The organism is Acetobacter cibinongensis (assembly GCF_000963925.1).
Lineage (GTDB): Bacteria > Pseudomonadota > Alphaproteobacteria > Acetobacterales > Acetobacteraceae > Acetobacter > Acetobacter cibinongensis.
In genome coordinates this window covers 1-57,671 of the sequence record NZ_BAMV01000005.1, presented here as the reverse complement: position 1 = coordinate 57,671, position 57,671 = coordinate 1, and the positions used below count along the sequence as shown (strand labels likewise).

The following is a 57,671-nucleotide window of genomic DNA, read 5'->3' as shown; positions in this document are numbered from 1 at the left end:
CGGGCTGAATTATTCCAATGGGCATCATCTGGCCATCAGCCTGTATGCTCTTACACAGCCAACACAAACACCCTGACCAAAGCAGGGTGGGAGTAGGGCCAAGCAGTTTGTGAAAGCTGTTAAAACAGTTCACTGCCATAAGGCTGCTACAATACACTTAATATGTAAGGGAAAATAAAAACTGGTGCCCGCTGGAGGATTCGAACCACCGGCCCCATCATTACGAATGACGTGCTCTACCAACTGAGCTAAGCGGGCGTAACCAGTTTTCGAGGGCTAGCTATCATGGTGGTGCCATCAGCGCAACCTGAAATATTGCAAAGACAAAATTTTGTGCAAAATATGTGAAGGACTTAGGGCCCGCATAGCTGCAATCTGGCACACGGCCTATTACATGCAGCGTCATTCCGTTTTAAGGTTGCTGTCATGAATGCGTCACGCTTTACAGACCTGCTGCGAGAGGTTGTTTCGGCTGAACAGACCATTCCAGTCGATGAAACCCGGCATGTTGATGTTGTGCGGGACGTTATCGAATGTCCGTGTTGTGGTCTGTTTCAGAAACTGCCGCCGTTGGAACCGGGCACGCAGGCGCGCTGCCCGCGCTGCAACCAGATGCTGGACCGGCGGAACAAGACGGCTCCTATCGCGACCCCTCTGGCTTTTTGTATCAGCTCAGCGGCGCTGTATCTGGCCATGCTGTTCTCCACCCTCATGATTCTGGATCTGTACGGGCGGCAGCGTACGGTCGACATTATTACCGGTCCTATTGAACTGCTCCATGAGGGGTGGGGTGAGGTTGGCGTGTTGGTGGCTATTGCCACAGTGCTGGCACCAGGTATCGTCATTGCCATGATGGGCATGATCCTGACGTCTGCCCTGCGCCCCACTCTTCCATCATGGGTGCCCCATCTGCTGAAATGGTATGAACTTCTGCGCCCGTGGTCGATGGTGGAAGTTTATATTCTCGGGGTTTTTGTTGCCTATACCAAACTGGTCGATCTGGCATTTGTAGAAGTAGGGGCCGCCGTTTATCTGGTGGCAGCTTTGATGCTGACCATGGCTGCTACCGATGCAACGCTGGATACGGAACTGATCTGGCAACAGCGCAAGGTGGACAGCACAATGCGTACCAAGCAGGGTACGCGCATTCCGGTCCGGGCTGTCTCAGTTGAAAAAAACGGGGCATTGGCACCGTCCAGCAATCGGCTTTCCTGCCTGAGCTGCGGTCTGGTGCTTGAATTTGACCATGCCATTTCCCCCACGGAGCCAGCAGGATATTGCCCGCGCTGTGGGCATGTGGTGCGCCAGCGCAAGGCCAACAGTTTAAGCCGAACCACGGCGCTGCTGGTTTCCGCAATGGTCTTTTATATACCTGCTAACCTCTACCCAGTGATGACCGTGATAAAAATGGGGAATGGCAGTGGCCATACCATTGTAGAAGGCGCTGTGGAGCTATGGGAGGGCGGGATGATACCACTTTCCATCCTTGTGCTTTTTGCCAGTGTGACTGTGCCTGTCCTCAAGATGGTTGGCCTGACAGAAATGGTATGGTGCATCCGGCGCGGCACACGCAAAGGGCTGGCTCTGCGTTCCAAACTCTATAGAATTATTGATATCGTGGGCCGCTGGTCCATGATTGACGTGTTCATGGTCTCTATTCTGGTGGCCATGGTGCGGTTCAGCCATCTGGCCAGCGTTACGGCAAATGGTGGTATGGTTTGTTTTGCCGCCGTTGTTGTTCTAACCATTTTTGCCGTGCATACCTTTGACCCGCGCCTGATGTGGGATGCGGTTAAAGAGGCGCAGCCACAGGGTGGGGTAGACCCGCACCCCACTACTTTCCCCGGTCCGGATGGGACCGCCCCGCATGTGCCCGCAAGTGCACAGGCTTATTTAGGTAATATGGAGCCGGACCAGGCGTGAACGGACAGAATTCTCATCAATCTCCCCATTCCGGCGAGAGTGGCAGCATGCCAGATGCCGTCGTGCGCCGTATCAGGTTTTCCATTATCTGGATTATTCCGGTCTTATCCGTCCTGATCGCAGGGTTTCTGGTCTGGCGCAGTTTCGCCAGTAACGGCCCGGAAATCACCATTGTTTTTGACACGGCAGATGGCCTGACCAGCGGGCAGACTCAGGTTAAGAACAAGGCGGTGGTGCTTGGCACCGTGCAGCATATTTCCCTGACGGATGACCTGCGGCACGTCAAAGTGCGTATCCGCATGAACTCCGGCACCAGTGATATGCTGACAGACCATGCCCGCTTCTGGGTTGTGCGCCCGCGCATAAACGGGGCCAGCGTTACCGGGCTGGAGACGCTGATGTCTGGCGCGTATATCGCGTTTGACCCAGGGACTGCGGCCGATGGTCATGCAAAACGTGTCACGACCTTTCAAGGCCTGGAAGCCCCTCCCGGTGTCCGGTCAGATCAGCCAGGCCGGACTTATACCCTCATAGCACCGTCTATCGGGTCTATCGGTCAGGGCGCGCCCGTCTTCTTCAGGGATGTGGATGTTGGGGAAGTGCTGGGTTACACCATGCCGCCCGGCGGGCGTGGGCCGATTCTCATTCAGGTTTTTGTTCGTGAACCCTATGACCGCTACCTGCGCACCGACACGCGCTTCTGGAATGTCTCCGGCGTGCAGGTTGGTTTTGGGGCCGGCGGTCTGAAGGTGCAGTTGCAGTCCATTCAGGCTCTCTTCTCCGGCGGTGTGGCCTTCGGGTTGCCCCGTGACGGGACCGGAGGCGATGAGGCACAGGAAGCCCCTGTGGATACGGTCTTCAAACTGTATGACAGCAAGGAAGAAGCAGACAGCGCGGGCTACCATGAACGTGTGCCGCTTGCCACTTATGTGACCTCCTCGGTCAAGGGGCTGGCACCGGGTAGTCAGGTCACCATGTTCGGAATCCAGATTGGTAACGTCACCAGTGTGAAATTGGATCTGGACCAGAAAACCGGCCACCCGCGTGTGCGTATCGGAATGCAGATTCAGCCGGAGCGCGTGCTGGATGCCAAGGACATCAAGCATGGCACGCTGACAGAAATGTTCAGAATGCTGGTGGCCAACGGCCTGCGTGCGTCAACCGACAGTGCCAGCTTCCTGACGGGTGAGACCATGATCTCGCTCAATTTCATCAAGAACCCGCCAGAGGCCACCACAAGCATGGAAGGGCCAACGCTGGTTATTCCCAGTCAGGCAGGTGGCATGAATGGTATTATGGATTCGCTCTCAACCGTGGCGTCCCGCTTGTCCGCCATGCCGTTTGAGCAGATTGGGGTGAACGCCAATAACCTTCTGGCCAATGCGGATAAAACTCTGACCAGCCCGGACATCAAGCAGTCTCTGGCTAGCCTGAGGGTTTCCATGAAGAACCTACAGGATATGAGCACCCAGATGCGTAAGGGGGTTGGCCCGCTGATGGACCGCCTGCCGGAAATGACCAATCAGCTTGATCAGGCAGTCCAGAACGCCAACCGCCTTCTGGGGAGCTATGGTGGCAATAGTGACTTCCACCGTAACCTTCAGGCCATGGTGCAGCAGCTTGGGCAGACCGCGCGTTCGTTGCGCTTCCTGTCAGAGTTCCTGACCAATCATCCCTCAGCGCTGCTTTCTGGACGGTAATGCTATGAAACGCTTTTCTTCTGCTCAGCCTGATCAGGGCTTCTCGACCCGCCGTAGTGTTCTGTTCGGCGTTGTGGGGCTGGGGGTTATGGCAACTACCCTGACGGCATGCTCCGGTGCAGGGCCTACCTTGTACACGCTGGCTGTTGTACCAAGCCAGCAGCCACAAGCGGGTGGCCCGCGCTATGTTGAGGTCAGGTTGCCGACCATCGCCTCCGGGCTGGATCGCGACCGTATTGTAACCAAGGATACAGGGTACCAGCTCACCGTTTCCAAAAACGATGCGTGGGGAGATTCACTGGCAGGGCAGGTAAGCCGGGCTCTGGCGGCTGACCTGGCGCAGCGCCTCCCCGGCACCGCAGTTTTTGCAGAAAACGATGCTGTCACCACTCAGCCGGAAGCCTATGTCGAGCTTTCCATAACCCGTTTTTCTGAAGGGCCGGATGGCCGCGCTGAGATAGAAGCTGCCCTGTCAATTCAGGCTGCGGAAGCTGGTGCGCCAGCAGGTGGCACACCGTTCTATTTGCAGCGTCTTCGTTTGCAAGGCGCTGCCTCCTCGGGTTCCGTTTCATTGGTGCGTGAACTCAGCCAGCTTGTGGGGAACATTGCAGATACCGCCGCCGCACAACTGCGCCTGCTACCGGTGCAAGTCCCGCAGGGGGCACCTTCCTCCCGCGCTTCTATCCCGGCTGGTACGGTTGCCAGATAAGTTTGCCCGCCTTTCCGCCTCTGCCCGCCCGCATCTGCTTCAGGGTGGAGGAGGGGCGGGGGCGTGCTGCGCCAACAATCCGGCAGTGTAACGTCTTGACGGCCATCCAGCCACACAGGCACCATAAACAGCATAGTCTGTAGCGGAGTCAGAAGTGTGTCTGGACCTGTATTTCCATTAGAAATTACGTCACTTACCAAAGAATTTAGCACAAAACGCGCCCTTGATAATTTCAGCCTGACCCTTCAACAGGGGGAAATTGCAGCTCTTCTCGGCCCGAATGGTGCAGGAAAGACAACCCTGATCGGATGCCTGCTTGGTTTTTTGTCAGGGGATGCCGGAAGTATCCGCCTTTTTGGTCAGGATATTGCGCATCTGACCCCTGAGGTCCGTAATCGGGTCGGGTTTGTACCCCAGACCATGACCGGTTTTACATGGTTCAAGGTGGGGGAGTTGCTGTCCTACCTAGCCGATTACCGCCCCGCCACAACACCGCAGGATAACCGCTGGCTTGACTGGGCCGGGCTGAACCCTGCTGCCCGCATCAAATCTCTCTCCGGGGGTGAGCGGCAGCGGTTGGCCATTGTGCTGGCGCTGCGTTTCCGGCCAGACCTCATTGTGCTGGATGAACCCGTTGCCAGCCTTGACCCCCAAGCCCGGCATGATTTCATGCGCCTGCTGCCAGACTATGCGCATCAGCATGGGGCCACGGTGCTCGTTTCCTCTCATATTATTTCTGACCTTGAGGCCATCTGTGATCGTTTCGTGATGATGCGCCACGGAAAACTGGTTCTGGATATTTCCAAGAATAATCTTCACCAGCAGGTGCGGTATCTGTCAGCCCTGCCGCCTGAGGGGTGGGGTTTGACCCTGCTTGCTCCGGCAGAAGATGGTGGCTTCTGGGTAGAGGGGTGGCACGCCGCTCTTGATCAGGCCGCCTTACAAGAGGGGGTGGTCGCCACACAGCCAGATGTTGAAACACTGTTTCTGGCCCTCTCACGATGAGGAACATGCAGCACGCTCTGCGGCTTTATCTCTCCCCGGTATTTTTCCGGGAGAACTACGCGTTTCTTACCGGAGTGACGTGGAGCACGGTCGCCTTCTTTGTGGCGTTTCAGGACCATGCCGCAACGCACTGGCAAAATGGTATTTTCAAATTGCCGGAGTCTTTTTCGCTTTGGTGGTGGTTAGGCTTGCAAGGGCTGGTGGCGTCTGGTGCGGCGCAGTACTGGCGGCAGGTGCGTAGCCCTTTAGCCAGCATGACACCGGGCATGATCGCGGCAGAATACAAGGCTATCCATGCTGTATTGGCCTTCATCATGCTGCTTATGGCGGTGCCGCTCCTTTATCTTGGTGCGCCTCTGTTGAATATTCTGGCGCAGGAGTCCCTTTCTCTAGCCTTATCTGTCAACTCAGATACGGCCACCCCCAAAGCCTTACGTGGACCAATACGGCTGTTTCGCGCTCTGTTATTGATGGGTGTTTTTGTGCTCTTCCTGTTTCCGCAGGTTCAGGAGCGCCTGTTGTCCCTGCCTTGGTATATGGCTTTAGGTCTGTTGGTTGTAGGGACGGCTCTGACAGTTATAGAACTGGCACATACACCCCGGCCTGCCGTTGGGCAGGAGGGCGCGGGACAGCAAAGCGTTAGTATTAAAGCTGTATCTTTTCGCGGCAGGAGCAAGGGCAAGCCTTCTCGTTCCGTAGAGGCAGCACCGTCTTCCCAAGATGCAGCGCAAAGGGGCAGCGGACTGATACGGGTTATGCTTTGGCAGTTTCCGTGGTTACGCAATCCGCCTGTTCCCAACACCATGATGTCACCGGGGCCGGTTGGCTATCTGGCAGGCTGTGTGCTGGCGGTTGTAAGCATTTTTATTATGCACGCGCTGTTGGAAGTCTTGCAAACGTTTGCAGTACCCAACTGGGCCGCCCTTAAGAAGTCCATGCTTATGGCACCGCAGCTCATTTGCATCATGTCAGTCAGTGGTCTGGCCTCATGGATGCAGGTCAGGGCGGACTGGCCGTTTCTCCTGAATCTGGCGGGGTATGGCACACGTCTGGACTTTGCCTGGGCACTTTATGCAACCCATGCCAAGCGCACCGTGCAAAATGCGGTGTTTGCTACAGTGATATGCAGCCCTTTAGGCATTTTTCTAGCTGGCCTGCACTGGTCCAGGCTGCCAGTAACCTTGCTGGCTATATTCTGTATTGTTGTTGGAATAGGGTATTTGCCCAGTCTGGGGCTTATCTTCAGCCCTCGTAAAAACAGGCCAGCCCTGACCCAGCTTTTAACTGCGGGCGGCAGCATCATTGGTGTGCAGTTGGCGCTAGGCCTGCTGTTTTCCCATCATACCGTGCCGGTATGGGCTTTGGTGGTGATGGTGGCAGGTATTCCGTTTAGCGCAGTTATGGCCTGGTTGGCCCCACAGGCTTTGGCGAAAGCAGACTGGCCTATTGAACCAGCAGCCCCCTGACCATACGGCAATAAAAAAGGCCTCTGCTACGGTCTGAAGCAGAGGCCCCTGTGGCGTTAAGGCTCAGGCCGTGCCTTTGCCAAACTCCAGATCGTGGTCCACCAACGGAATGGGATAGTCACCGGTAAAGCAGGCATCGCAATAGCGTTCCCGGTAAGCGGCCCGGCTTTCATGGCCCATGGCGCGGTACAAGCCATCCAGCGAAATAAAGGCCAGACTGTCCACCCCAATCAGCTCTGCCATTTTGGCAACGTCATGCTGGGCTGCTAGCAAGTGGCTGCGTTCTGGCGTATCAATGCCATAGAAGCAGGAATGCTTGGTGGGCGGTGAGGAAATGCGCATGTGCACTTCCTTCGCGCCAGCCGCACGCACCATGTCCACAATTTTGCGGGATGTGGTGCCACGCACAATGGAGTCGTCCACCAGAATAACGCGCTTGCCATCAAGGGCAGGGCGGTTGGTGGAGTGCTTCATTTTCACACCCAGATTACGGATATGGTCGGTCGGCTCAATAAAGGTACGGCCCACATAATGGTTGCGGATAATGCCCAGCTCAAACGGAATACCGCTTGCCTCAGCATACCCCATGGCGGACGGCACGCCAGAATCCGGAACCGGCACCACAATATCAGCTTCTACAGCGCTTTCCAGAGCCAGTTCGTGGCCAATCTGCTTGCGCACAGCATAAACCGGCAAGCCTTCCAGCACAGAGTCCGGACGTGCGAAGTAGATATATTCAAACACACAGAAATGCGGAGACGTCTGCCCAAAGGGCCGCAGGGAGCGGATGCCGTTCTGGTCAATAATCACCAGTTCGCCCGGTTCAATATCCCGCACGAATTCCGCGCCAATAATATCCAGCCCGCAGGTTTCTGATGCCAGAACCCAGGAGCCTTCGGCGCCACTTTCGCCCGGTATTTTGCCCAGAACCAGCGGGCGTACACCCATGGGGTCCCGCACACCCATCAGGGCATCGGTAGAGAGCACAACCAGAGAATACGCACCGGTCACGCGCTTGAGGGCATCAATCAGCCGGTCTTCCACCGTTGCGTAAAGCGAGGTGGCGATCAGGTGCACAAAAACTTCCGTGTCCATGGTGGACTGGAACAGGCACCCACGGCGGATCAGCTCTTTGCGCAGGCTGCCGGAGTTGGTGAGGTTGCCGTTGTGCGCCACGGCCAAGCCACCAAAGGCGAATTCTGCAAACAGCGGCTGCACGTTACGCAGCAGGGTGGCCCCTGAAGTCGCGTAACGGTTATGGCCTATGGCGCGGTCACCCTTAAGGGTAGCCATGACGCGGGGGTCATTGAACACGTCACCCACAAGGCCAAGCCCGCGATGAGAGTGGAACTGGGTGTCGTAGGACACAATCCCGGCAGCTTCCTGACCGCGATGTTGTAAGGCATGGAGCCCAAGCGCTGTCAGAGCAGCAGCGTCTTTGGTGTTCCAGATACCAAAAACCGCACATTCTTCATGTGGGTGGTCATCATCATGACAGGCAGCTGTGGTGGGAAGAGAACAGCGGGTATCGTGGGCGTGCATAGGTGCGCAGGGCCTCCGCAAATAGCCGAAAGAGAGCGTAGGGGGACTATAGGGTGGGGTCATGACCTGTGATGCCCGTTAGCGCAAGCCTTTTCGCGCTAAAAGTAGGCAGGAATGGCTGTATTGCTGTCACGCCCTGCTGGATATATGGGGTGAGCTTCCCGTTTTCTTCAAGGCTTTGCATGTCTTCTGCGGGCAAAAACCACTGTGCGACCATAAAAAGCAGCAGCACAGCCAGAAGGCCGCGTATCAGCCCGAATACTCCCCCCAATGTAGAGTCAATGCCACTGAGGGCCGTGCTTTTAACCGTTTTGACAATGGTGCTGACCAGCAGGGAGCATACGACCACCAATGCCAGAAAGAGGCCCACAAAGGCGACAATGTCGGCAAGAAGGGGGTTGTGAATAAAGGTCCGCACCCATTGTGCCGCGGTGCTGACAAAGTGGCAGGCAAGAAAAATTGCCAGAATCCAGCTTCCCACCCCCAATGCCTGCTGCGTAAAGCCACGCCACAGGCCGTGTAGAACGGACAACCCAACCAGTACGAGCGCAATACAGTCTATGACAGCCATGATGTTGCCGTTACGCCAGAAGGAGCTTGTTTGTCACGCGATGCGTTACGGAAGCTTGCTGGTGGAAATGCGCCAGGGGCGGGGAGTTCTGCCATTCTGCTTCTTGCGATGTGGCGGCTGGTTGAGGCGTAAGAATAGCTCTCCTACCTCAATGCGGCGCAGAATTTCTGTCCAGATTTCTTCAGGTTCAAGCCCTTCAAGGGCCCAGATTGCAGCCAGCTCCTGCATAAAGTTGGCGCTTTCCCGCACAATGTCCGGTTTTCTGCGGTCAATAAACGCCGCTACGCAGGCTGTTGCATGAAGGCCCGCTTTATTACAGGTGGCCATGATGTCTGCCGTAGGGTCACGATACGGCTTGTCTGCCGACTCCGCAGCCTGAGAGGCTGAGGAACCCGTAGAGTTGTGCGCCAAACGCGCTGAAGAGCGGGAAGGATGCTGCATAGCAGTAAGATGGGCAGGACACGGCCTTTTGGTCAACAGGTCGTATTGAATACGAAAAGTTTTTCCAGCGTGAAAATGAAAAGCGCATCTTCAGCAGTGGTGTGGGGAGTTGGGGCACGATTGCAGGTTAAGCCTGCCTGAAAGGTATTTTCCTGAGAGCATTGGTCCGCCAGTACTCTCAGGAAAGCTCATAGCGACAAGCCTGTTAGATAGTAAAATACTTGGCCTTTTTATTGAGAATAACCAGAGCAGAGGTCGATTGTTCCGGATGGAGCTGGTCCCCGTCTGTCAGAGACACACCAATCCGCTCTGCGCCCAGAAGGCGGAGGATGGGGTGTTGATCTTCCAAGCGTGGGCAAGCTGGATACCCGAAGGAATAGCGTGACCCGCGATACCCCTGCTGCAACAGGGTATCCATGTCCCGCGCATCCTCTGCGGCAAAGCCAAGTTCAGCACGGATACGCTTGTGCGTGTATTCTGCCATGGCTTCGGCAATTTCAACCGACAGGCCGTGCAGATACAGGTAATCCTGATACTTGTTTTCCTCAAACCAATCCCGCGCAATGTCAGAGGCCTTCTGGCCGACCGTCACAACCTGCAAGGCTACAACATCACGCTGTGGGTCTGAAATATCACGCACAAAGTCGGCAATGCACTCGCCGTCTTCGCGGGGCTGCCGGGGTAGGGTGAAGCGTGCAGCTTCTGTTATGCCGTCTTCTTCAAACAGGATCAGGTCGTTCCCTTCCCCCGCAGCTTTCCAGTACCCGTAGCTGGCCTGCGGGTTCAGGATAGAATCCTTGGCGGCAAGGTCCAGCATCCGCAGCAGGATAGGGCGCAGTTCCTGCTTGGCCCACACCATGAACTCCTCAAGCGAGCGTCCCTGCTTTCTGAACCCCCACTGGAACTGGTACAGTGAGCGGTCATTCAGGAAGGGTAGCACGGCCTCGGTAGGGGCGGAGATAACCTTGCTGCCCCAGAAAGGGGGCGTCAGGACAGGCTCATCCGCAACCATGCGGGCGCGGCGGGCTTTGGTCTGTGCCGGGTCTACAGGGGTGAAGCCGCGTGTTTCAGCCGCCTCCGGCGTGCGGGCATTACGGCGTGTGGCCTTGCCTTCACGGCGTTTGGCAATGGCGGCCCGGTAGTCGTCAAACTTGTTCTGGGCAATGTGGTCCATCAGGGTCAACCCATCAAAGGCGTCCCGCGCATAAGCCACGCGCCCTGTGGGGTTGTAGGCGGCCACACAGTCTTCTTCCACATAGTTGCGGGTTAGGGCAGCGCCCCCAAGCAGCACCGGTACATCCAGCCCTTCGCGGCTGATTTCTTCAAGGTTTTCGCGCATGATGACCGTGGACTTCACCAAAAGCCCGGACATGCCAATGGCGTCAGCTTTTTCGCGCTTTGTCGCTTCAATCATGTCAGCCACAGGCACCTTGATGCCCAGATTAACCACGCGGTAGCCGTTATTGGTCAGAATGATATCGACAAGATTTTTGCCAATATCATGAACGTCACCTTTTACGGTGGCCAGCACAATGGTTCCACGGTGCTGCCCTTCAGCGCGCTCCATGTGGGGTTCAAGCCATGCTACGGCGGCCTTCATGGTCTCGGCAGATTGCAGCACAAACGGAAGCTGCATTTTGCCCGAACCAAAAAGTTCCCCAACCACCTTCATGCCATCCAGCAGCACGGTGTTGATGATGTCGAGCGGCGCCAGTCTGGTCATGGCTTCTTCAAGGTCTGCTTCCAGCCCTTTGCGGTCACCATCAACAATGCGGTCTTTCAGGCGTTCTTCGACCGTTTCTGCGACCTTGCGTTTAACAGCTTCGGATGCCTTGCGGTCTGCAAACAGCTCCAACAGTTTTTGCAGTGGGTCATAATCGGCTGTGCGGCGGTCAAAAATCAGATCTTCCGCAACCTTGACCTCTTCTGGTGCAATCATGTGCAGCGGGCGGATTTTGGACACATGCACAATGGCGGCCGTCATGCCTGCCTTGACGGCATGGTCCAGATAGACCGAGTTAAGAACCGCACGGGCAGCCGGGTTCAGGCCGAATGAGATGTTGGACAGCCCCAGCACAATCTGCACATCCGGGAACTTGTCCCGAATCATCTTGATGCCTTCCAGCGTCCATACACCCAGTTTGCGGTCATCTTCCGCGCCGGTGGCAATGGTGAAGGTCAACGGGTCTATCATCAGGTCTGACTGCGGTAGGCCGTATTTTTCGCAGGCAAATTCAATCAGGCGTGTGGCAATGCGCAGCTTGTCTTCCGGGCGGCGGGCCATGCCTTCTTCGTCAATGGTCAAGGCCACAACGGCGGCCCCGAACTTCCGGGCCAGTGTCATGCGGTCGGCTGCCGGACCTTCTCCATCCTCAAAATTGATGGAGTTGATGATAGGCTTGCCGCCATGCAGTTTGAGAGCGGCCTCAATAACGGGCGTTTCCGTAGAATCAATTACCAGAGGCGCGTTGACGGAGGATGTGAAGCGCTTGATCACTTCATCCATTTCCGCACGCTCGTCGCGTCCCACAAATGCCGTGCAGACATCCAGAGCGTTAGAGCCCTCTTTAGCCTGCTCCCGGCCTATGGCAACGCATCCATCCCAGTCATGGGCTTCCTGCAATTCGCGCCATTTTTTTGAGCCGTTGGCATTGCAGCGCTCACCAATAGAGAAATAGGCGTTCTCCTGCCGTAATGGCACCTGAGTATACAGGCTGGCAACGGAGGGAACCCAGACAGAGGTTCTGGCAATAGGGGCAGGGCGGTGCCTGCCCGTACCCTCTGCACGGCGGCGCAGCATGGCATCCAACGCAGCAATATGCGGCGTGGAGGTGCCACAGCAGCCGCCAATCAGGTTAATGCCATCTTCCTTGATAAAGCGCTCAACCCAGGTCGCCATATCTTCGGGGGAGAGAGGGTAGTGGGTCTTGCCGTCCACCAGTTCCGGCAGGCCTGCGTTCGGGAGCACGGAAATAAGGCGCGGCCAGTTTTCAGACAGCCAATGAACGTGTTCCGCCATTTCCTGCGGGCCGGTGGCACAGTTCAGGCCAATCAGGTCTGCATCAAGGCTATGAATGACGGTCGCAGCAGCCGCAATGTCGGGGCCAACAAGCAGGGTACCCGTTGTTTCAACGGTAACCTGTACGAAAATAGGCGTTGTCACACCCATTTCCGCCCGGGCAATTTTCATGCCGTTGACGGCGGCTTTAATCTGAAGCGTGTCCTGACAGGTTTCAATCAGGAAGGCATCCACCCCACCCTCAATAAGCCCGCGCCCCTGCTCGGCCAAGGCGGCTTCCAGCGTATCGTAATCAACATTTCCCAGAGAAGGCAGCTTGGTGCCCGGCCCGATGGAGCCCAGAACATACCGGCTGCGACCGTCTGCAAAACTATCCGCTGCTTCACGCGCCAGAATGGCGGAGGACCGATTGATTTCCCGTGTCTTGTCTGACAGCCCAAATTCGCTCAAAGTAATAGGCGAACCACCAAAAGTATTGGTTTCCACCATATCCGCTCCGGCTTCATAGTAGCCACGGTGGATTTCGCGTATGAGTTCAGGGCGTGAGAGAGTCAGGATTTCAGTACAATTTTCCTGCCCCCAGTAATCACGCGTCAGGTCCAGATCAAGCATCTGGATGCGTGATCCCATCCCACCATCACACAGCAGGACCTGATCACGCAGGGCATCGAGAAGCGGAAGACGAGTAGGCATGGCATCCATGAAGCAGGAAAGTGAGGGGAAGCGCCCATCAGGCCTAGGCCAAGCGGGCAAGCCGTTATTCCAGAGTAAGGCCGCCCTGTCCACCAGTGCGCTGGCATGGAGAGGGTCAGGAGACCCCCGTATTCCGCTCAGCATTCTCACCCCGCACGATATGTGTGACGTGGAAAAAGCACAGAGCGCTGTCTTTTTTGTAGGGGCTGTGCCGGTAGAGGATGCGGGCTGGTTGGTCAGTCGGGTCTGGGTGGGGCAGATTCGGCAGGCTTCTGACATGCTGCATCCAGGTAGTTGCCCGTGCTGCATACGCCTCAATGGGCTGGGTCATGCTCTGGTTGCCTTATTTCAGGAGCGCGTCAAAGGGCTGTGTAAGTATTTTTCCAACCTGGTTATTATTTGTTCGGCAGAAGAAAGAGCTCTCGTGCAAGAAAATCTGGCAAGAGATAATCTGGTTATTGGATTTTATGGATTAAAGGCGGTTTCTAGCCGGTTTTCCTGTCAATCCTGACTGACATAACAAACAAACTTCTTTTTTTTGTGTAGAAACACTTGGAGGTCAGTGCCTCTCGCTGTCATATAGGGGCCTGCTGGCTCCTGTATTACAGGGAGAGGCCGGTTGAAGAGTGTTGGTTTTATCAAAAGGGTTATTCGTGAACCAGTCTGATCATGTGCCTGAGGTTGCCGGCTCTTCCTCCCATTCGTCTCACGGTACTGAGCGTGTCCACCCTGCAATGATCCGCTTGCGGGCGGCTATGGCGGCTGCAAAATATCATGGTCTCGAACTTGATATTCATGATTTTGCCGCTGAACCAGGTGAAGACAGTCCATCTCCAGCTACTTTGGCACGTTGGCTGAGAGATCAGGGTGCCGCGGCTAAGGGGATGCGCATTAAATGGCGCTATCTGGTACGAATGACCAACACTCCCCCCATCGTACTGATGTTCCGCGATGGATCCGCCGCGCTGATGGTCGGAGCCTCGCCTGAAAAAGGGATTGTGTGGCTAAGAGACCCTATGAAAGGGGAGGGCGCGGTTCCTGTTGCTGTGGATGAACTCCGTCTGGGACGTATCTGGACAGGGGATGTGCTTCTTGTCAAAGGAAGGGTGGGGCAATCAGAAGCCGAGGCCCCTATCAATTTTGGCTGGTTTGCCAAGATGGTGCTGCGCGAGAAAAAATCTTTGCGCGACATTGCTATTGCCTCCATGACTCTTAGTATTCTTCAAATATTCCCACCGCTTATTGTTATGCAGGTGGTGGATAAGGTGGTCAATTACCACTCAATGGCGACTCTTGTTTCCATTGCTGGTATTGTGTTTGTTTTTTCTTTTTATGAAGTTTTGCTGTCGTATGGTCGGCGTGAACTGTCATTGATTTTGTCAACACGAGTGGACGCGCGTCTTTCGCTGCACTTGTTTAGCCGTCTCGTTTCATTGCCTCTTGAGTATTTTGAACGCCAGCAGACCGGTAATATGCTGGGGCGTGTCATGGCTATTTACAAAGTGCGTGATTTTTTGACCGGGAAGTTGATGATGACATTCCTGGACCTATTTACGCTTATCGTTATTCTGCCGTTTTTGTTTTATCTTAGTTCTACTCTGGCATGGATGACTGTTGCGGCTGCCGGTTTGATTGGTTTGATAGTCGTTATTTTCACGGCGCCACTAACAAAAATAATGAACAAGCAGATTGAAGCAGAACGTGACCGTGGTGCAATATTGTATGAAACTGTTGCCGGTATTCGAACACTGAAAACGCTCGCTTTGGAAAATAGTCGCAAGCAAGTTTGGGATGAAATGACGGCGCGTGTTGTGCGCTGGAAGTTGGCTTCTGGACGTATACAAAACTGGCCTCAAACGCTTGTTATGCCTTTAGATATGTTTATTAGTCGCGGTATTATTATTATCGGTGCTTATTTGGCGCTTGTGAGTCCGTCTTCTGTTGGTGCTGGTGGTTTGGTCGCATTCATGATGCTTGGTGGGCGTGTTGCGACGCCCCTTGTTGGTTTGGCAAAACTCATGGATGATTATACGGAAGTCATGACGTCTCTGGGCGAAGCGGCATCTGTGCTGAATCAGCCGACAGAAACCAAGGCGCTGACAACCGGCATGCGTCCGCCTATCAAAGGTGCGTTATCCTTCGAAGATGTGAACTTCTCCTATCCAGGAGCTACCACGCTTGCGCTGAAGGACGTCAATTTTGAGATCCCCGCAGGGACCATGTTGGGTCTGGTCGGTCGAAGCGGTTCGGGTAAGTCTACCATTACGCGGCTTCTGCAAGGTGTCAGTCGGTCTTATACGGGTTATCTGAAGCTCGATGGGATTGATTTGCGTGAGATCAATCTGACGCATCTTCGTCGCTCTTTCGGGGTTGTGCTGCAGGATAACTTTCTTTTCCGCGGGACAATTCGTGAGAATATAACGGCGGGCCGCCCTGGTTTTACAATTGACGATGTTATCCGTGCTGCCCGTATGGCGGGTGCAGAAGAGTTTATCGAGCGTATGCCGGCGGGATATGAAACCTTTATTGAAGAAGGTTCTACCAATATTTCCGGGGGGCAACGTCAGCGGCTTGCTATTGCACGTGCTGTCATTACGGATCCCAAACTTATGATCCTGGATGAGGCGACCTCTGCCCTTGATCCGGAAAGTGAAGCTTTGGTGAACGCCAACCTTGAACGGATTGGTCAGGGTAGAACCATGGTCATCGTGTCTCATCGTCTGTCGTCTCTGGTCAACTGTGACCAGATATGCGTCATGGATCGGGGGGCGGTTGTAGATATCGCGCCGCATGATGTCCTACTTGAGCGCTGTGATATTTATCGTACGTTGTGGATGCAGCAAAACCGTCACACAGAAGGTCGCTCTGCGGGAAAACCCGATGATAGATCTTCTCTGATTGCGGAAGGAGAATAAGCCATGAGCGAGAATGATGTAATTCCCGCCGGGCAGGAATCCAATTCTGACGGTGTGGAAAGAAACAGCGTTGATTTTCTGCGTCAGGCGGACGATCCCTATGCACAGGGTGATATGCCTATTGCGCTGCTGGAGTTCCACTCTCCAACCGCGGCACTTGTCAACATGCCGCCTACGGCTTCCGCGCAATATATTGTGTGGGTGATTGGTGCCCTCGTCCTCTCGTCTGTCACGGCTATGGCTGTTTTTCCTCTTGATCGTGTTGTCTCTACACAGGGGCAGTTGATTTCAGTCGAGAACTCTCTTGTCATACAGCCTTTAGATACGTCGATTATACGGTCCATCGATGTTAAAGAGGGTGACTTTGTCAAAAAGGGTGATGTTCTCGCTCACCTCGACCCGACAACGACGGGTGCTGATATTGACAATATGCGAGCGCAGAATGACCAGTATCAAGCGGAAGTGGCGCGTCTGAAAGCGGAAGCGGAAGGCAAGTCTTATCAAGTTGATCTGCAACAACCTGCCTCAGTCAGGCAGGGGGAAGCTTTCCTGCGTCGCAAAGCTGAATATGACGCAAAAATAGCAAACTATGACAAGCAGATCGCCAGTTTACAGCATGACCTGCAAGGCTACGAAGCCAGTGCGGCAATGTATGCCGCTCAAACCAAAGTTGCTGCCGATGTGCATAAAATGCGTATGCAACTTCAGAAAGATCAGGTTGGCAGCAAGCTATCTACGTTAGGTGCGCAAAGCACTCTAATGGAAACGGAAAGATCGCAGATTGCTGCGCAGCAGCAGGCCGCTTCAACGCGTAACAAGCTTGCAGCTCAAGTGGCTGAGAAGGAAGGATATACTCAAAGCTGGAAAGCCGAGGTCTATCAAAACTTGATCAAGGCAGAACATAGTGCAGCAGAGTCTGACAGTATGTACCGTAAAGCGGTTCTGCATAATAGCTTGGTTGCTCTTAAAGCAGACGAAGATGCTGTGGTCCTGAGTATTGGCAAGGTATCTGTTGGGTCGGTTGTCAATGCAGCGCAGCGTATTATGACGCTTGTGCCTGTGGGTAAAGGTCTGGAAGTAGAAGCAGTTCTTTCCGGCAAGGATGTCGGGTTTGTTAAGCTTGGTGACAAAGCACTCGTAAAATTCGCGACCTTTCCCTATCAGCAATATGGTGGCGCGGATGCAGTCGTAAGAACCATCAGTGCTGATTCCTTTGTAGCAAACGAGGATGCTCAGCAGGGTGGGGTAACACCTGATGCAACAGGGAAGTCTTTTTACCGTGTTCGCATGAAGATTGATCGTTACACATTGCGTGGTGTACCCAGCTTCTTCCATCCACAGCCGGGTATGCCTGTTACAGCAGACATTAAGGTTGGTAAGCGGACTATCATGCAGTATCTGCTCAATAACTTCATGCCACTCATGAGTAATGGTATGCGCGAACCTTAAGAGAACCTCTGCTTACAAATAGAAAGATTCTTGTATAGGAAGAGGTAATTTATGGTTCTGGGTCTGTTCAAGCGTATTTTGGGGCGTAACAGGTCTTCACTAGAGGACAGGCTACTGCGCGCCAAAGCCCTGATGGAAGACCCGGACGATGCTGCAAAAGGCTTTTCGCAACTTTCTGTTCTTGCACGGGAAGGGAGTGCCGAGGCGCAGTTTCTTGTCGGGCAGGCCTATCTCAATGCGACAGGAGCTCCCCCCAATCTTATAGAGGGGGTACGCTGGACAAGACGGGCAGCAAAACAAGGCTGGGGGCAGGCAGGTTTTATTCTTGCCACGCTCTATTTATATGGTCTTCCAGCAGAGGCGGAAGCAGACCAAAGTAGTGTTTCAGTCTTTGATGAAGCACAAACCCCTGAAGTCAAACCCGAGCCAGATTACCGCAAGGCTGCGTTTTGGGCTAAACAAGCTGCTGAGGGCGAAAACCCCGATGCGCAGGCCATGTATGGCTATATTCTTTGTAATGGTCCGGAAGATATCCGTAACCCTGATGAAGGATTGCTTTGGTATCAGAAAGCAGCGCAGGCTGGGTGCATTCAAGGTAATCTGGGCCTTGGTATAGCAGCGCTCAATGCGGCTCAATCGGATGAAGAGTACGCACAGGCTGCTATAGAACTTGATAAAGCAGCGCAAAAAGGTCTTGGGACCGCACTCTATCTCATGGGTGTTCTGGCTGAACGCGGGTTAGGGCGAGACGCCAGCATAACAGAAGCGATGCAGTATTATGCACAGGCTGCGGAACACCATGTTTCCAGTGCGCAGGCCAAATATGGTGTAGCGCTCATGCTTGGCCAAGGCGTTGAGCGAGACACAGTGCGTGGTGAAACCTGGCTGCGGCGTGCTGCGTTGGCAGGCGATGCTGAAGCAGCGGCTACCCTTGGGGATATGTACGGGCGGGGGGGCGATATGCCACCCAATTATGCAGAAGCCATTGCCTGGTATCGGTATGCGTCTGACCATGGTCATTCAGCCGCTAGTTATACGTTGGGCACGTTGTACCAAGAAGGTGTTGCCGTTCCGCAGGATATGCAGGAGGCAGAGCGTTGGTTCAAAATTGCGGTTGAACAAGGCAATGGTGATGCCGCTGCCGGTTTGGGGAATCTGTTGTTGCAGGGGAAAATTTCTCCTGAAGCCGGACAGGAAATTCTGAGCGCTTATCAGGTCAAGGCAGAACAAGGCGACTATTTATCTGCATTCAATTTTGGTGTTTGTCTCGCTCAAGGGGTAGGTACGCAGCCCGATGAGGCCGAAGCCCTTAAGTGGCTACATAAAGCAGCAGAACGCGTTGTAAATGCCCAGTATTGGTATGGCACCATGCTGTTGAATGGACGTGGTACCGAAAAAGATGCTGAAGAAGGGCGTGCCTGGATAAAGAAAGCGGCTGACGCGGGCATGATTGAGGCTCAAGTGGCTTATGCTGACTTGTTGGTAAGAGGTGAAGGCGGAAGTAAAAACCACCTGGAAGCCCTGAAGCTTTATGAAAACGCTGCAAAATCCGGTCAGGTTTGGGCCATGTTTTCTGTGGGGGCAATGTATGGCGGTGGTCACGACGTTCCGCAGGATCGTGCTGTGGCGCAAAGCTGGTTCCTACAGGCAGCGCAGCGCGGCAATGCTGCTGCCCAGCTTATGATGGGTCGTTATCTGGCGCTTGGCTTGGCTGGTGACAAAAACATCGTGCAAGCAAAAAAATGGTATGCCAAAGCAAAAGCGCAGGATGTAACGCAAGCAGCCAGCGAACTTGCTGACCTGGAAGACCAAGAGAAAATGAGTGTGTCAGAACAAGGTTGACGCACATACTGTGTGCTCTGTGTAGAAAGTTGTAAAAATGGCAGCATTTTACACAGGTTTTGTGTGGCAGGATGCGTCCCTGACCAAAGAGCAGCGTGCTGTCATAGCAAGTGAGGCTGCTCAAAAATCCTTCCGGCTTGGTGTTGAATCCTGGACCGCAGGAAAACCGGAAAAAGCCTGGGACTGGCTGGAACGTGCCAACAGGCAAGCGCCAGATAATCCGCATGTCATGTTTGCTCTGGTGCTGGCCCGTCAGGCTGCCGGAGATCGTGACGGTGTGCTGGCTCTGCTGCATGCTCTTGTGCAGCGCTTTGATTTTCAGGAAGGCTGGTTCCTACTCGCTACATTTCAGGATGCCTACGGGTATCTGCAAGATGCTCTCAAGTCTTTGTCTTATGTGCTGTCGAATTTTGCCTATAGTCCTGAGGTTGGCGAGCTTGCAGATAAACTTTGCCAAAAAGCCGGTTTATCCGGCTGGTATGGATTGGCAACAGACGGAGAACTTGTATCCGGTAAGGCCTTGCAGGCTGTAAGACCGACCCTGTTTTTCGATCATGTAAAAACGTCGGTAAAAAAGAAAAATGGTGGTTGGTACTGTCCGGACGGATGGTGCCTGACGCAGCACATTCAGGTTACGGCGCAGGGCTATTCAGGTATTCTGGGTGGTGCATTTGATGTTGGGAAAATAACACGTTGTGAAGGACTGGTGCGCGCCGACCCAAGTGGGATAACGGGATGGGCTTGGCTACCTTATAATGCGGAAGAGGCACCCGTTCTGCGTGTTTTGTGTGGAGACAGAAAGAAAGAACTTTTCAGTTTTGTGGCAGAGGAATTAAGTCAGACGGTTATTACAGACAGGCCTGTGGCGCGGTATCGGCATGTTGCTATTCCATGGGACATTTTGCCAGAAGGAATGGTGCATATTCTGGGTCCAGACAGACGAGACCTTGCTGGCAGCCCGCTTGATGCGCGGAAAATAGCAATGGGAGGACAGTTTATTGCAAGCTGCCTTTCACAAAAATCAAATGAACACCTAATAGCAACAAACCTGCGCGCCCTTCCTTTTCTGCCGCTGCCTTACTGTAAAGAACAAATAGTCGAACCAGACTATAACAATAAAAAATTCCCATTAACGATTATTATACCCGTTTTTAAAGGGTATACCGTGACCATGGCGTGTCTGGAGGCCGTTCAAAAAACAACGTGTCGGACAAAAATTAAAATCATAGTTGTTAACGATGCGTCGCCTGATGTTATTCTTTGTAATAGTGTCAAGAAGTTTTGCGAGGAAAGCCACTGGCTCTATATTGAGCATACAGTCAATCAGGGCTTTCCTCAGGCGGTCAATACGGGTCTGGAAGCCGCTGCCGGGCACGATGTTATTTTGCTGAATAGTGATACTCTCGTACCAGACGGATGGGTGGCGGAGTTGCGCTCTATTGCTTATTCTGAAAAAAATATTGGAACAGTAACGCCATTTTCAAATGATGCGAGTATCCTCTCTTATCCATCCAGAGAACAGAAAAATCCTGTCCCGACCATGGATTCTGTTGAAGTCTTCATGCAGGTCGCTCAGGCTGCCAATAAAGGGCAAGCTTATGATATTCCCACAGGGAATGGGTTTTGTCTTTATATCCGGCAGGATTGCTTGCGCCAGACTGGTGTTTTCCGTGATGATGTTTTTGCGCAAGGTTACGGAGAAGAAAACGATTTTTGCATGCGCGCATATGCCTTGGGATGGCAGCATAAGGCCGCAGTCGGTGCTTTTGTGGCGCATATTGGCTCTGCGTCTTTTGGAGAAAGCCGTATAGAGCTTATAAAACGAAATTCTGATATTCTCGAGGCGCTTCACCCAGGATATCACGCTATGGTCGCGGACTGGATCAAGCAGGATCCGTTATTTGAAGCCAGAAGACGGATGGATCTTGTTAGGTTTCGGCAAAAAACAAGTTCTAGACCTCATAAAAATACATCAGTTCTGCTGATTACGCATCCCTATGGAGGCGGTGTGGAGCGCGTGGTTCAGTCTCACGCAAAGGCCTATGTCAAAAAATCTCTCAGATGCCTGATACTACGCCCAACGGAGAGCGGGTGTATTTTGGAAGAGAGCTGTGACCCAGACTCATTCCCATCCTTACAGTTTCGGTTGCCAGAAGACTGGGCCTTGCTCAAGCGTGTGCTGAAAGCAGAAGCTGTCCGTAAAATTGAAGTGCATCATCTGGTTGGCTATTCGCCACTGCTCTACACGTTACCGCAAGATCTGGATTGTTCTTATGATGTGCATATCCATGATTATATGTGGTTTTGCCAAAGGATTTCCCTTCTGGGGTCTGATGGGGACTATTGCGGAGAACCGGATACTGACGGCTGCACAAAATGCCTCTCTCTTGCTGGTGCGCAGGGTGGAGAGGCGATGGATGTTCCTGAGTTCCTGGCGCGCTCGGAAGTTTTTTTGCGACAGGCACGGCGTGTTTATGCACCATCCCAGGATGTCGCTGCCCGTATGGCGCGTCATTTCCCGTCGCTTCTGTGCCATGTTCGACCGCTTGAAAATGATGCGAAGAGTGTGCCTTACGGCGGCAGCCCCCGCACGCCAGTTAAATTTGTTGTTGGGCGTGGAGCGCTTTCCAGCCCAACAGGCAACAAACGTGTCAGGCTATGCGTCATTGGCGGGATAGGGATGGAGAAAGGGTATGCCGTTCTTCATCAGGCGGCATTGGATGCCGCAATGCGGGATCTTCCTCTGGAATTTGTGATTGTAGGGCATACTCCCCATGACCAGCTTTTGCTGGATACGGGCCGGGTCTTCATAACTGGCGAATATCGGGAAGAGGACGCTGTGCAGCTCATCGCGTCTACCGCGTCGGATGCCGCTTTTTTACCATCAATCTGGCCAGAGACATGGTGCTTTACAGTGGGGTTAGCGTGGCGCGCCGGGCTGGCTGTGTTAGCGTTTGATCATGGTGCCCCGGCAGAGCGTATCAGGGCGACAGGGCGTGGAATCTTGTTAGATCTAAATTTACGTGGGGCCGCTTTAAATGAGGTGTTGATAAAAACCGTGCTTAGCGGCAAGACAGCTATGGCACAGTGAAGAAATACTTTTTGGAAATTTTTAGTGGTTTCGATTTAGACTTTCTTCGAAGTTTTCTGATGAAAGAGGATGTATGTCACAGACCAGCCAGACGCCTGCGCAGCAGCGTATTTCAGACCTAAAAGTATCAGGACATCTGATGACGCTTCAGACTGGCCTGTTCTGCGTGTTTTATACACCCGGTCAGCAGCCCCCCACGCCAGCAGGCCTGCCGGGCGTTCGTATTACCCGCTTCCCCACTCAGGTGGCAGGGCAAGTGGATATTGTGACGTTTGAAAATGATGGCTGGCTGGGTGCTGGTAGTGGTGCGGCTCTTGTGCGTGTGCATTCAGGCACGGCACAGGTGATGGTCACCATCTATCAGGAAGAAAATTCACCGCATGAGGCCCCCCGCTTGCAGGTTGTGCAGCTTAGCGCGCAGGCTAATGCACCAGCCCCCGCAGGAGCGCCGGCTGTAAAAGCACCAACACCTATTCCAGCCGGTGTGCAGGCACAAGCGCAGGCGCAGCGGAACAACGCCCCCGCCCAGAAGCCGGAAATCGGTGCTCATATTCAGCGCCGTGGTGATGTTGCCGTGCGTCTGGGAGAATGGATGGGCCAGCCTGGCAGCCACGCCTGGATTGAAGGGTTTGGCGTGTCTCCGGCAGAAATCATTTCTCCTGCGGATATCGAGTATCAGGCAGTTCTGGGTAAAGGCTGGCTGTCACCCTGGGTTGAAGGTGGCCAGTATTGCGGTAGCCGTGGGATGGCCCTGCCCATTCTCGGGCTTTGCGTACGCCTGAAAGGTCAGGCTGCCAAAAAGTTTGTTTGTCGCCTGACAGCAACCTTTACGGACGGCACAAAAATTGGTCCGTTGGAGACAGATGAGCCGATCGAAGCAGACTCTTTGGCTCCGCTAGAGGCTTTCTTGTTGGAAATCGTGCCGCGTAACGCGTCAGCAAGCAAAAAAGGGAAAGCTGCGCCTGTTGCAGCCAACGCGGCCGAAGCTGCCGCTGACCTTGCCGCCCTGCTTGCGGAAGATATTGCCGAGCTTGAAGACAATGAAGATGACTTTGACCTCTTCATTGAAGAAGAAATAGACGAGCCAGAGGCAGAAGCGCCGCGTAAACAGCGTGGTGGCCGCAAGCCTGCCAAAGCGCAAGAACAGCAGATAGAAGAAACATCCCCCGCACCACGTGCAAAGCGGGGCCGCAAGCCAGCAGCGGCTGCGCCTGTTTCTCCTGCACCAAGCCGTCGCAAAGCTGCACCAGTAGCACCGTCCAGCCGTACCAAGGCAGCAGCGGCACCCAAACGTGGTGTTGGACGTGGACGGAAACCGGGTTCCCGCCGATAATACAGAAAAGCCCGGCCAAAAATGCCGGGCTTTTTTTATGATCTTATGACCAAACGAGCATTCTCTTGAAATACCTCTTTATTCATCAGAACTTCCCAGGCCAGTACCTTCATCTTGTAAGACATCTTGTACAGCAGGGTGGGCATGAGATCGTATTTATCAGCGAAGACAACGCGAATGTCATTCAAGGGGTCCGGCGCGTACGCTACCGGTTACCTCGGCCTGTGGCAGAGGGTGCGCATCCCGGCGTGCGGGAACTTGATTCTGGCCTGATGCGGGCTGATGAAGTTGCCAAGGCCGCAGCGACCCTCAAAAATCTGGGCTTTGTACCAGATATTATTCTCGGCCATCATGGATGGGGTGAACTGCTGAATATTCAGGATGTTTATCCTGATGTGCCAGTCATTGGGTATTTTGAATTCTATTACCACACAGAGCCGGGATACGATGTGAACTTCGACCCGGAATTCCCTATGGACCCGGCTCTTGTGCCGCTTGTGCGGGCCAAAAACAGTATTAATCTTCTTGCGCTAACAAACCCTGGTCATGGTCAGACACCCACCCTGTTCCAGAAAGGGGCTTACCCCGCATGGGCGCAGGACAAGATTACGGTTGTCAGAGAAGGGGTTGATCTGACGCTTTGTCGTCCTAACCCTCAAAGCCATAAAAAAGATTTCGTGTTGGGTGATGTGCGCATTAAGCCCACCCAGAAACTGGTCACGTATGTATCCCGCGACCTTGAGCCCTATCGGGGGTTTCATGTGTTCATGCGTGCCTTACCCCGTGTGCTTGAAGAGCAGCCAGATGCGCATGTCATTATCGTAGGGAGTGATGGTGTCAGCTACGGCGCCAAGCTGGCTACGGGGTGCTGGCGTCAGATTCTGTTGCAGGAATTGGGCGATACGATAGATCTGTCCCGTGTCCATTTTGTCGGTAAAGTAGCGTATGAAGACTTCTTAGCGCTTCTGCAGCGGTCCGATGCGCATGTTTACCTGACTTACCCATTTGTCGCCTCATGGTCTCTGCGGGAAGCTATGGCAACAGGGTGCGCCATTGTGGGTAGTGACACGGCTCCGGTGCAGGAATTGCTGACGCACGGTGAGACAGCCCTTTTGGTCCCCTTCCATCAGCCAGAGCGTATTGCTGAGGGGATTCTGCGGTTACTGACAGATAAAGTGCTGGCTAAAAAGCTTCGTAAAGCCGTGCGCGCAGAGGCTGAGCAGTCTTTGTGTATGGATGCCTATCTGGCCGAATATGAAGCGCTGATTGCCAAGATTATTGACAGCCATAAGCCCCAGGTAACGAGAGCACTCGACGCAGTACAGACTGAGGCGACCCCCTCCGCCCCGGTAAAAGCCCGTAAACCTCGGCGCACTGTGCCCGCGTCTTCCGGTGTACGGAAAAAGGCGGCAGCGGTTGCCAAACCTGCAACTCCAGTGGTGAAGAAAGCCAAGGCAGGAGCGCGCACGACTGTAGCGAAGCCTAAAAGAACACGTCGGACGTAGAGATTGTCTCAAAAGGCACCTGTTTAGTCACAGGAATGCCTGTCCGGACCTCAGTTCTGAATTTTTGAAACAGCCTGCTAGAGGGAAGAATACTCCTTCTGGCAGGCTGTTTTTTATAGGTGAGGCGGGAAAGACGCGTTGACGTTGTCCGCCAGCGTAATAACCAGTTTGCGCATAAGAGCGGCCATGTCGGCATCAGATGTCAGGGGGCCTGTCTGGGTCAGGTGCGCGCGGTTCCGGATAAGGGGCTGGTTGGGGTCCTGGGGCATGATGGCCCAGTTGGCATCCAATACGGCCTGACCATCCGTATCAACATCAAACCGTGAGATATTGATCTGTACCCGCAGGGTCGGGGTGTCAGCCAAAGGCTGGTCCGTAATCAATGCCGTGGGATGAGAGAGGGAGATCTCGTTGGTAATCAGATCCGTGATTCCAAGCGAAAGCCGGGTTGCCCAGCGTGACTTGGGGCTACGGACAATTTCTTCCCCATTACGGATGACAATGTCCTGTGTGTCGAGATAGTCGGGCAGCACAACACGGCTGATCTGCACCGTTGTGGCATGGGCAGAAAGGCGCGGGGGTTGCTGCTGCGTGTTCTGGTCCGAGGGCATGCCCAACGTATAAAGGCGCAGTGGCGGCGCAGCACAGCCGGAAAGCAGGGCGCACCCGCATAGCAGGGGCAGCGCCAGGTGGCGAAGGTAAGGCATCATGGGCGGCGTCCCATCAACAGAAGTTGCGGATTATGCTCCACGTCTCCGGCAAACCCACGGAGCGAGGCAGCAGAGGCCGCAATGTCACGCAAGGCGGCGTCCAGATTAGCACGGTCAACTGAGCGTGGAGACAGGATGGTCTGCAACGTATCCAGCGTCTTGGTTGCAGACGCCAGCGTTGCATGCAGGTCAGCACCCCGGCCTGCCATCTGGGATGTGGTGGTTTGCAGCAGGCCATCCATCTTGCCGAGGGTAACGTCCAGCTTTTTCTGGAGATCGCGGATTGCATCCGTTGCTGCAGAGAGCGTGCCGTCAGAATGGTCCGCCGTGGCTTTGATGCTGGCGATAAGGGGCGGGAGCTGCTCGTTCAGGGTGGCAGTCAACTCCTGCACGGAAAGCAGGGTCTTGTCCGCATGAGCGGCCATTTCCTTGACCGGAATTTGGCCAAGCGTGTCCTTCAGCTTTTCAACAGGGGAAAGCCGGGCCGGGATTTCTGTTTCTCTGGTAATGCGCGGGTGGAAAATGGCGGGCGTGGATTTGTCAAAATTCAGGTCGATGTTGGATTGACCGGTAACAAAACTGAGCACATTCAGTTCAGCGCGCAGGCCATTGTCAATCAGGTCCTGAATATGCACGGACCCCCCACCAAACGAGTCATGCACCACATGAATCTGTTCCGGCTCCAGTGTCAGGAGAACAGGAATATAGGCTTTATGGTCTTTGGGGTCGAAGCGCAGGGTAATGCTTTTGACAGACCCCACCTTCACCCCGCGGAACGTAACAGGTGCCCCCACACTCAGGCCGGTAATGGAGTTCTGAAATACCACAACGGCCTCACGGGATGAAGAAAAAAGACGCATATGGCCAAACAGGATGAGAATGGCCATGGCCAACACACCGCCGCCAACCACAAACGCGCCAATAATGGTTTTTCGGTTCGTGCTTTCAGCCATGCGTTTCGCCCTTTGTTGCGGAAGCGTCCTGCACGGTCGCCTCACGGTTCATGAAAGCCATTACTTCAGGAATGGTGCTGTGGTCGCGCAGGTCACGCGGGGCACCGTGCGCAATGGGTGTGTGGGTTTTGGCATCCAGAAAAATACCATCATCAGCAATTTTAAACAGGCTTGGCAGTTCATGACTGACGATAACAATTGTCGCGCCCAGCCCGTCCCGCAAGGTCAGGATAAGGTCATCCAGTCGGGCTGATGTAATAGGGTCCAGCCCGGCGGAGGGTTCATCAAAAAATAGAATGTCCGGGTCTAGCGCAATGGCCCGTGCAAGGCCTGCGCGTTTCCGCATCCCGCCTGAAATTTCGGAGGGCATCAGGTCTACAGCGTGCTCCATTCCCACAAAGCCGAGCTTGAGCTCAACTAGGCGACGAATCACGTCCGGCCGCAGGGGGGTGAACATTTCCATGGGCAGGGCAACGTTCTCCCCTACAGTCATGGAACTCCACAGTGCGGCACTCTGGAACAGGACGCCAAACCTGTGGTTCAGCTCCGTTCTGCGGCGTTGGTTCTGTGCCCAGTAGTCCTCGCCTTCCACCAGAATCTGGCCGGAAGCGGGGCGCAAAAGTCCGATCATACTTTTCAGGAGCGTACTTTTGCCGCAGCCAGACCCGCCCATGACGGCAAAAATGGAGCCGCGTTTGAGATCAAAGGATACATTCTGCTGAATAACCTTTGGCCCAAAGGCAATGGTCAGGTCATGTACGCTGATGATGGGATCTGAGGACTCGGCCATGCTCAGATATCCAGCACGTTGGCGATGATGGCAAACAGTGCGTCCATGGCAATAACCCCAACAATACCAATCACGACAGCACGGGTTGCTGCAATCCCGACATCTGCGGCGCTTCGGCCTGCCTTCAACCCCACGCGGCAGGCTGCCAGCGCAATAAACCCTGCAAAAAAGAAAGACTTGATGAAGCCAAAAATGAATTCATGCAGGGCTATGCCGTTTACTGTCGTGGTCAGGTACCCAATGGCGGTCCCGCTCATCATGGTCATTGCCACAACAAACCCACCAAAAATGGCAATGATCGTGCCGTAAATATACAGCAGCGGCATCATGAGGGAGAGGGACAGGATAGACGGCAGCAGGATATAGGTGGAAACGGGAATGCCGGATACTTCCAGCGCATCAATTTCTTCATTGCCCAACATGGTGGAAATGCGGGCTGCGTAAGCCCCACCTGTACGACCCGCCATGACAATAGCGGTCATGATGGCCGAAATTTCTCTGGCGCAGGCAATGCCAACCAGATTGGCAACGTAAATATCCGCAGCAAAACGGCGGAGTTCAATCAGGCCGACAAAAGCCAAAATCGCCCCAACCAGAAAATTGACAATGCCCACAATCAGCAGGGCGGAGGGGCCAGCGTTCCAGAGGTCTGTGGCCAGATCCTTCAGGCGCATACCGCTTTTACCGGTTAGGGCTTTTAGTGCCCCTTTTGCGGTTTCAGCCGCCATGACAGCCACGGTGCCCGTCTCATCAAGGCATCGAAGAGTCTTGTCTCCTACCCGGTCCAGAAAGGGAGCGGGCGCTTTTTGTGCCGCTGGCGGCTTGGCGGGCTCAGGGGGGAGGAGCGCCAGAAGCCGCTGCGCCGGGCCGGGCAGGGTGCTGGGGTCAAACTGAACCCCAGCATGGTTGGCAGCCTGCTTTACATCCCACAAGAAGGAGATAAAGGCTGTATCCCAGTTTTCCAGTTGCTGCGTATCTAATTGCAGAACCTGGCCTGGTGTTGCGGTGTGCAGACCATCTTGCGGGAAAGGGGCCATTCCCCCATGCTCAACATCCCAGTTCCCGCTCAGGCGTAGCGTAAGGGGTATGCCTGACGCGTCCAGAGACCACGCAGCCTGCTGCGGTGTGTGTTGGCCCGTAACGGGAGAAGGTGGGTGTGTGTTGGTCATGATGTGTTTTGACACATAAGGCACCCGGAACTGGCTGACCAGTCCTGCCAGCTATGGGCTGGCCGCAGCACAAAACATCGGGAGTTTTAGGCAACGGGCGGTGTGGCTGGCGCACTGGGTACTGTGTTGGGGTGCTGTACTTTGCTTTGGTCGGCATTGCAGCCACTGCGGGCGTCAGGTAGATGCAGGCCAGTTTTACCGGGCCGGAAGAGCCTGCTGACAACGGGAGGTTCCCCCTTATGCGACGCAAACGCGGTCAACCCATTGATGGCTGGCTTGTTATAGACAAACCTTCAGGCATGACCTCCACACAGGTTGTGGGGCGCGCCAAGCGCCTGTTCGATGCCCAGAAAGTTGGGCATGGTGGTACGCTGGACCCGTTGGCAACCGGCCTTTTGCCGTTGGCATTCGGGAAGGCAACCAAAACCGTTCCCTATATTATGGACGGCACCAAAGTGTACCAGTTCACCCTTAAAATGGGGGAAGCGCGGGACAGCGATGATGCTGATGGCGCCGTAACAGGGTATTCGGATGTGCGCCCCACGGATGACCAGTTGCGTGCGGCGCTGCCCGCATTGACGGGCAACATCATGCAGGTGCCGCCGGTCTTCTCAGCCCTCAAGGTGGCGGGAGAGCGTTCCTATGATATGGCCCGTGAGGGGCGCCCCCCGGAGCTGCCACCGCGTCCTGCCAGAGTAGACCGCTTTGAGCTGGTCAAACGCATAGATGACGATACGGCTGTGTTTGAGGTCGAATCCGGCAAAGGCGTCTATATGCGTGCCCTTGCCCGCGATGTTGCGCTGGCCTGCGGCACTGTGGGCCATATTACCGTGTTACGGCGCCTGCGCGTGGGCCCTTTTACCGAGGCAGATGCAATAACACTGGACAAATTGACGCCAAACGACGACAACCCCCATGCCTCACCGGAGCTGCTGCGTCCGGTCGCGACCGCGCTGGCCGACATCCCGGCGCTGGCCCTGACCGAAGATGAAGCAGCGTCTTTGCTGCACGGGCGGGCGCTGAGCCTTGTTGATCTGATGGGACGTATTCCGCAGGTTGATGAAGACAGCCCCATCCGGGCCATGGAAGGGGGGCGCGTATTAGGTTTATGCCGCCTGGAAGACGGGCTGCTGCGCCCGATACGGATTCTCTAAACCGACTTGTTTTATGGAGACAGTGATGTCGATTACAGCAGAACGCCGCACGGCAGTTATCAGCGAATACCAGACCACCCCGACGGACACCGGTTCCCCGGAAGTGCAGGTTGCAATCCTGACCGAGCGTATCAACAACCTCACCGAGCATCTGAAAACCCACGCCAAGGACTTCCACTCCCGTCGTGGCCTGCTGATCCTCGTTGGTCGTCGCCGCCGTCTTCTTGACTACCTGCGCGGCAAAAGCGTTGCACGTTATGACGCGCTGATCGCCCGTCTGGGCCTGCGTCGCTAAAAGAGCCTGTGTGGGAATGTGGCCTAAAGCTGTATTCCCACACGCTTTTTTAAAGGAGCAGGGCGGGAATAATCCCCACCCCTCCTTGCACCTCCGTGTTTTACGGGGGATGATAAACCAGCCATAGGCTTCATAAAGCGCGGGGGTGTGAATCCCGGCGGGCCACGGCGTTTCCGACCACATGGTGCCTGGGGTTTAGCCGCCAGACTCCATGCCGTCCGATGCGCTGTCCGCTCCCATAGATTCCCGGCTCCGTTCTGTTCCTGTGGCTATTGTCAGTATAAAGAGGAAAGCAGAACAATATGAGTATTGATTTCAAATACTTCCGTAAAGAAATTGAATGGGGTGGCCGCCCTCTGGTTCTTGAAACCGGTAAAATTGCCCGTCAGGCCGATGGCGCTGTTGTCGTCACTTACGGTGAAACCGTAGTGCTGTGTACCGCTGTTGGGGCCAAAAGCGTCAAGGCTGGGCAGGACTTCTTCCCCCTGACCGTGAATTATCAGGAAAAAGCTTACGCAGCAGGCAAGATTCCTGGTGGCTTCTTCAAGCGTGAAGGCCGTCCGTCAGAAAACGAAACACTGGTTTCCCGCCTGATTGACCGCCCCATCCGTCCGCTCTTCCCGGAAGGGTTCCGGAACGAAGTGCAGGTTATTGCCACCGTGCTGACGCACGATATGGAAAATGACCCGTCAATCCCGGCTCTGATCGGTTGCTCCGCAGCGCTTACGCTGTCTGGTATTCCGTTCTTCGGCCCGGTTGCTGGTGCGCGCGTTGCCTATAAAGATGGCGCTTTCATCCTTAACCCCACACTGGAACAGATGAAGGACGTTGACCTTGATCTCGTGGTGGCGGGTACGGAAGAAGGCGTTCTGATGGTTGAATCAGAAGCCGCCGAACTGTCTGAAGACGTGATGCTTGAAGCCGTGACCTTTGGTCACAGCGCTTTCCAGCCAGTGATTGATGCCATTATCTCTCTGGCTGAACACGCTGCGAAAGCACCATGGGATCTGCCGGAAGAATCCAAGGAAGCACAGAAGCTCCGCACCCGTGTGGACAAAGTTGGCCGCAAGCTGATTGCTGATGCGTACAAGGAAAAAGTCAAACAGGCTCGCTACGAAAAAATTGGCGCAGCCAAGGAAGCCATCCTTGAAAAGCTGGCAGCCGAAGAGCTGGATGTTGACGCCGCCAAACCGATGCTCAAGGACCTTGAAGCTGACGTTGTGCGGACCTCTGTTCTGAAAACCGGCCTGCGTATTGATGGTCGTGATCTGGTAACAGTGCGCCCCATCGTGTCTGAAGTTGGCATTCTGCCTCGCGCACATGGTTCTTCCCTGTTTACCCGTGGTGAAACACAGGCTCTGGTTGTCACTACGCTGGGTACGGCGCAGGACGAACAGGTTATTGATGCGCTGCAGGGTGAATACCGCACCAACTTCCTGCTGCACTATAACTTCCCTCCCTTCTCCGTTGGGGAATGCGGGCGGATCGGGTCTCCGGGCCGTCGTGAAATCGGGCATGGCAAGCTGGCATGGCGCGCGCTGAACCCGCTGCTGCCAACCCGTAAGGAATTTCCGTACACGCTGCGCGTGGTGTCTGAAATTACGGAAAGCAATGGCTCTTCTTCTATGGCCACAGTGTGCGGTAGCTCACTGGCGCTGATGGATGCAGGTGTGCCCCTGAAACGCCCTGTGGCTGGTATTGCCATGGGTCTGATCAAGGAAGGCAAAGACTTTGCCGTTCTGTCCGACATTCTTGGTGACGAAGATCACCTCGGGGATATGGACTTCAAGGTAGCCGGGACCGAGCAGGGTGTGACAGCCCTTCAGATGGACATTAAAATTACGTCCATCACGCCGGAAATCATGAAGATCGCTCTGGGTCAGGCTCGTGATGGCCGACTGCACATTCTGGGTGAAATGAGCAAGGCTCTGACCGAAGGCCGCAGCGATGTGTCCTCCACGGCGCCAAAAATCACCACCATGAAAGTGCCGCGCGAAAAAATCCGTGATGTGATCGGGTCTGGCGGTAAAGTTATTCGTGAGATCGTTGAATACTCAGGCGCGAAAGTCGATATCGGGGATGATGGTACCATCACCATCGCCGCAATGTCTGACGATCAGGCCCAGAAAGCCATTCAGCGTATCAATGGTATTGTGGCAGAGCCTGAAATTGGCCGCATTTACGACGGTAAGGTTGTTAAAACCGCTGACTTTGGCGCGTTTGTAAACTTCCTTGGCGCGCGTGATGGGCTGGTTCATATCTCTGAACTCGCACAGGGCCGCGTGGGTAAAACCACCGATGTTGTGAAGCAGGGTGACGCCGTCAAAGTAAAGGTCATCGGGTTTGATGACCGCGGCAAGGTAAAACTGTCCATGCGCATTGTGGATCAGGCAACAGGTGCAGACCTGTCTGATACAGTAGGTGAAAAACCTGCACGCGCACCGCGCCGGGATGCTGAATAAGCATCCCTCACGGATACGCAGTCTTGGCATGGCTTGTTTGGTAAAACGATAGGATAGCAATGAAGGCGATCAACGCAGTTCGTATGGGAGGCGTGGATGTCCTGCCGCTGGTTGAAGGCGGTAAGGGCGTTTCGGTTTCCACCGGTGCTTCAGCAGGAGCCTGGGCTGCGGCGGGCGGGGCTGGTACAGTCTCGATTGTCAATGCGGATAGTTACGACGAAGCCGGGCATCCTGTCCCGCAGATCTACCACGGCCGCACCCGGCGGGAGCGGCATGAGGAACTGGTCGATTACGCCATTCGTGGCGGTATTGCTCAGGTCCAGATCGCTCATGAAACCGCAGGGGGTAAAGGCCGTGTCCACGCCAATATCCTGTGGGAAATGGGGTCTGCCGAGCGTGTGATCGAAGGTGTTCTTGAAGGCACCAAAGGCCTCATCAACGGCCTGACATGCGGCGCGGGTATGCCCTACCGTCTGGCTGAACTTGCGACCAGACATGGCGTTTACTACTATCCTATCGTCTCTTCCGCACGGGCGTTCAACGCTCTGTGGAAGCGTGCTTACCACAAGTCTGCCGAGCTTCTGGGCGGGGTTGTGTATGAAGACCCTTGGCGTGCAGGCGGCCATAACGGCCTTTCCAACACGGAAAACCCCCTGAACCCGGAAGATCCTTACCCACGCGTTGCCGCTCTGCGTAAACTGATGCGTGGTTTTGGGCTGGACACAACACCCATCATCATGGCTGGCGGTGTCTGGTGGCTGGAAGAATGGGAAAACTGGATAGACAACCCTGAACTGGGTCCCATTGTCTTTCAGTTCGGGACTCGTCCGCTGCTCACGCAGGAAAGCCCTATTCCGCAGGCATGGAAAGACCGGTTGCTCACGCTGAAAGAGGGAGACGTCTACCTTAACCGTTTCTCTCCCACGGGTTTCTATTCTTCTGCGGTTAACAACAGCTTTCTGCAAGACCTGCGGGGCCGCTCAGAGCGGCAGGTTGCGTTTTCGCCAGAGCCTGTGGGCACGCATGAGGTTGCTTATGGCGTAGGCGCCCGTAAGCGCGAAGTGTTTGTGACGGCTGATGATCTGGCCCGTATCAAAACATGGGAAGCTCAGGGTTTTATCGAGGCATTGCGGACACCGGATTCAACGCTGGTTTTTGTAACGCCCGATAGTGCGCGTGAGATTGTGGCAGATCAGGTTGCCTGCATGGGCTGCCTGTCTGAATGCAAGTTCTCCAACTGGAGCCAACATACTCCCACGTTCTCCAATGGGCATCGTGCAGACCCCCGCTCTTTTTGTATTCAGAAAACGCTTCAGGCTGTTGCCCATGCTAGCGGACCAGAGGCTGCTGACGTTATGGACCATAACCTGATGTTTGGCGGCACCAATGCCTGGCGCTTTGCAACAGACCCGTTCTACGCCAATGGATTTGTGCCGACAGTCAAGCAGTTGATTGAACGGATCATGACAGGGCGTTAAGTCCCGGCGACGTTATGTGAGTTAAAAAGGCAGCGCCTTGTTGAAGGGAGCTGCCTTTTTTTATGCCTGTTGTGCTTAAGGTCGCTTGCTTAAGCTGTTTGTTCCACGACAAACAGTGGTCTTTTCATAGTGTATGTATGCAGCTCACTTGGCCATGCGGGCGAGCTTCTGGTCTGTCTTATATTGGCTCAGCGCATACACAGACCAGATGCTCGCCGGGATCCAGCCAATAACGGTAATCTGCAAAAACAGGCACACCAGGCCAGAAAACGGGCGACCAATGGTAAAAAACTGAAGCCACGGCAGCAGTAGGGCAATTATCAAACGCATTGTCATCTCCAAGAGTGTGCGGGGTTGGTGCTTAGTGCTCCATGATGAGGCTACAGAGCCTGCAAAACAAGCGTGGCAAGAGTTTTGCGTGTCAGGACGAGGGCTTGCCCTAGGTGCTGAAAGGTTTGTGTGCTAAAAAGATGCCCTACGCTTATCAGGCCATGAAACAGGCCGGGTTTTGCCCGGAAAATAGCCTGATACATACGATTGACCTCAGGCGTGCCCGCTGTTTTGGGCGCGCGGCATGACAAGACGGATGGACCTTGACCGAGATTTCTGACCAGCCGGGATCGCCGGAACCTTCTGACCTTCTGCCTGTCACCATTGAGGAGGAAATGCGTTCCTCCTACCTCGCTTATGCGATGTCGGTGATTGTCAGTCGTGCCCTGCCTGATGTGCGAGACGGCTTGAAGCCTGTTCACCGGCGTATTCTCTACGCCATGCACGAGAGCGGTTTTACCCACGACAAGCCTTACCGTAAATCGGCCCGTGCCGTCGGTGACGTGATGGGTAAATACCATCCGCATGGTGACGCCTCGATTTACGATGCCATGGTGCGTATGGCGCAGTCATGGTCCATGCGCGTCAAGCTGATAGACGGGCAGGGTAACTTCGGGTCTGTCGATGGCGATAGCCCGGCGGCCATGCGTTATACGGAAGCGCGTCTGGCCAAAGCCGCGACCTTTCTGCTGAACGACATTGACCGTGACACGGTTGATTTCCAGCCCAACTATGATGAAAGCGAGCACGAACCAACCGTTCTGCCCGCAGCCTTCCCCAATCTGCTGATCAACGGTGCAACCGGTATTGCAGTGGGTATGGCCACCAACATTCCGCCGCACAATCCGGCTGAAGTGATTGATGCTACGCTGGCTCTGATTGAAAAGCCGGATATGGAGCTGGATGATCTGCTGGAGTATATCTCCGGTCCGGACTTCCCAACCGGTGGCATTATTCTGGGCCGTTCCGGTATTCGCAGTGCCTTCGCAACGGGCCGTGGGGCCATTATTATCCGCGCCCGCGCTGAGGTTGAGGAAATCCGTAAGGATCGTAAGGCGATCATCATTACGGAAATCCCCTATCAGGTGAACAAGGCCACCCTGCAGGAGCGTATTGCTGAACTGGTACGCAACAAGCAGATTGAAGGCATTTCTGACATCCGCGATGAGTCTGACCGGTCCGGTATGCGGGTGGTCATTGAAATCAAGCGGGATGCCACGCCGGAAGTCGTGCTCAACCACCTGTACCGTTACACCCAGCTTCAAACCTCTTTTGGTGTGAACATGCTGGCGCTGGATGGTGGCAAGCCGCGCTTGATGGGCCTTAAGGATGTTCTGACAGCCTTTATTGCCTTCCGTGAAGAAGTCATCCTGCGCCGCGCTCGTTTTGAGCTGAACAAGGCGCGGGACCGTGGGCATATTCTGGTTGGCCTGGTTATTGCCGTTGCCAACATTGATGCTGTGATCGCGCTGATCCGTGCCGCTCCAGATGCTGCAACCGCTCGCGAATCCCTCATGAATGCAACATGGGACGCTGCTGAGGTTGAACCCCTGCTGGCGCTTATTCATGATGAGGGTAATCAGGTTATTGACGGCAAGGTCCGTCTGACTGAAGCGCAGGCCCGCGGTATTCTGGAACTGCGCCTGCAACGCCTGACCGGCCTTGAGCGCGATAAAATCCAGCAGGAACTTTCTGAAGTTGCCATTCGTATCAACGAATTGCTGGAAATTATTGGCAGCCACATCCGCCGCATGGAAGTGCTGCGTGATGAACTTGCTTTGGCCCGTGCGGAAATTGCCACCCCACGCGCAACCGAAATTGCCGATTATGCTGGCGATCAGGACGACGAAAGCCTGATTGAACCCGGCCAGATGGTTGTGACCATCACCCGTGACGGGTTCATCAAGCGTACCCCGCTGGATGTGTTCCGCGCTCAGAACCGGGGTGGACGTGGCCGCACTGGCGCTGGCACGCGCGGTGACGATATTGTTGTACGCTCGTTTAATGCGCACACGCATCAGTGGGTCATGTTCTTCTCATCCGGTGGCAAGGCCTACCGCGAAAAAGTATGGCGTCTGCCAGAAGCCAGCCCCACGGCAAAAGGCCGTGCGCTGGTTAACCTGCTGCCAGATTTGGGGACGGACACCATTACGGCCGTCCTGCCCCTGCCGCATGACGAGGAGCTGTGGGAAGCCCTACACCTCATCTTTGCTACGGCAAGCGGCGGCGTACGCCGTAACCGCTTGAGTGACTTCCGCAACATCCGCTCCTCTGGCCTTATTGCCATGAAGCTGGATGACGGGGACAGCCTGATTGGTGTTGCAACCTGCCGTGAAGGGCAGGATGTCTTCCTGGCAACGCGCAACGCCCGTTGCATCCGCTTCCAGATTACGGATGAAACCGTGCGTGTCTTCGCGGGCCGTGGGTCTTCCGGGGTGCGGGGTATCCGTCTGGCGGAAGGGGATCGGGTTATCAGCCTTGCTGTGCTGAACCATGTTGAGGCTACGGTAGAAGAGCGGTCAGCCTACTTGCGTATGGCCAATGCCAAACGCCGTGCCGAAAACGCCGCTGAGACTGCGGAAGATGATGCAGATAACGTGGTGATTGAAGCCGATGATGAAGAGGCTTCAAACTCGACCGATCTGCTGAGCCCAGAGCGCTTTGAGGAACTGGAAGCTGCGGAAGAAATCCTGCTCGTAGTCAGCAATGGCGGGTTTGGTCGCCGGTCTTCCGCGTATGATTATCGCGTGAGCGGCCGTGGCGGGCAGGGCATCACCAACATGACCTTCTCGGCCAACAAGCGGGGTACGGAGGTTGCCGCTACCCTTCAGGTTCTGGATGGTACGGATGTCATGCTGGTAACGGATGCTGGCCGTCTTATTCGTGTGCCGGTCAATCAGGTGCGTGTCATGGCGCGGCAGGCATCTGGCGTTACCTTGTTCCGTCTGAATGACAATGAGAGCGTGACAAGCGTTTTCCCTGTCATGGATGATGAGAGTGAGGACGATGATGGTGCGGCAGCACCCGCAGCAGAAGGCACACCGGCAACGGGTGCAGACTCTGCTCCTGCTAAGCCAGACGATGCCGGAACAGACGCGTGAGCACCAGCCCGCGTACGCAGCCTAGGCGTATAGGTTTCTACGCGGGCACGTTTGACCCTGTAACCACCGGGCATCTGGACGTGATAGAACGTGCGGCCCGGCTGGTGGACAGGCTTATTATCGGGGTTGCCAATAACCCCGGTAAAAACCCCCTTATGCCGTTGGCTGAGCGCGTAAATTGCGTTGAGCAGGCTCTACCCCCCATTGTGGACCGTACGGAAAGCGAGATTGTGGTGGTGTCTTTCCATTCGCTTTTGGTGGATGCGGTAAAGAACAACGGCGCACATCTCATTTTCCGCGGCCTAAGGGTGCTGACGGACTTTGACTACGAAATCCAGATGTCTGGTGTAAACCGCAGGCTGGATGCCTCCATAGAAACGGTGTTTCTCATGGCATCTGAGCGGACACAGTTTATCTCCTCCCGATTGGTGAAAGAAATTGCCAGCTACGGTGGTGATATTTCGGATTTTGTAACCCCATATACACAGGAACGCCTGCTGGCCCGTCTTAAAGACAAGGCCGCAGGGTAGGGCAGAGATACTCTGCCCAGATGATGGTTTTAAGGAGAGATCTTTTATGTCTACCGAAACAGACAAAAACGACCTGATTTACATGGATGTGCCAGAAGGCCGCGTTGTTATTCGCCTGCGCCCGGACATTGCGCCGCTGGCTGCGGAACGACTCCGCACCCTGTCTGCTGAAGGCTTCTACGATAACGTGCCGTTCCACCGCGTTATTTCCGGCTTCATGGCACAGGCTGGTGATCCAACGGGTACAGGGTCCGGTGGTAGCGAACTGCCAGATCTGAAGTCTGAATTCACACGGGAAGCAAAATTCCTGCGTGGCACGGTAGGTATGGCCCGCACGTCAGACCCCAACAGCGCCAACAGCCAGTTCTTCATCATGTTTGAACCATCACCCCACCTGGATGGCCAGTACACCATTGTTGGTGATGTGATTGAAGGCATGGAACACATTGATAAAATCAAGCGCGGTGCTGGTGGGTCCGGCATGGTGCGTGAGCCAGACCGTATTGCACGTATGCGCCCAGCGTCTGCAGAAAACGCCTGATTTTTCGGTCAGACGCAGTTTGGAAAAACGCAGTGCTTCGGTGCTGCGTTTTTTTTATGCCTACAGCACCGGGTATTACGGAAAAGCTGGATATTTGTGGCCAGCAACCGCAGGAAAGTATGTTTTTTTGCTTAAATGCATGAAAACATGTGAGATCGCTTGACATAAGGGGACTGATCCGTTTAGACAGCGTCCCAACAGAGTGATCACCCTGTTGAGAAACGGGGCGCTTCTCTTTGTGTCTTAAAATGGTGTGAGCCGGTAGCTCAGTTGGTAGAGCATTCGACTTTTAATCGAATGGTCGAGGGTTCGAGTCCCTCCCGGCTCACCATTTTAAACTTCCCCAAAACAAAATAGAAAAAAAATTCTTCCACACACTGAATCACTCAAGATTCGACTCGTGGAATTGGCAGTTTTTCGCGGGTTTGCGAGTCTGATCGTTAGAGTAAATCCCCAATCTGGCAGAGCTTACTCACAAAATTATCCACAGGGTAGCGCGTTTTCCCACGGTGGTGTCTGGCCGTAACACTCCACCAGATAATCAATCATAGCCCTTACTTTCAGCGGAGTAGTCTGGCCGGGTGCATACACAGCGTGCAACGGAGGCGCTTCCACTAACGGGGCATCCAAGGTCACTGTGCGTAACTGTCCATTTTGCAGTTCTTTGCTAACAACAAAAACCGGCAGATAAATAAGGCCTTGGCCCGCTATTGCCGCTTCCCGCAGGGCATCTCCATTATTGGCGCATAATGGCCCGTTTACTGGCACACTCAATTGCCCCTTGGGGCCAAAATTCCAACGTGTCGGGCCGCCCGGTTCACCAAGCGTGTAACCCAGACATTGGTGCGCACTTAATTCCTCAATGCGGGTGGGCGTGCCCATGCGTTCAAGGTACGCGGGAGACGCGCAGACAACGCAGCGTATGGTCGCAAGTTTGCGGGTGCGTAGGGTGCTGGGTGCCATGGTGCGTATGCGCAGTGTCAAGTCCCACCCTTCTTCAATCAGGTCTACAGCGCGATCGTTCAGGCCGAGTTCAACTGTTACTAGCGGGTGACGGCGGCTGAACTCCGGCAAAAGGGGGGCAACGTAGCGAATGGCGAAAGACACCGGCGCATTCAGGCGCAACCGCCCCCGTGGCTCGCGCCGTTGCTCCGTAACGGTCTGCTCAATATCTTCCAGATCCGTGAGAATTTTCTGGCTACCGTCCAGAAAAAGCCGCCCGGCTTCAGTCAAAGAGAGTTTGCGGGTGCTGCGGTGGAACAGGGTAACGCCCATACGGTCTTCCAGCGCCGTAATGTGCTTTGTCACCATAGTCTGTGACAGGCCAAGCACACGACCGGCAGCAGTAAAGCTGCCGGTGGCAACAACTTTTACAAACACCTGCATGCTTGTAATGCGGTCCAGCATGATGCGTGCCCTTTGCTTTAGCTGTCCGGGCAGAGAAAACTGCCCCGCGTCACGCACCTATATGTCGCTTGTGTAAGTCCTTGGCAAAATCATAACACCAGTGGGCGTTAATTGCCCGAATAGGGCAGCTTATCGCCACCCTGGGGGTCTGCCCTGATATTCCCGGTAGTAGCCATGGTCATGGCGTGTGTGGCGGTACCCATCACGGTGCGGGTGGTGGTATCGGCCCTCATAGCATCCTGCCAACAGGAGAGGCAGGAGCAGAAGAACAAGGCCGCAGGGAACGTGTTTCATGTGAAAATCCTTTCCGGACACTGAGGCAGACCCGCATAGTTGCGCCCAATACGTCCTATTTCATGGCACGGTGCAGTCTTTCGTCTTGGTTGTTGTGAAAGAGAGTGCGAAAAGAGGCCTGACTTGCGGCGGTGGAACAAGCATGACTGATAACGCGCTATGAAACGAAGTAAGGTCAGCCTTGGTTTGGCAGGTTGCCTGCTCATGCAGCTCACAAATACGGCACCGCGCGCGCAGGGGGTGGATAGCCTGCACACTGTCCCGGTTGTGCCTGTGCAGACTGAAGGCCTTCAGCCTTTGGGCGAAAGCACGGATCGGGCATCCCTCTTTCTACCGTTTGATGCGCAGACAGGACTTGCTGCATTCTGGTCTGGTTCCAGCTTTGTGGTTGTGGCGGACCACGCCGTACCTGCCATGGCACGGGTTTCAGGCGGGACGGGTCTGTTTGCCGGACTGCATGTCAGCGTTATGGACCACGCTACGCTCGTGGTGCTGAGCCTGCCTGCGCACCCCCAGCTTGCTCTGACGCAGCATAGCGGTGGATGGGAGCTGGTGGCGTCTTCAGGCGGCAGCAAAAAGCCCCTCATGCCAGAGCAGGGTCGTGGGTATGTCCGTTTCCTCGTGGCGCAGCCGGGGCAGGTGGTCGCCATGCCAGACCCGGCATCTGGCGCTCGGTTGTTCGTGGCTACGTCCCGGCAGGCCACAGGGGGCATTGCGCAGCCCCTGCAAGGCATTGGGTATAGTGTAAAGCCGTCTCTCGAAGGTGCTGTTATCGTCGCTGATTCCGAGCAGATTTTTGTGCGTGCTACGCCGCGCGGGCCTGTTTTGCAGGCTTTGTCTCTGAATCCTGTGCCGATAGGTCAGCCACTTTACCCACAGGCTGATACGCCAGCACGCGGGAAGGACTGGCAGTGGTTGGAACTGGACCACGCCTCTTCGGCAGTTTTATCCCCATTGCCTCATCCCTTGCCGGATGACCCGGCCCGCCGCCTTGCTCTGGCACATGCAGCGTTCCTTGCAGGAAATGCAAAGCAGGCAGAGCAACTTCTGGCACCTTCTGCGTCTCATCCCTCTTCGGGCGCAGAGGAGCAGGGCGAACAGTTCTTTCGCGCAGTTGTGGCCTTGCTGGCAGGGCCTATCGGCTCTGCCAGCACGTTGGCGGATGTCACTTGGTACGCATGGCCGGAACTGCATGTGTGGCAAGGGCTTTATGCCCTGAAAACAGGGCAGGATAGCCAAATAACCAGTATCCTGCTGGCACAGGGTGCTAGGCAACTGGCGCAGTACCCTGCTGGCGTAAGGGACTTGGTCTTCCCCCAGCTTGCTACTTATCTGGCGCGCTATGGCACAGAAGCCCAGCGGAATGCGTTGCCTGAACTCCCGGATGGGTCAGCCTATGACCTGCCACGCGCTTTGCTGCTGGCCCGAAGCGGTAAAATCGAAACAGCACGAATTGCTTTGGAGAACCTGACAGCCTCCTCCAACCCGGTCACGGCATCTTACGCGCAGGTCGCTTTGGTGCGTCTGCTCCGTGAGGCAGATCAGATAGCGCCAGACATGGCGGTGGACGTATATAGCAAGCTGCTAAGGCCATCCGGTCCGGAGCAGGCTCTGTCTGGAGGGCCGCGTCAGCAGGCCCAGCTTGGGCTGGCTTTGGCGTATAGTGAAAACGGGCAATCTCGTGCGGCTTTGGCCGGGCTGGACAGTCTTCAGCCGGGGGAGGAACTGCCTTCTGATAGTCTGGCGGACGCCTACAGTCAGGTGCTGTATCGACTGGTTTTTGGCACGCTGCGTGGTGCCAGCGAGGCCCGAGGCACAGCGGCGCACAGTGCGGAGGGGCTTTCAGGGGAAGATGTCGCCCAACTGGTGGGGCAGGCTCTTCCAAAAGTCAGGGATGGGGCTGCAAAGGCTAAATTACTGACCGGGTACGGCCGCCTTTTACTCTCTTTGGGCAAAGCTGCAGAAGCGCAGAGGCGTCTGGATCAGGCCGTGCAGATGCAACCAGATCCGCTCGCCCGGTCTGAGATACAGGATTTTCTGGCACAGGCTGCGTTACAGCAGGGGCATCTGGCAGATGCCCAGGCGGCAACAGACCAAATTTTGCTGACCGCGCTCCAGCCAGACCTTGCTGCACGCAAAGCGTACAATGCCGCCCGTATTGCACAGGCACGGGGGGAAACAGCAAAAGCCCTCGCCTTGCTTGCGCATGATGAGACGGATGCGGGACTGGATTTACGCGGCAAACTTTATGAATCTGACCGGCAATGGGCACAGGCCGTGCAGGTGGTTGGGCGGCTCGCTAGCCGCAGCCTGCCGACGGAAGGGCCTTTAACCGACTCGCAAAAAATACTGGTCCTGCGCCTTGCAACAGATGCCGCTGCAGCGCGTGATCAGGCCACCTTGCACACACTCAAAGACTGGCTGGCTGGTCGTTCTTTGGGGCGGGAGCGGGATGCTCTTTTGAAAATTCTGTTACAAACGCCCGGTAAGTCTAAAGCATCACCTTGATATGGTTCAGTTTTTGGTAAAATGCCTTCGGGGTGCGGCAAAAATTTAAACAAAAAAGGCTTGTCATAGACGCCAGAAGCACTTAGTGACGGGCGCTCTTGGCCCAAGGGGGCGATTTAGCCCAACAGGCTATCTACTGGTTTGGGGGTACGTCAATGAACGCACTTGCTCAACTGGGGATGGTCTCGGAACTCCCGAGCAATAACCAGGCATCTTCTGTTACGGTCCCGTCTGACGATGATCGTAAGGACTACTTCGTCGAAAAAGACGGCGAAAAATTTGCAGGTACACACCTGCTGGTGGATTTGTGGGATGCCACGAATCTGGACGATCCGGAAAAAATAGACCGGACACTGTGCGAAGCAGCTGTTGCCGCAGGTGCAACCATTCTGCACAGCCATTTCCACCATTTTACGCCTAACGGTGGCGTTTCTGGTGTGGTTGTTCTGGCTGAGAGCCACATTTCCATCCACACATGGCCCGAGCGTAGCTTCGCCGCGGTGGATATCTTCATGTGCGGCGCATGTGACCCGCACCTTGCCATTCCCGTCATGCAGCGCCTGTTCCAGGCACAGGCTGTTGAGGTGGATGAGCAGCGCCGTGGGCGTGTTACCCGGTAAGGGAACATAGTCCGCTAAATTCTGGCGTCCCGACAGGGGCAGGGTGGGGTTGAGATCAATCCTGTCCTGACCCTGTTCGTGTATTTGGATGAAAGAGACACATGACACAGCACTGGATTGAAGAAACCCTTTACGATAGCTGGGGCCAACGCTTCCGTATCACCAAGGAACTGGCGCGTACCAAAAGCCCGTTTCAGGATATCGTTGTTTTCGAGAGTGACTCCCACGGTCGTGTGCTTATGCTTGATGGCGTGGTGCAGATTACCGAGCGTGATGAGTTTGTGTACCAAGAAATGCTCACCCATGTGCCCCTGTTTACGCATGGTGCGCCACGCTCCGTCCTGATTATCGGCGCGGGCGATGGGGGTGTTCTGCGCCGCGTGCTGGAACATCCGGGCGTTGAAAAAGCCGTCATGGTTGAGATTGACGGCGCGGTGATCGAGCTTTCCAAAAAGCATCTGCCCAGTATTGCCGGTGATGCCTGGACCAACCCCCGTGCAGAAGTGATTGTAGGGGACGGGATCGACTATGTCGCCAAGGCGGCTGACGGATCGTTCGATGTCATTATTGTGGACAGCACAGACCCCATCGGTGTGGGTGAAGTCCTGTTTACAGACTCGTTCTATGAGCATTGTGCCCGGATTCTCACCGCGGACGGCCTGATTGTAAACCAGTGTGGCGTACCGTTCATGCAGGCGGATGAACTGCATGAAACCAGTGTGCGTCGTGCCAAATTTTTCCCGCACGTGTCTGCCTATGTGGCCGCAGTCCCAACCTATGTTGGCGGCTTCATGACACTTGGTATTGCAGCCAAAGGCAAAAGCCCGGCGGGGCAGAGTGTAGAGGCTGTGCGCACCCGCGCCCAGCAGGCAGGGATTCTGGGAAATACCCAGTACTGGACACCCGAAATCCATGTCGGGTCTTTCAACCTGCCGCCTTACATTGCCAAACACCTGCCCAAATAAAGCAGGCTGACCAGCAGGCAGATAAACACGCTGCCTGCTGATTGACTTGGCACCGTAATGATGTCAGGAAACTCAGTGTGTAGAGGGAGAGACTGGCCCTGCGCCAGCGCCGAAGGAGCAACCGCCCCGGAAACTCTCAGGCAAAAGGACCCTGCACACTGAACTTCTGGAGAGAGGTGCCACAAGCACCCGCCGACGGGATAGCGATCTCAGGCAAAAGAACAGATGGGGCAGACGGATACCATCACTTTTGGTCCGGGGCCTCTCACTACGTTCTGTTGCTCGCAACGGTCTTCAGAGTGTGCACGTGCCCCTGTCCTTTTACGCAAGGCCTGTGTGCATGAGCACTGACTCTCTACTTCACACTCCCCTTTATTCTTTCCATGAAGATGCTGGCGGTAAAATGGTGCCTTTTGCAGGCTATGCCATGCCGTTGCAGTATGCAGATGGTATTATGGCGGAGCACCGCCATGTGCGGGAACACGCAGGCCTGTTTGATGTCTCCCATATGGGGCAGGTACGTCTGCTGGCGCGTTCGGGTGGGGTGGAAGAAACAGCCCTGGCCCTTGAGCGCCTTGTGCCAGCCGACATTCTGTCCCTTAAAAATGGCCGCCAGCGTTATACCCAGTTTACCAATGCCCAAGGCGGCATTCTGGACGACCTGATGGTCGCGCGGCTGGATGATGCGCTGATATTGGTGGTCAATGCTGCGTGCAAAGCGCAGGACATTGAACTTCTACAAAACGAACTGGGCGAATGTCTGGTCGAACCGCTGGAAGAACGTGCACTGCTGGCCTTGCAGGGCCCGGAAGCAGAACTGGCTTTGGCCACGTTGGCACCCGATGTCAAAGAAATGGCTTTTATGGATGTGCGTGAGCTGGATGTTGACGGCGCAAGCTGTGTCATTTCCCGCTCTGGCTATACCGGGGAGGACGGGTTTGAAATTTCCGTTCCAGCCATGGATGCCTCCCGCATTGCGCGGGCACTGCTGAAACATCCGTCCGTAAAACCCATCGGCCTTGGCGCGCGTGACAGCCTGCGCCTTGAGGCCGGCTTATGCCTGTACGGGGCGGATATTGATGAGAACACAACGCCGGTAGAAGCCGCTTTGGAATGGTCCATCCAGAAAACGCGCCGCAAAGGTGGCAAGCGCGAGGGCGGATTTCCGGGAGCCGATGTTATTCTCGGCCAGCTTGAAAATGGTGTCACCCATCGCCGCGTGGGGCTGCTGCCAGAAGGCCGTGCTCCGGTACGTCATGACGCACCTTTATACGCTGACGCCACATTTGAGGATTCCATTGGCCGGGTTACCTCCGGTGCATTCGGGCCCACGCTCGAAGCACCAGTGGCCATGGGCTATGTGGCGGTCTCACACGCAGCGCCAGATACTGCACTGTTTGCGGAACTACGCGGCCGTGCCGTGCCCGCAACCGTGAAGGCTCTGCCGTTCGTGCCAGCCCGCTTCAAGCGGTAATCAGTTTTCGGTTTTGTTTTCAAATGCCTTTTTTCAAGGAGCGTTAAGGCATGTCTCTCTATTTTACTAAAGAACATGAATGGTTGCGCGTTGAAGGCGATGCCGCAGTTGTTGGCATTACCAAACATGCTGCCGAGGAACTGGGCGAGCTGGTATTTGTTGAAAGCCGTGATGCCGGAACGGAAGTAACCGCCGGTGAATCTGTCGCTGTGGTTGAATCCGTTAAAGCCGCATCCGACATTTACGCGCCTGTTGATGGCGTTGTGCTGGAAGGCAATGCTGCTCTGGCAGAAGACCCAGCCCGCGTCAGCTCAGACCCGGAAGGCGAAGGCTGGATTCTCAAGTTCCGCATTACGAATGCTGACCAGCTTGCCGGGCTGATGGACGCAGACGCTTACGCGGCCTTCGTCGGTTAAAACCCGCATTACCCTGTCTTGCAGCACGCCTGCTCAGGCAGGTGCTGCGGGCAGGGTTTCTCTTGTGTTGTGCTGCCAGTGCTTGGTTACTCTGGCACCTCTTCAGGATTGCTCTGTATGTTTACGCTCGCTTCCGGTCCGGACCGTTCTCCTGCCTCTTCTGCTGATAGTCTCCCGGCTTTTTCTGGTTTGAAGACAGAGGCAGGCAGCTTTGTGCCCCGCCATATTGGCCCGTCACGTCAGGACGTTGCGACCATGCTGGAGGTCGTGGGTGCGCCCACTCTGGACGCTCTGATGGAGCAGACCCTTCCTGCCGATATCCGTATAGCTCAGCCAATGGGCATTGGAGCAGGCTGGAGTGAAGGGGAAGTTCTGGCTCATCTGCGTAAACTGGCAGGCCAGAATCAGGTCATGACCTCGCTGATCGGGCAGGGTTACTACGGCACGGTTCTGCCTGCTGTCATACAGCGCAATATTCTGGAAAACCCAGCCTGGTACACAGCGTACACCCCCTACCAGCCTGAAATCAGTCAGGGCCGTCTGGAAGCTCTGCTGAACTTCCAGACCATGATTACTGAGCTGACCGGGCTGGATATTGCCAACGCATCCCTGCTGGATGAAGCCACTGCGGCGGCTGAAGCCATGGCAATGGCGCATCGTGTTGCAAAATCCAAGGCAACAGCATTTTTTGTAGATGCTGAAACACACCCCCAGACTTTGGCTGTTCTCAAAACCCGTGCAGAACCTCTGGGTATTGCGCTGGTTGTTGGTGCACCAGATACAGACCTGCATGCTGCGGAAGTATTTGGGGCCTTATTCCAGTATCCCGGCACAACCGGTGCCCTCAAAAATCCCCGCGCGGCTATTGAAGCCCTGCATGCCGCCGGTGGCATTGCCGTTATGGCAGCAGACCCGCTGGCTCTTACCCTTCTGACCTCCCCCGGTGAGTTGGGGGCTGATATTGCTATTGGCTCTACCCAACGCTTTGGGATTCCCATGGGCTTTGGTGGCCCGCACGCGGCCTATATGGCGGTGCGTGATGCCTGGAAGCGCAATCTGCCGGGGCGTCTGGTCGGGGTATCGGTGGATAGTCAGGGGCGTCCCGCTTACCGTTTGGCTCTGCAAACCCGCGAACAGCATATCCGGCGTGAAAAAGCGACCTCCAACATCTGCACGGCGCAGGTATTGCTGGCGGTTATTGCAGGTATGTATGCCGTCTATCATGGTCCGGAAGGCCTGAAAGCCATTGCCCGCCGCGTACATGGCCTGACCACCACACTGGCAGAGGGCCTGCGGGCGCTGGGCGTTGCGGTGGAGACAGAGCACTTCTTTGACACACTGACCGTGCAGGTTGGTGGCGGTGCGGCCGATATTCTGGCACGCGCCCGGTCTGCCGGGATCAACCTGCGGGATGTTGGTCAGGGTCGTCTTGGGCTGAGCCTGGATGAAACAACCACACCTGACACGGTCCTTGCTGTCTGGTCTGCTTTCTGCACGGAGCAGGGGCGGGTAGAGACCATGGCAAAGGCACTTGCACCGGCAACACAGGCTATTCCGGCAGAACTGGTCCGTCAGTCGGCTTTCCTGACACAGTCCGTTTTCAGTTCTTGCCAATCAGAGACTGACATGCTGCGTTATCTGCGCCGCTTGTCTGATAAAGATCTGGCGCTTGACCGGACGATGATTCCGCTTGGTTCCTGCACCATGAAGCTGAATGCCACGGTGGAAATGCTGCCCATCACCTGGCCCGGTTTCTGTGACATTCATCCATTTGCCCCGGCGGAACAGACAGCAGGCTATCAAGCCCTGTTTACAGACCTTGAAAAATGGCTGTGCGCCATTAGCGGTTATGATGCCGTGTCCTTCCAGCCGAACTCTGGTGCGCAAGGCGAGTATGCGGGCCTTCTGGCCATTAGCGCCTATCACCGCGCCCGCGGGCAGGCCAACCGGACAGTCTGCCTTATTCCGGCTTCCGCCCATGGCACCAACCCGGCTTCCGCCCAGATGGCAGGCATGAAGGTTGTTGTGGTCAAGTGCGACACAGACGGTAATATTGACCTGACCGACATGCGGGAAAAAGTGGCAGCACATGCCGCCACTCTCTCCGCTGTCATGATTACCTATCCGTCTACCCACGGTGTTTTTGAAGAAAGCATGCGTGAAATCTGTGATCTGGTGCACGAGGCCGGAGGGCAGGTCTATGTTGACGGCGCAAACATGAACGCTCAGGTTGGTCTGGCGCGCCCGGCTGATTACGGCGGCGATGTCAGCCATTTCAACCTGCACAAAACATTCTGTATTCCACATGGTGGCGGTGGCCCAGGCATGGGGCCTATCGGTGTACGTGCACATCTGAAAGACTTTCTGCCCGGCAACCCGGCAGATGCAGGCACAACGCTAGCGGTGAGTGCGGCCCCGTATGGGTCTGCCTCCATCCTCCCTATCTCATGGGCCTATATTCGTCTGATGGGGGATGAAGGGCTGAAGCGCGCCACAGAAGTCGCCATTCTTAATGCCAACTACATTGTCAGCCGTCTGGTGGATGCGTACCCGGTTCTGTACCGTGGGGGCAAAGGTCGTGTGGCCCATGAATGCATTATTGACCTGCGCCCCTTAAAAGACGCTTTTGGTGTCACGGTCGATGATATTGCCAAACGCCTGGTAGATTACGGTTTCCATGCGCCGACCGTCAGTTTTCCTGTGGCCGGTACTTTCATGATTGAGCCGACAGAGTCCGAAGGCAAAGCCGAACTGGACCGTTTTTGTGATGCCATGCTCGCAATTCGGGACGAAGTTCGGGCTATTGAGGCAGGTGTTTTAACAGCCGAACACTCCCCGTTGCGTCACGCGCCCCATACGGGCGCTATGGTAACGGTTGAGCCGTGGCCCCACACTTATACCCGTCAGGAAGCCTGCTTCCCGCCGGGTGTTAACCCAAGCCGTAAATACTGGCCAACTGTCAGCCGTATTGATAATGCCCACGGTGACCGAAACCTTGTCTGTTCCTGCCCCGATATTTCGGAATGGATGGAATAAAGAAGTTTACGGGTTATGGTTTTTGAAAAAGGGCGCTCCTGTGGGCGCCCTTTTTTATGGGCAGCGCACCCATCCGGGTGCCCTGTTTTTACGCCAGAGAATGAGGGCGCACTATGCTGTATCTTGTCCTTAAAGCCGCGCTTTCGGGCATTTTAATTGCTATCGCGTCAACAGTAGCAAAACGGTATCCGGGCGTAGGGGCTCTTGTGGCGTCTCTGCCGCTGGTGTCTGTCTTGGGCATGATCTGGCTATGGGTTGAAAAACCAGACCCGCAAAACATGGCGGCTCATGCGGGAGCAACCTTCTGGTATGTTATTCCGTCACTTCCCATGTTTTTGCTTATCCCCGCACTTTTACGGCACGGTGTAGGGTTCTGGTACGCTCTGTTGGCAGGCTGTGCGTGACCATCTGCCTTTATAGTGTGCTGACGTGGCTTGGTCCGCGTTTGGGGCTTCAGCTTTGACGGAACGAGTCTTAGCTCGTTATCGCGTCTGATCGCAGGGAAATTCTGGTCATTTCAGGGGGAACGCCCAGCCTTAAGGCAAACCCTGGCCAAAGCCCTGTGCCGTTGCTGACATAGAGCGTCATGCTGCCCACTGTGTAGATACCAGAAACAAACCCTTTGTTGGCACGCGCTACCAACCAGTCCAGTCCTTTGATCATGCCGCCATGTGTATGGCCGGAAAGTTGCAAGGCAATCCCCTGTTGGGCTGCAAGCAAAGCCTGGCGTGGTTGGTGGTCTAGCAGAATAATAGGCGCATTTGGTGGGGCGTTCCGCAATGCGGCGGCAAGGTCAGGTCCGGCCTGATCATGCTGCGGGGCAGAGAGGTCCGTGACACCTGCCACTGTCAGTTTATCGTCTCCACGGGTTATTACAGTGTGGGTGTTTAGCAAAAGCTGGAACCCGAGCGCCGAGAGGTGCTGCATCCATTCCGTATAATCGAAGAAATATTCATGGTTACCCGGCACGGCAAAAACACCGTCTGGCGCAGAGAGGGCATGCAGGGGCGCACATGCTTTCTGGCGCATGGCAACAGAGCCATCAATAAAATCACCTGTCACGACAATCAGGTCAGCGCCTGCGGTATTGGCACGCTCCACTACAGCTTGCGCCCAACTGCACGGAAACAGCGTGCTAATATGCATGTCGGTCAGTTGCAGTAGGCGGTATCCATCAAAAGATGCAGGTAGCCCAGGAATTGTAACGGTTATGTCTTTTATGGGTGGCACCCGAACCACATTGATAACGCCCAGAGCAGAAAGCAGAGCAGCCAGTATGCCAGCCACGATGCGGAAGGCGGTGGGAATGTGGGGCATGTGCCACAACACGCCAGCCTGCACCAAGGCTGCCAGATCCAGCACAAGTTGAAAAACAGCCAGAAAACCAATGGCCGCAAAAGCCCAGTTAAACAGAATAACAATCGGCCTGGGAAATTCTGGCGAGAACGGAGAGCCGGAAGAGAGACGGCTCCAGGTATAAAAATGCGCCCCAGCACCAATAAGTACGGCACCGCTCAGCTTAAGCCATAGGGGGAGAGGAAGGGGCCAGAGCCAGTTGGCAATAACAATCAGGCACGGCACGGTAAACAGCAATGACACCGGCGTTTAGTCCTCAAACAGAAGGCTGCAAAGATCCTGATAAAGGTATTGCAAAGCAGTTTTTGAAGGAGCGTGCTCCTTCATTAAGCCGGAAGCTATCAGGAGTTTGCTGGGGTAGGGGGTGTGTGCTGTGGGTCTGTAATGCTGCACATGGCAACCCAGAGCGGTTTTTCGCGTTAAATTCACCAAGGGTGGCAAAGAAAAACCCTCCAATGCCAAAGGGCAGGGAGGGTCAGAAAACTGGATGAAAGGAAGAGGGTGTGGGAGAAAACCTTAGTTTTCGTCACCAGAGAATGTGGGTTGCGCTTCGTTCAGGCCATCAATTGGCTGGGCGTTAGCCGGGGCCTGAGCCAACTGTGTAGCAGCGTGACCAACATGTGTTTTCTTGGACCAAGCCATCATGACATCGTTGGAGCGAGAAGGGGCGCTACCGGGGCGACGGCCATAGATAAAGCCGTAGGTTGGGTAAATGGAGCCAAAGCTGCCGGAGCGGTTGTTAAGCGCTACGCGAACTGCGGACCAGTCATTGTTGGGGGAGACGTCAATAACCGGCGTATTGTGGCTAATGCCGTTCTGCGCCCAATGAGACTGATCAATAATGATGGTGCGGCTGTTCACAACACTGCGCACAACAGCAACATGGCCAAGAGGCATGCGGCGAATACCGCGGAAATTCAGGACGCTACCGGTTTCCGGAGCAGAACCACGTTCGTAAACGCCAGCTGCGTTATGCCACCAGTCACGCGCGTTGCCATGCAGGACAACATCGGACGCTGTTTTGGCATAAGCCACACACTGAATGACATGACCACCACCACCAAAACTATGCCCGCGGTGCCAGCGACGTGCGGCAATCGGGTGGGCACGTCCGCCTGCATACCGAACGTTAGCATGATGTGGGGCTGAGAACGTGATTTTATGAATGCCGTGATGCCCACCGCTGGCTGCGTGCCGAGCTTTTGCTGCAGCAGGCTGAACAAAGGCGGATAAGGACAGAAGCGACAGAGCGGCTATCTTGAATTTCAAGCTATTTGACCGTCCATCTCGCATCTTGGCGTACCTTCCTGTCCTGCATGGCATTCAGCTTTGGTGTGGTGATCTAGCTATTAAACATCTCTGCAAGTCAGGCAAGCGCTCAATGCGGGTCAAAAAGAGACTTTCGCCTATTTGCAAGAAAAACTTCGGCTAGAAAGAAAATATAGGAATAAATTCCTATCACTCGCCACGAAGTTGCCAGATTTCCGGTCACGGGAGGGGTTGTAGCCAAGACGTTGTAACAAACCATGCGCTTGGGATTCGCGCATGCTGTGGCGGAGATGCCACGATTTGCTTCTCCGCCACGGTAGGCCAAGCTTTATTTGGTCGTGATCAGCATGATCTCAACCAGCATGCGCGGATCTGCCATAACGGCCTGAACACAGGCGCGGGCAGGGGCCATGTTTTCTGGCAGCCATTCGCTCCACACTGTGTTCAGGGCTGCACGGTCGTTAATATCCTTCAGCCAGATCTGGGCTTGGAGAATACGGGTGTTATCTGTGCCGTGCTGTTCCAGCAGGCTGTCAATCTGCGCCAGAATGTCACGGGTCTGGCCTTCTGCATCCAGATCAAGGTTCTGCGCGACAACGCCCTGTGTGAAAATAAAGCCGTGATACTCCACGACGGAGGAGAGAATGGGATTAGGATTGGTGCGCAGAATTTTGCTCATCAGGTTCTCTTAACACTTGGTTTGGCGTTTACAGAGCCAGGCATGGTGCCGGCGCCAGAGTTAGTGTTGAGGCTGCGCAGGCCGCAGGTCAACTCCCGTCACACTCTATAAATGTGCGTAGGTGGCCAAACGTTCCGGCGTGTCAAAATCTACAAGTTCTTCCGGTGGGGCTGGAATAAGCCGAACCGCAGGCCCAAGGGCTTTAAGAAGTGATCGACCGCCTTGGTCGCCTTCTCTCTGTTTCAAAGCGGGGAACAGACTACTGTGCCAGATAACCGGATTGCCGGGGCGGCCTTGCCACTCTGGTGCCGCTGCCGGGGGCGGAGAGGCCTCGTTCTGCGTTGCAATCAGGGCATCCAGCACGGCTGGCGAGACTAAAGGCATATCCCCCAGACAGACGAGCACGGCGGACGCTCCGAGCTGCTCTGCCTGTTCCACTCCTGTGCGGAGTGAGACCGAAAGCCCAAGGGCTGCCTGTTCCGCAGTACAAATATGAAGAGAGGGATGAGCCGGGAAGGCTTCCAGCACACTTTGCTGAATGGCAGGCAGGTCGGGGGAGACAACCAGAACAGTCTGCGCTGCCTTGCTGGCCATGACAGAGGTCAGAGTACGGATAATCATGGCCCGGCCACTGGCGTCTGGCGCAATCAGTTTATGTGCAGGGGCTGTCCGGCTGGAGCGCCCTGCGGCCAGTATGATGGCAACAGCTAAGGGCTTAGGTCCGGTTACCATCCGGGGTTCTGGGCAAGGGGGGCATTGCGGCGCACAGCAACAATCTGTGCCAGAATGGAAAGGGCAATTTCCTCAGCGCCCAGTGCGCCGATAGCCAGACCAACAGGCCCATGAATCCGTTTCAATGCGTCTTCGCCAAAGCCACAGGCCCGTAAGCGTTTCATGCGGCTGGCTTGTGTGGTGCGGGACCCCAGCGCACCAATGTAAAATGCAGGCCCCTGCAAAGCGGCTTCCAGGGTTGGGTCATCCAGCTTGGCATCGTGCGTCAGGGTAACAATGGCGGTCATACTGTCCACGCCTAGTGTTTCCAGTGCCTCATCCGGCCATTCTGTTATTAACGTGCTACCCAGCCGCAAACCGGGAAAACGCTCTTCCGTTGCCAGCGCTGTACGGGGGTCAATCACAACCGGCGCAAGCCCGGCCATGCGGGCCATCTGGGCAAGATGTTGCGCAATGTGAACAGCCCCAACAATCAGCAGGCGCGGTGCCGGGGTAAGCGGCTGCAAAAACCACGCTATGTCATCAGGGGCCTGCCAGTTCAGGCAGCGGCCTTCCGTCAAGCCCGCTGTGGCAAGGTCTGGCGGCATATGGGCTGGCAAGTCTCCAGCCGCGATGGGGAGCGTTACCAGAGTGTGGGCAGACCCATCCAACGCACGTGCCAGCACACAGCTCTGGCGTTTGGCCTGATAAGCACATGCCTGAGTCAAAAGTGGCAGAGGTAGCGTGCCAGTAGGGCATGCCTCGTTCCGTATGGCTTCAACCCAGACATCCAGTTTGCCACCACAGGCCAGTCCCACATCCCAGGCTTTGTCCGTGCTCACTCCGTAGGATAAAACAGTAGGGGTGGCCCCAGCCATAATCTCCTGCGCGGTGGTGATGACATCTGTCTCAACACACCCACCACTGACAGAGCCTTCAACGCGCCCGTTTTCGCTTATGGCCATAAAGCTTCCGGCTGGCCGGGGGGAACTTCCCCATGTGCCAACAACGGTTGCAAGCACAACCTTTTGCCCTGCGTTAGCCCAGAGCAACGCATGGTCAAGCACAGTCATGGGCGATTGGGGGGCAGGTATGGCAGCGGTATCCGGGGCGGGGGGCAGAGTCATGGGGCTAGCTTATATCAGGCTCCAGCGTGCTCGCACATGCAGGGAATGCGGGGGCAGAACTGAATGCGGGGGCAGAACTGCTTGCAGCGGTGGTTCACTGCAACCACCCCTCTTGATAGGAGTTAAGGGTAACACCACGTTAGTTATTACAAACACTACGTTTTAAGGAGCAGTATTCATGTCAGAATCACGCGATGGCCAGATTGTCTATATTGTGGCTGACGGCGGTAAAGTTCGCTTCCTGCATGACTCCCAGGGCCAAATGCACGATGTAGTGGATTTTGACCAGCACGACCATGAAGGTACGCCCGGCAAAGTGCCAAGCGGCTCCACCCCTGCTGATCAGGCCAAAGAAGCGTTTGCCCGCGTTGTAGCAGATCGCATCAATGCCGCTGTGCAGAAGAACAGCAAGATTGAAGGGCTGGTTCTGGCTGCTTCAGCGCCTGTGCTGCATGAAATCCGCGAAAATCTGAGCAAGCCTGCTCAGGCCAAGCTGATCAAGAGCTTCCCGAAAGATCTGACCAACATTCCGGCACACGAACTACGCAGCCACTTCGATATCCCGGCAACAGGGTGGCAGCTTCCTTCCTGAGGGAAGAGCGTTCTAGCCTAATAACACGGTAAAAAGTTCGCTTATAAAACTGCCAGGGGGCTTTACCCTCTGGCAGTTTTTTTATGCGCACCCCAAGACGTTTGCCGCTGAAAGGATTACAGTTGCGTCACGCATCGTTTTTCAGACAGTCTGAGTGTCGAGTAAAGGAAGGAAAACAGCCTTGCATTTGACGTATCCTGGTATGCAACTACGGGTTGTTCCTGTGACGCCATTCCGCCAGAACTGCTCTGTTTTATGGAACCCGGATACCGCGCAGGCTCTGGTTGTTGACCCCGGAGGGGATGCAGATGTTCTGGCGCAGGTCATGCAGCAGATGAACCTGACGTTGGAGGCCATCCTCCTTACGCATGGGCATCTTGATCATGCAGGTGGAGTGGCCCCGTTGTGCCGCCTTATGCAGGACGCACAAGGTAAGGCCCCTGTTGTTATAGGGCCGGACAAAAGGGATGATTTCCTGCTGTCCTCCATCGAATCGCAGGCACAGCACTTCGGGTTGGAAGGTCTGGAAAACGCACGCGTTGACCAGCATACAACCGATGGTCAGACGCTTGAACTCTTGGGGCGCACCTTCAAAGTATTGCATGTTCCCGGCCATACGCCCGGACATGTTGTCTTTGTTGATGAAGCAGCCCGTGTTGCCTTTGTGGGGGATACTCTGTTCCGGGGCACCATAGGCCGTACAGATTTCGCTTATGGGGATGGACAGCAGCTCATTCAGTCTATCAAAGAGAAACTGCTTCCCCTTGGGGATGATATCGTGGTTATGCCAGGGCACGGCGGCTCAACCTCTTTGGGTGTTGAACGCATGAACAATCCGTTTCTTCGTGCGGGCTAAAAGGAGGTTTTACTCATGAAACAAGGTCTCTACGGCCTGCTGGCAGCCGGGCTGCTGTCAGCTATTCTTTCGGGCAGCCCCGTTCGTGCTATGGCTGAGGATATGAGCGAGCCTACGCAGGCGCAGCCCACTCTGCCGCAGGAAAAACTGACTATTGTTTCCACCAGTGGTCACCATGCGTTTTCTGTAGAACTCGCAACCACGCCGCGCCAGCAGCAGGTGGGGGAGATGTTCCGCACACAGCTTCCGGCAGATAGCGGCATGTTGTTCCTGTGGGCCACCCCACAGCAGAGTGATATGTGGATGGAAAATACACTCGTACCGCTGGATATTGTCTTTATAGCGCCAGATCAGCGCATTCAGGCTATTGCAGAAAATGCAGTGCCACGCAGTCTGGCCCATATCAGCAGCCATGGTCCTGCTGCCGCAACGCTGGAACTGCCGGGCGGTACGGCTTCGCGTCTTGGCATTATGGTTGGGGATAAGGTTGAAAGCCCCTCACTGACTAAAAAATCCTGAGGACAAAATGCCTGCCTCTCACCGGAGGAGCAGGCAACTTGTCCCGGTATGCAGCCATAACAGGCTGTAATGAGGCAGAAACGTGACCATTCTAGTAACTGGCGCCGCCGGATTTGTGGGGTACCACGTTAGTCAGGCGTTGCTGGAAAAAGGGGTGCAGGTTATCGGCATGGATAACCTGAATACCTATTATTCTCCGGCCCTCAAACAGGCCCGGTTGGCCCGGCTCCGTGCACATCCTGCTTTCACATTTTATGAGCAGGATATAGCGGCACCCGGCGCATTGGATGTTTTGCAGCCTTATAAGCAGGCTATTACGGGTGTACTGCATTTGGCTGCGCAGGCCGGTGTACGGTATTCCATGGCCAACCCAGCCGTGTTTGCCCACTCAAATGTGCTGGGGCATGTCGCTATTTTAGAATTTGCCCGGACCCTGCCGCGCCTTGCGCATGTGGTCTATGCCTCTTCATCTTCTGTCTATGGGCGCAATACCAGCCTTCCTTTCCGTGAGACGGATGCGGTCGATCTTCCAGGCTCTTTCTACGCTGTAACCAAACGGGCAGGGGAGCTGACATCCTCCACGTACAGTCACCTCTATGGGTTACCGCAAACCGGATTACGCTTTTTTACGGTCTATGGCCCGTGGGGTCGGCCAGATATGGCCTATTACAGCTTTGCACGCGCCATCATGCGCGGCGAGGACGTAACACTGTATGAGGGCGATGCTCTGGCAAGAGACTTCACGTATATAGCCGACGTTGTCTCTGCTGTTCTGGCTGTGCTGGGTAAACCACCAGAGCAGGGTGGCTCCCGTGTCCTGAATATCGGCAATCATCGGCCAGAATCAGTGCGCCACCTTGTACGCCTGCTAGAATGTGCTTTGGGGAAAGAGGCCAAACTCAAACTTCTGCCCCGGCCAGAAGCCGATGTTGAAATGACATGGGCTAGCATAGATCACATCAAGGCCCTGACAGGGTGGCACCCCACAACGGTGCTGGAAGACGGGATAGACCACTTTGTTGAGTGGTTCCGACATTATGAAGGGGCAGGCTGTTAAGCCTGCCTTTTTTATGGCCGCTTCATTTTAAAGCCTCAAAACCCTACCGAAAGTTAACGTAATATTTT

At 55.2% G+C, this 57,671-nt stretch carries 47 protein-coding genes, 2 tRNA genes, 1 pseudogene and 1 riboswitch (1 of these 51 running past the window's edge); of the genes and pseudogenes, 32 read left to right on the top strand and 18 right to left on the bottom strand.

The window, feature by feature from the left end; genetic code table 11:
- A protein-coding gene (locus Abci_RS02325; RefSeq protein ID WP_048837547.1) for an ArnT family glycosyltransferase crosses the window boundary here: on the top strand, nt 1-76 show its final stretch. 1,628 nt of this gene lie to the left of the window's left edge; only the last 76 of its 1,704 coding nucleotides appear in the window; the start codon falls outside the window, past its left edge; its stop codon occupies nt 74-76.
- A 106-nt stretch (nt 77-182) separates the two neighbouring features.
- Here the strand turns inward: Abci_RS02325 and Abci_RS02320 are convergent.
- A tRNA-Thr gene (locus Abci_RS02320) sits at nt 183-258 on the bottom strand.
- A 168-nt stretch (nt 259-426) separates the two neighbouring features.
- Here Abci_RS02320 and Abci_RS02315 point away from each other — a divergent pair.
- The 5 genes from Abci_RS02315 (at nt 427) to Abci_RS02295 (ending at nt 6,803) form a co-directional block, all read left to right on the top strand.
- The gene (locus Abci_RS02315; protein WP_084597486.1) at nt 427-1,923 is read left to right on the top strand and encodes a paraquat-inducible protein A; all 1,497 of its coding nucleotides are present in this window, start codon (nt 427-429) and stop codon (nt 1,921-1,923) included.
- 47 nt (nt 1,924-1,970) lie between these two features.
- On the top strand, nt 1,971-3,623 hold the full coding sequence (locus tag Abci_RS02310) for a PqiB family protein (RefSeq protein ID WP_048837546.1): 1,653 nt from the start codon (nt 1,971-1,973) through the stop codon (nt 3,621-3,623).
- A 4-nt stretch (nt 3,624-3,627) separates the two neighbouring features.
- On the top strand, nt 3,628-4,332 hold the full coding sequence (locus Abci_RS02305) for a PqiC family protein (protein WP_048837545.1): 705 nt from the start codon (nt 3,628-3,630) through the stop codon (nt 4,330-4,332).
- Between the two features lie 156 nt (nt 4,333-4,488).
- Nucleotides 4,489-5,337, top strand: a complete 849-nt coding sequence (locus Abci_RS02300; protein WP_048837544.1) for an ABC transporter ATP-binding protein — start codon at nt 4,489-4,491, stop codon at nt 5,335-5,337.
- Nucleotides 5,338-5,342: 5 nt separating this feature from the next.
- Nucleotides 5,343-6,803 (top strand): hypothetical protein, encoded by a 1,461-nt coding sequence (locus Abci_RS02295; protein WP_048837543.1) that lies wholly within the window; start codon nt 5,343-5,345, stop codon nt 6,801-6,803.
- A 63-nt stretch (nt 6,804-6,866) separates the two neighbouring features.
- Here Abci_RS02295 and purF read toward each other — a convergent pair whose 3' ends face one another.
- The 4 genes from purF to metH form a co-directional block, all read right to left on the bottom strand.
- Nucleotides 6,867-8,345: an amidophosphoribosyltransferase gene (purF, locus tag Abci_RS02290; RefSeq protein WP_048837542.1), complete on the bottom strand. Its 1,479-nt coding sequence runs from the start codon at nt 8,343-8,345 to the stop codon at nt 6,867-6,869.
- Nucleotides 8,346-8,391: 46 nt separating this feature from the next.
- Nucleotides 8,392-8,916 (bottom strand): CvpA family protein, encoded by a 525-nt coding sequence (locus Abci_RS02285; RefSeq protein WP_048837541.1) that lies wholly within the window; start codon nt 8,914-8,916, stop codon nt 8,392-8,394.
- 45 nt (nt 8,917-8,961) lie between these two features.
- A complete protein-coding gene (locus tag Abci_RS02280) occupies nt 8,962-9,357 on the bottom strand; it encodes a hypothetical protein (RefSeq protein ID WP_048837540.1) in 396 nt (131 codons plus the stop codon).
- A gap of 205 nt (nt 9,358-9,562) precedes the next feature.
- The gene (metH, locus tag Abci_RS02275) at nt 9,563-13,069 is read right to left on the bottom strand and encodes a methionine synthase (RefSeq protein ID WP_048837612.1); all 3,507 of its coding nucleotides are present in this window, start codon (nt 13,067-13,069) and stop codon (nt 9,563-9,565) included.
- Between metH and Abci_RS02270 the strand changes: the two genes are divergently transcribed.
- The 7 genes from Abci_RS02270 (at nt 13,068) to Abci_RS02240 (ending at nt 25,204) form a co-directional block, all read left to right on the top strand.
- Nucleotides 13,068-13,580 carry a hypothetical protein gene (locus tag Abci_RS02270; protein ID WP_048837539.1) on the top strand — a complete coding sequence of 171 codons (513 nt, stop codon included), beginning with the start codon at nt 13,068-13,070 and terminating at the stop codon, nt 13,578-13,580. The two genes, metH and Abci_RS02270, sit on opposite strands and share 2 nt — an antisense overlap.
- 142 nt (nt 13,581-13,722) lie before the next feature.
- Complete coding sequence (locus Abci_RS02265; RefSeq protein ID WP_181015807.1) at nt 13,723-15,984, top strand: peptidase domain-containing ABC transporter; 2,262 nt, start codon at nt 13,723-13,725, stop codon at nt 15,982-15,984.
- A gap of 3 nt (nt 15,985-15,987) precedes the next feature.
- Nucleotides 15,988-17,433 (top strand): HlyD family type I secretion periplasmic adaptor subunit, encoded by a 1,446-nt coding sequence (locus Abci_RS02260; protein WP_048837538.1) that lies wholly within the window; start codon nt 15,988-15,990, stop codon nt 17,431-17,433.
- A gap of 51 nt (nt 17,434-17,484) precedes the next feature.
- Nucleotides 17,485-19,275, top strand: a complete 1,791-nt coding sequence (locus tag Abci_RS02255) for a tetratricopeptide repeat protein (RefSeq protein ID WP_048837537.1) — start codon at nt 17,485-17,487, stop codon at nt 19,273-19,275.
- Between the two features lie 37 nt (nt 19,276-19,312).
- On the top strand, nt 19,313-22,366 hold the full coding sequence (locus Abci_RS02250; RefSeq protein ID WP_048837536.1) for a glycosyltransferase: 3,054 nt from the start codon (nt 19,313-19,315) through the stop codon (nt 22,364-22,366).
- A 73-nt stretch (nt 22,367-22,439) separates the two neighbouring features.
- Complete coding sequence (locus tag Abci_RS02245; RefSeq protein WP_048837535.1) at nt 22,440-23,699, top strand: hypothetical protein; 1,260 nt, start codon at nt 22,440-22,442, stop codon at nt 23,697-23,699.
- Nucleotides 23,700-23,764: 65 nt separating this feature from the next.
- Nucleotides 23,765-25,204, top strand: a complete 1,440-nt coding sequence (locus Abci_RS02240; RefSeq protein WP_048837534.1) for a glycosyltransferase family 4 protein — start codon at nt 23,765-23,767, stop codon at nt 25,202-25,204.
- 113 nt (nt 25,205-25,317) lie between these two features.
- Here Abci_RS02240 and Abci_RS02235 read toward each other — a convergent pair whose 3' ends face one another.
- From Abci_RS02235 to Abci_RS02220, 4 genes are read right to left on the bottom strand one after another with little or no spacing between them, the layout of a single operon-like run.
- A complete protein-coding gene (locus Abci_RS02235; RefSeq protein WP_048837533.1) occupies nt 25,318-25,914 on the bottom strand; it encodes a PqiC family protein in 597 nt (198 codons plus the stop codon).
- Entirely contained in the window at nt 25,911-26,867 is a 957-nt protein-coding gene (locus Abci_RS02230) for an MlaD family protein (protein WP_048837532.1), read from the bottom strand. Before Abci_RS02230 ends, Abci_RS02235 begins: the two co-directional genes overlap by 4 nt.
- Nucleotides 26,860-27,657, bottom strand: a complete 798-nt coding sequence (locus Abci_RS02225) for an ABC transporter ATP-binding protein (protein ID WP_048837531.1) — start codon at nt 27,655-27,657, stop codon at nt 26,860-26,862. Before Abci_RS02225 ends, Abci_RS02230 begins: the two co-directional genes overlap by 8 nt.
- A 2-nt stretch (nt 27,658-27,659) precedes the next feature.
- A complete protein-coding gene (locus Abci_RS02220; protein ID WP_048837530.1) occupies nt 27,660-28,826 on the bottom strand; it encodes an MlaE family ABC transporter permease in 1,167 nt (388 codons plus the stop codon).
- 239 nt (nt 28,827-29,065) lie between these two features.
- On the opposite strand from Abci_RS02220, the gene truB reads away from it, so the two are divergent.
- The 4 genes from truB to Abci_RS02200 all read left to right on the top strand — a co-directional run bounded on the left by truB (nt 29,066) and on the right by Abci_RS02200 (nt 34,215).
- Entirely contained in the window at nt 29,066-29,980 is a 915-nt protein-coding gene (gene truB / locus Abci_RS02215) for a tRNA pseudouridine(55) synthase TruB (protein ID WP_048837610.1), read from the top strand.
- Between the two features lie 25 nt (nt 29,981-30,005).
- Nucleotides 30,006-30,275 (top strand): 30S ribosomal protein S15, encoded by a 270-nt coding sequence (gene rpsO / locus Abci_RS02210; RefSeq protein ID WP_048837609.1) that lies wholly within the window; start codon nt 30,006-30,008, stop codon nt 30,273-30,275.
- Between the two features lie 302 nt (nt 30,276-30,577).
- The gene (pnp, locus tag Abci_RS02205) at nt 30,578-32,737 is read left to right on the top strand and encodes a polyribonucleotide nucleotidyltransferase (RefSeq protein ID WP_048837529.1); all 2,160 of its coding nucleotides are present in this window, start codon (nt 30,578-30,580) and stop codon (nt 32,735-32,737) included.
- 59 nt (nt 32,738-32,796) lie between these two features.
- Complete coding sequence (locus Abci_RS02200) at nt 32,797-34,215, top strand: NAD(P)H-dependent flavin oxidoreductase (protein ID WP_048837528.1); 1,419 nt, start codon at nt 32,797-32,799, stop codon at nt 34,213-34,215.
- Between the two features lie 144 nt (nt 34,216-34,359).
- Here Abci_RS02200 and Abci_RS02195 read toward each other — a convergent pair whose 3' ends face one another.
- Together Abci_RS02195 and Abci_RS02190 are read right to left on the bottom strand one after the other, a co-directional pair.
- Complete coding sequence (locus Abci_RS02195; protein WP_048837608.1) at nt 34,360-34,545, bottom strand: YqaE/Pmp3 family membrane protein; 186 nt, start codon at nt 34,543-34,545, stop codon at nt 34,360-34,362.
- Nucleotides 34,546-34,595: 50 nt separating this feature from the next.
- The gene (locus Abci_RS02190) at nt 34,596-34,796 is read right to left on the bottom strand and encodes a hypothetical protein (RefSeq protein ID WP_048837527.1); all 201 of its coding nucleotides are present in this window, start codon (nt 34,794-34,796) and stop codon (nt 34,596-34,598) included.
- A 12-nt stretch (nt 34,797-34,808) separates the two neighbouring features.
- On the opposite strand from Abci_RS02190, the gene gyrA reads away from it, so the two are divergent.
- The 4 genes from gyrA to Abci_RS02170 all read left to right on the top strand — a co-directional run bounded on the left by gyrA (nt 34,809) and on the right by Abci_RS02170 (nt 39,048).
- The gene (gene gyrA, locus Abci_RS02185; protein WP_048837526.1) at nt 34,809-37,646 is read left to right on the top strand and encodes a DNA gyrase subunit A; all 2,838 of its coding nucleotides are present in this window, start codon (nt 34,809-34,811) and stop codon (nt 37,644-37,646) included.
- Nucleotides 37,643-38,176 carry a pantetheine-phosphate adenylyltransferase gene (gene coaD / locus Abci_RS02180; protein ID WP_048837525.1) on the top strand — a complete coding sequence of 178 codons (534 nt, stop codon included), beginning with the start codon at nt 37,643-37,645 and terminating at the stop codon, nt 38,174-38,176. The genes gyrA and coaD overlap by 4 nt, the downstream gene beginning before the upstream one ends.
- A 46-nt stretch (nt 38,177-38,222) precedes the next feature.
- On the top strand, nt 38,223-38,717 hold the full coding sequence (locus Abci_RS02175; protein ID WP_048837524.1) for a peptidylprolyl isomerase: 495 nt from the start codon (nt 38,223-38,225) through the stop codon (nt 38,715-38,717).
- Between the two features lie 255 nt (nt 38,718-38,972).
- Nucleotides 38,973-39,048, top strand: a tRNA-Lys gene (locus tag Abci_RS02170).
- 149 nt (nt 39,049-39,197) lie between these two features.
- Here Abci_RS02170 and Abci_RS02165 read toward each other — a convergent pair.
- A complete protein-coding gene (locus Abci_RS02165; RefSeq protein WP_048837523.1) occupies nt 39,198-40,124 on the bottom strand; it encodes a LysR family transcriptional regulator in 927 nt (308 codons plus the stop codon).
- 107 nt (nt 40,125-40,231) lie between these two features.
- On the bottom strand, nt 40,232-40,357 hold the full coding sequence (locus Abci_RS14290) for a hypothetical protein (protein WP_261766350.1): 126 nt from the start codon (nt 40,355-40,357) through the stop codon (nt 40,232-40,234).
- Between the two features lie 265 nt (nt 40,358-40,622).
- Here Abci_RS14290 and Abci_RS02160 point away from each other — a divergent pair, with 265 nt between their 5' ends.
- The 7 genes and pseudogenes from Abci_RS02160 to Abci_RS02130 all read left to right on the top strand — a co-directional run bounded on the left by Abci_RS02160 (nt 40,623) and on the right by Abci_RS02130 (nt 49,900).
- Nucleotides 40,623-42,926 carry a tetratricopeptide repeat protein gene (locus tag Abci_RS02160; protein ID WP_146806913.1) on the top strand — a complete coding sequence of 768 codons (2,304 nt, stop codon included), beginning with the start codon at nt 40,623-40,625 and terminating at the stop codon, nt 42,924-42,926.
- A gap of 155 nt (nt 42,927-43,081) precedes the next feature.
- The gene (speD, locus tag Abci_RS02155; protein WP_048837521.1) at nt 43,082-43,546 is read left to right on the top strand and encodes an adenosylmethionine decarboxylase; all 465 of its coding nucleotides are present in this window, start codon (nt 43,082-43,084) and stop codon (nt 43,544-43,546) included.
- Nucleotides 43,547-43,647: 101 nt separating this feature from the next.
- A complete protein-coding gene (gene speE / locus Abci_RS02150) occupies nt 43,648-44,511 on the top strand; it encodes a polyamine aminopropyltransferase (RefSeq protein WP_048837520.1) in 864 nt (287 codons plus the stop codon).
- Nucleotides 44,512-44,584: 73 nt separating this feature from the next.
- Nucleotides 44,585-44,672, top strand: a riboswitch (glycine riboswitch).
- Nucleotides 44,673-44,851: 179 nt separating this feature from the next.
- Entirely contained in the window at nt 44,852-45,985 is a 1,134-nt protein-coding gene (gene gcvT, locus Abci_RS02145; protein WP_048837519.1) for a glycine cleavage system aminomethyltransferase GcvT, read from the top strand.
- A gap of 50 nt (nt 45,986-46,035) precedes the next feature.
- Nucleotides 46,036-46,401, top strand: coding sequence for a glycine cleavage system protein GcvH (gene gcvH, locus Abci_RS02140; RefSeq protein ID WP_048837518.1), 366 nt, complete (start codon nt 46,036-46,038; stop codon nt 46,399-46,401).
- A 117-nt stretch (nt 46,402-46,518) separates the two neighbouring features.
- Nucleotides 46,519-49,437, top strand: coding sequence for an aminomethyl-transferring glycine dehydrogenase (gene gcvP, locus Abci_RS02135; protein ID WP_084597484.1), 2,919 nt, complete (start codon nt 46,519-46,521; stop codon nt 49,435-49,437).
- A 113-nt stretch (nt 49,438-49,550) separates the two neighbouring features.
- Nucleotides 49,551-49,900, top strand: a pseudogene (locus Abci_RS02130) (DUF3147 family protein).
- A gap of 11 nt (nt 49,901-49,911) precedes the next feature.
- On the opposite strand, the gene Abci_RS02125 reads toward Abci_RS02130, so the two are convergent.
- The 5 genes from Abci_RS02125 to Abci_RS02105 form a co-directional block, all read right to left on the bottom strand.
- Nucleotides 49,912-51,036 carry a metallophosphoesterase gene (locus Abci_RS02125; RefSeq protein WP_048837517.1) on the bottom strand — a complete coding sequence of 375 codons (1,125 nt, stop codon included), beginning with the start codon at nt 51,034-51,036 and terminating at the stop codon, nt 49,912-49,914.
- A 273-nt stretch (nt 51,037-51,309) separates the two neighbouring features.
- The gene (locus Abci_RS02120) at nt 51,310-52,086 is read right to left on the bottom strand and encodes a CHAP domain-containing protein (RefSeq protein WP_048837516.1); all 777 of its coding nucleotides are present in this window, start codon (nt 52,084-52,086) and stop codon (nt 51,310-51,312) included.
- A 304-nt stretch (nt 52,087-52,390) separates the two neighbouring features.
- Nucleotides 52,391-52,741: a RidA family protein gene (locus Abci_RS02115; protein ID WP_048837515.1), complete on the bottom strand. Its 351-nt coding sequence runs from the start codon at nt 52,739-52,741 to the stop codon at nt 52,391-52,393.
- Nucleotides 52,742-52,846: 105 nt separating this feature from the next.
- Nucleotides 52,847-53,473, bottom strand: a complete 627-nt coding sequence (locus tag Abci_RS02110) for a nucleotidyltransferase family protein (protein WP_048837514.1) — start codon at nt 53,471-53,473, stop codon at nt 52,847-52,849.
- Nucleotides 53,467-54,525, bottom strand: a complete 1,059-nt coding sequence (locus Abci_RS02105; protein WP_048837606.1) for an XdhC family protein — start codon at nt 54,523-54,525, stop codon at nt 53,467-53,469. The genes Abci_RS02110 and Abci_RS02105 overlap by 7 nt, the downstream gene beginning before the upstream one ends.
- 232 nt (nt 54,526-54,757) lie before the next feature.
- On the opposite strand from Abci_RS02105, the gene Abci_RS02100 reads away from it, so the two are divergent.
- The 4 genes from Abci_RS02100 (at nt 54,758) to Abci_RS02085 (ending at nt 57,603) form a co-directional block, all read left to right on the top strand.
- Nucleotides 54,758-55,171, top strand: coding sequence for a host attachment protein (locus tag Abci_RS02100; protein ID WP_048837513.1), 414 nt, complete (start codon nt 54,758-54,760; stop codon nt 55,169-55,171).
- Between the two features lie 181 nt (nt 55,172-55,352).
- Nucleotides 55,353-56,027, top strand: coding sequence for an MBL fold metallo-hydrolase (locus Abci_RS02095; protein WP_084597483.1), 675 nt, complete (start codon nt 55,353-55,355; stop codon nt 56,025-56,027).
- Nucleotides 56,028-56,042: 15 nt separating this feature from the next.
- On the top strand, nt 56,043-56,546 hold the full coding sequence (locus Abci_RS02090; RefSeq protein WP_048837511.1) for a DUF192 domain-containing protein: 504 nt from the start codon (nt 56,043-56,045) through the stop codon (nt 56,544-56,546).
- A gap of 82 nt (nt 56,547-56,628) precedes the next feature.
- The gene (locus Abci_RS02085; protein ID WP_048837510.1) at nt 56,629-57,603 is read left to right on the top strand and encodes an NAD-dependent epimerase/dehydratase family protein; all 975 of its coding nucleotides are present in this window, start codon (nt 56,629-56,631) and stop codon (nt 57,601-57,603) included.
- The last annotated feature ends 68 nt before the right edge of the window (nt 57,604-57,671 follow it).

Bases quoted from the DNA above. Each gene is read 5' to 3' on its own strand.
- Abci_RS02315 (WP_084597486.1), top strand. From the start codon at position 427: ATGAATGCGTCACGCTTTACAGACCTGCTGCGAGAGGTTGTTTCGGCT.
- Abci_RS02310 (WP_048837546.1), top strand. From the start codon at position 1,971: ATGCCAGATGCCGTCGTGCGCCGTATCAGGTTTTCCATTATCTGGATT.
- Abci_RS02305 (WP_048837545.1), top strand. From the start codon at position 3,628: ATGAAACGCTTTTCTTCTGCTCAGCCTGATCAGGGCTTCTCGACCCGC.
- Abci_RS02295 (WP_048837543.1), top strand. From the start codon at position 5,343: ATGCAGCACGCTCTGCGGCTTTATCTCTCCCCGGTATTTTTCCGGGAG.
- purF (WP_048837542.1), bottom strand. From the start codon at position 8,345: ATGCACGCCCACGATACCCGCTGTTCTCTTCCCACCACAGCTGCCTGT.
- Abci_RS02285 (WP_048837541.1), bottom strand. From the start codon at position 8,916: ATGGCTGTCATAGACTGTATTGCGCTCGTACTGGTTGGGTTGTCCGTT.
- Abci_RS02280 (WP_048837540.1), bottom strand. From the start codon at position 9,357: ATGCAGCATCCTTCCCGCTCTTCAGCGCGTTTGGCGCACAACTCTACG.
- Abci_RS02270 (WP_048837539.1), top strand. From the start codon at position 13,068: ATGGCATCCATGAAGCAGGAAAGTGAGGGGAAGCGCCCATCAGGCCTA.
- metH (WP_048837612.1), bottom strand. From the start codon at position 13,069: ATGCCTACTCGTCTTCCGCTTCTCGATGCCCTGCGTGATCAGGTCCTG.
- Abci_RS02260 (WP_048837538.1), top strand. From the start codon at position 15,988: ATGAGCGAGAATGATGTAATTCCCGCCGGGCAGGAATCCAATTCTGAC.
- Abci_RS02255 (WP_048837537.1), top strand. From the start codon at position 17,485: ATGGTTCTGGGTCTGTTCAAGCGTATTTTGGGGCGTAACAGGTCTTCA.
- Abci_RS02250 (WP_048837536.1), top strand. From the start codon at position 19,313: ATGGCAGCATTTTACACAGGTTTTGTGTGGCAGGATGCGTCCCTGACC.
- Abci_RS02245 (WP_048837535.1), top strand. From the start codon at position 22,440: ATGTCACAGACCAGCCAGACGCCTGCGCAGCAGCGTATTTCAGACCTA.
- Abci_RS02235 (WP_048837533.1), bottom strand. From the start codon at position 25,914: ATGATGCCTTACCTTCGCCACCTGGCGCTGCCCCTGCTATGCGGGTGC.
- Abci_RS02230 (WP_048837532.1), bottom strand. From the start codon at position 26,867: ATGGCTGAAAGCACGAACCGAAAAACCATTATTGGCGCGTTTGTGGTT.
- Abci_RS02225 (WP_048837531.1), bottom strand. From the start codon at position 27,657: ATGGCCGAGTCCTCAGATCCCATCATCAGCGTACATGACCTGACCATT.
- Abci_RS02220 (WP_048837530.1), bottom strand. From the start codon at position 28,826: ATGACCAACACACACCCACCTTCTCCCGTTACGGGCCAACACACACCG.
- truB (WP_048837610.1), top strand. From the start codon at position 29,066: ATGCGACGCAAACGCGGTCAACCCATTGATGGCTGGCTTGTTATAGAC.
- rpsO (WP_048837609.1), top strand. From the start codon at position 30,006: ATGTCGATTACAGCAGAACGCCGCACGGCAGTTATCAGCGAATACCAG.
- pnp (WP_048837529.1), top strand. From the start codon at position 30,578: ATGAGTATTGATTTCAAATACTTCCGTAAAGAAATTGAATGGGGTGGC.
- Abci_RS02200 (WP_048837528.1), top strand. From the start codon at position 32,797: ATGAAGGCGATCAACGCAGTTCGTATGGGAGGCGTGGATGTCCTGCCG.
- Abci_RS02195 (WP_048837608.1), bottom strand. From the start codon at position 34,545: ATGCGTTTGATAATTGCCCTACTGCTGCCGTGGCTTCAGTTTTTTACC.
- Abci_RS02175 (WP_048837524.1), top strand. From the start codon at position 38,223: ATGTCTACCGAAACAGACAAAAACGACCTGATTTACATGGATGTGCCA.
- Abci_RS02165 (WP_048837523.1), bottom strand. From the start codon at position 40,124: ATGCTGGACCGCATTACAAGCATGCAGGTGTTTGTAAAAGTTGTTGCC.
- Abci_RS14290 (WP_261766350.1), bottom strand. From the start codon at position 40,357: ATGAGGGCCGATACCACCACCCGCACCGTGATGGGTACCGCCACACAC.
- Abci_RS02160 (WP_146806913.1), top strand. From the start codon at position 40,623: ATGCAGCTCACAAATACGGCACCGCGCGCGCAGGGGGTGGATAGCCTG.
- speD (WP_048837521.1), top strand. From the start codon at position 43,082: ATGAACGCACTTGCTCAACTGGGGATGGTCTCGGAACTCCCGAGCAAT.
- speE (WP_048837520.1), top strand. From the start codon at position 43,648: ATGACACAGCACTGGATTGAAGAAACCCTTTACGATAGCTGGGGCCAA.
- gcvT (WP_048837519.1), top strand. From the start codon at position 44,852: ATGAGCACTGACTCTCTACTTCACACTCCCCTTTATTCTTTCCATGAA.
- gcvH (WP_048837518.1), top strand. From the start codon at position 46,036: ATGTCTCTCTATTTTACTAAAGAACATGAATGGTTGCGCGTTGAAGGC.
- gcvP (WP_084597484.1), top strand. From the start codon at position 46,519: ATGTTTACGCTCGCTTCCGGTCCGGACCGTTCTCCTGCCTCTTCTGCT.
- Abci_RS02120 (WP_048837516.1), bottom strand. From the start codon at position 52,086: ATGCGAGATGGACGGTCAAATAGCTTGAAATTCAAGATAGCCGCTCTG.
- Abci_RS02115 (WP_048837515.1), bottom strand. From the start codon at position 52,741: ATGAGCAAAATTCTGCGCACCAATCCTAATCCCATTCTCTCCTCCGTC.
- Abci_RS02110 (WP_048837514.1), bottom strand. From the start codon at position 53,473: ATGGTAACCGGACCTAAGCCCTTAGCTGTTGCCATCATACTGGCCGCA.
- Abci_RS02105 (WP_048837606.1), bottom strand. From the start codon at position 54,525: ATGACTGTGCTTGACCATGCGTTGCTCTGGGCTAACGCAGGGCAAAAG.
- Abci_RS02100 (WP_048837513.1), top strand. From the start codon at position 54,758: ATGTCAGAATCACGCGATGGCCAGATTGTCTATATTGTGGCTGACGGC.
- Abci_RS02090 (WP_048837511.1), top strand. From the start codon at position 56,043: ATGAAACAAGGTCTCTACGGCCTGCTGGCAGCCGGGCTGCTGTCAGCT.